The 55890-nt window shown below is 71.9% G+C and carries 54 protein-coding genes (2 of these 54 only partly in view); 24 read left to right on the forward strand and 30 right to left on the reverse strand.

Translation table 11 applies throughout. The features are described from left to right. Positions 1-1138, forward strand: the 3' portion of a protein-coding gene (gndA, locus tag BJ984_RS15570; protein WP_179548765.1) for an NADP-dependent phosphogluconate dehydrogenase. The gene continues 317 nt to the left of window position 1, outside the view; the window shows 1138 of its 1455 coding nt (coding positions 318-1455); its start codon lies off the left edge, out of view; it ends in the stop codon at positions 1136-1138. A gap of 5 nt (positions 1139-1143) precedes the next feature. Here the strand turns inward: gndA and smc are convergent, their stop codons facing one another. From smc to BJ984_RS15585, 3 genes are all read right to left on the reverse strand, one after another. Continuing rightward, a complete protein-coding gene (gene smc / locus BJ984_RS15575) occupies positions 1144-4722 on the reverse strand; it encodes a chromosome segregation protein SMC (RefSeq protein WP_179548766.1) in 3579 nt (1192 codons plus the stop codon). Positions 4723-4802: 80 nt separating this feature from the next. Continuing rightward, on the reverse strand, positions 4803-5174 hold the full coding sequence (locus BJ984_RS15580) for a VOC family protein (protein ID WP_179548767.1): 372 nt from the start codon (positions 5172-5174) through the stop codon (positions 4803-4805). Positions 5175-5184: 10 nt separating this feature from the next. Then, the gene (locus tag BJ984_RS15585) at positions 5185-5679 is read right to left on the reverse strand and encodes a GNAT family N-acetyltransferase (RefSeq protein ID WP_179548768.1); all 495 of its coding nucleotides are present in this window, start codon (positions 5677-5679) and stop codon (positions 5185-5187) included. A gap of 99 nt (positions 5680-5778) precedes the next feature. Here BJ984_RS15585 and moeB point away from each other — a divergent pair, with 99 nt between their 5' ends. Beyond that, on the forward strand, positions 5779-7029 hold the full coding sequence (gene moeB / locus BJ984_RS15590; protein ID WP_179548769.1) for a molybdopterin-synthase adenylyltransferase MoeB: 1251 nt from the start codon (positions 5779-5781) through the stop codon (positions 7027-7029). A 55-nt stretch (positions 7030-7084) separates the two neighbouring features. Here the strand turns inward: moeB and BJ984_RS15595 are convergent, their stop codons facing one another. After that, on the reverse strand, positions 7085-7339 hold the full coding sequence (locus BJ984_RS15595; protein WP_179548770.1) for a MoaD/ThiS family protein: 255 nt from the start codon (positions 7337-7339) through the stop codon (positions 7085-7087). Position 7340: 1 nt separating this feature from the next. Beyond that, a complete protein-coding gene (moaA, locus tag BJ984_RS15600) occupies positions 7341-8459 on the reverse strand; it encodes a GTP 3',8-cyclase MoaA (RefSeq protein ID WP_179548771.1) in 1119 nt (372 codons plus the stop codon). 345 nt (positions 8460-8804) lie between these two features. On the opposite strand from moaA, the gene BJ984_RS15605 reads away from it, so the two are divergent. The 6 genes from BJ984_RS15605 (at position 8805) to BJ984_RS15630 (ending at position 15631) form a co-directional block, all read left to right on the forward strand. Beyond that, positions 8805-10091, forward strand: coding sequence for a molybdopterin molybdotransferase MoeA (locus BJ984_RS15605; protein WP_246306478.1), 1287 nt, complete (start codon positions 8805-8807; stop codon positions 10089-10091). Positions 10092-10134: 43 nt separating this feature from the next. Next, positions 10135-10563, forward strand: coding sequence for a cyclic pyranopterin monophosphate synthase MoaC (gene moaC, locus BJ984_RS15610; protein ID WP_309298948.1), 429 nt, complete (start codon positions 10135-10137; stop codon positions 10561-10563). Then, the gene (locus BJ984_RS15615) at positions 10560-11153 is read left to right on the forward strand and encodes a MogA/MoaB family molybdenum cofactor biosynthesis protein (RefSeq protein ID WP_179548774.1); all 594 of its coding nucleotides are present in this window, start codon (positions 10560-10562) and stop codon (positions 11151-11153) included. Before moaC ends, BJ984_RS15615 begins: the two co-directional genes overlap by 4 nt. Then, positions 11137-11607 carry a molybdenum cofactor biosynthesis protein MoaE gene (locus BJ984_RS15620; RefSeq protein ID WP_179548775.1) on the forward strand — a complete coding sequence of 157 codons (471 nt, stop codon included), beginning with the start codon at positions 11137-11139 and terminating at the stop codon, positions 11605-11607. Before BJ984_RS15615 ends, BJ984_RS15620 begins: the two co-directional genes overlap by 17 nt. 137 nt (positions 11608-11744) lie before the next feature. Next, positions 11745-12725: an FAD binding domain-containing protein gene (locus BJ984_RS15625; RefSeq protein WP_179548776.1), complete on the forward strand. Its 981-nt coding sequence runs from the start codon at positions 11745-11747 to the stop codon at positions 12723-12725. Then, on the forward strand, positions 12722-15631 hold the full coding sequence (locus BJ984_RS15630; protein WP_179548777.1) for a molybdopterin-dependent oxidoreductase: 2910 nt from the start codon (positions 12722-12724) through the stop codon (positions 15629-15631). The genes BJ984_RS15625 and BJ984_RS15630 overlap by 4 nt, the downstream gene beginning before the upstream one ends. A 33-nt stretch (positions 15632-15664) precedes the next feature. On the opposite strand, the gene BJ984_RS15635 is transcribed toward BJ984_RS15630, so the two are convergent. Next, entirely contained in the window at positions 15665-16567 is a 903-nt protein-coding gene (locus tag BJ984_RS15635; protein ID WP_179548778.1) for a LysR family transcriptional regulator ArgP, read from the reverse strand. A gap of 71 nt (positions 16568-16638) precedes the next feature. Between BJ984_RS15635 and BJ984_RS15640 the strand changes: the two genes are divergently transcribed. After that, positions 16639-17250 carry a LysE/ArgO family amino acid transporter gene (locus BJ984_RS15640; RefSeq protein ID WP_179548779.1) on the forward strand — a complete coding sequence of 204 codons (612 nt, stop codon included), beginning with the start codon at positions 16639-16641 and terminating at the stop codon, positions 17248-17250. A gap of 124 nt (positions 17251-17374) precedes the next feature. On the opposite strand, the gene BJ984_RS15645 is transcribed toward BJ984_RS15640, so the two are convergent. Both BJ984_RS15645 and BJ984_RS15650 read right to left on the reverse strand, forming a co-directional pair. Further along, entirely contained in the window at positions 17375-18748 is a 1374-nt protein-coding gene (locus BJ984_RS15645; RefSeq protein ID WP_179548780.1) for an 8-oxoguanine deaminase, read from the reverse strand. Next, on the reverse strand, positions 18745-19890 hold the full coding sequence (locus tag BJ984_RS15650) for an XdhC family protein (protein ID WP_179548781.1): 1146 nt from the start codon (positions 19888-19890) through the stop codon (positions 18745-18747). The genes BJ984_RS15645 and BJ984_RS15650 overlap by 4 nt, the downstream gene beginning before the upstream one ends. A gap of 80 nt (positions 19891-19970) precedes the next feature. Here BJ984_RS15650 and BJ984_RS15655 point away from each other — a divergent pair, with 80 nt between their 5' ends. After that, on the forward strand, positions 19971-21356 hold the full coding sequence (locus BJ984_RS15655; RefSeq protein ID WP_179548782.1) for an amidohydrolase family protein: 1386 nt from the start codon (positions 19971-19973) through the stop codon (positions 21354-21356). A gap of 87 nt (positions 21357-21443) precedes the next feature. Here BJ984_RS15655 and BJ984_RS15660 read toward each other — a convergent pair whose 3' ends face one another. After that, entirely contained in the window at positions 21444-22421 is a 978-nt protein-coding gene (locus BJ984_RS15660) for a PDR/VanB family oxidoreductase (protein ID WP_179548783.1), read from the reverse strand. Continuing rightward, a complete protein-coding gene (locus BJ984_RS15665) occupies positions 22418-23008 on the reverse strand; it encodes a helix-turn-helix domain-containing protein (RefSeq protein WP_179549509.1) in 591 nt (196 codons plus the stop codon). The genes BJ984_RS15660 and BJ984_RS15665 overlap by 4 nt, the downstream gene beginning before the upstream one ends. A gap of 208 nt (positions 23009-23216) precedes the next feature. On the opposite strand from BJ984_RS15665, the gene BJ984_RS15670 reads away from it, so the two are divergent. From BJ984_RS15670 to BJ984_RS15705, 8 genes are all read left to right on the forward strand, one after another. Further along, on the forward strand, positions 23217-24515 hold the full coding sequence (locus tag BJ984_RS15670; protein WP_179548784.1) for an amidohydrolase family protein: 1299 nt from the start codon (positions 23217-23219) through the stop codon (positions 24513-24515). Between the two features lie 8 nt (positions 24516-24523). Continuing rightward, on the forward strand, positions 24524-25297 hold the full coding sequence (locus BJ984_RS15675; RefSeq protein ID WP_173181524.1) for an ABC transporter ATP-binding protein: 774 nt from the start codon (positions 24524-24526) through the stop codon (positions 25295-25297). Continuing rightward, positions 25297-26142 carry an ABC transporter permease gene (locus tag BJ984_RS15680; protein ID WP_179548785.1) on the forward strand — a complete coding sequence of 282 codons (846 nt, stop codon included), beginning with the start codon at positions 25297-25299 and terminating at the stop codon, positions 26140-26142. The genes BJ984_RS15675 and BJ984_RS15680 overlap by 1 nt, the downstream gene beginning before the upstream one ends. Positions 26143-26231: 89 nt before the next feature. Beyond that, the gene (locus tag BJ984_RS15685; protein WP_173181526.1) at positions 26232-27407 is read left to right on the forward strand and encodes an ABC transporter substrate-binding protein; all 1176 of its coding nucleotides are present in this window, start codon (positions 26232-26234) and stop codon (positions 27405-27407) included. A gap of 19 nt (positions 27408-27426) precedes the next feature. Then, entirely contained in the window at positions 27427-28212 is a 786-nt protein-coding gene (locus tag BJ984_RS15690; RefSeq protein ID WP_271206527.1) for an SDR family NAD(P)-dependent oxidoreductase, read from the forward strand. Positions 28213-28269: 57 nt separating this feature from the next. Next, entirely contained in the window at positions 28270-29619 is a 1350-nt protein-coding gene (locus tag BJ984_RS15695; RefSeq protein WP_179548786.1) for an FAD-binding oxidoreductase, read from the forward strand. Continuing rightward, the gene (locus BJ984_RS15700) at positions 29616-30425 is read left to right on the forward strand and encodes a creatininase family protein (RefSeq protein WP_179548787.1); all 810 of its coding nucleotides are present in this window, start codon (positions 29616-29618) and stop codon (positions 30423-30425) included. The genes BJ984_RS15695 and BJ984_RS15700 overlap by 4 nt, the downstream gene beginning before the upstream one ends. After that, positions 30422-31015: a pyridoxine/pyridoxamine 5'-phosphate oxidase gene (locus BJ984_RS15705; protein WP_179548788.1), complete on the forward strand. Its 594-nt coding sequence runs from the start codon at positions 30422-30424 to the stop codon at positions 31013-31015. The genes BJ984_RS15700 and BJ984_RS15705 overlap by 4 nt, the downstream gene beginning before the upstream one ends. A 114-nt stretch (positions 31016-31129) precedes the next feature. On the opposite strand, the gene BJ984_RS15710 is transcribed toward BJ984_RS15705, so the two are convergent. Both BJ984_RS15710 and BJ984_RS15715 read right to left on the reverse strand, forming a co-directional pair. Further along, a complete protein-coding gene (locus BJ984_RS15710) occupies positions 31130-32908 on the reverse strand; it encodes an alpha-keto acid decarboxylase family protein (protein ID WP_179548789.1) in 1779 nt (592 codons plus the stop codon). Positions 32909-32911: 3 nt separating this feature from the next. After that, the gene (locus tag BJ984_RS15715) at positions 32912-33949 is read right to left on the reverse strand and encodes a methylenetetrahydrofolate reductase C-terminal domain-containing protein (RefSeq protein WP_179549511.1); all 1038 of its coding nucleotides are present in this window, start codon (positions 33947-33949) and stop codon (positions 32912-32914) included. A 61-nt stretch (positions 33950-34010) separates the two neighbouring features. Here BJ984_RS15715 and allB point away from each other — a divergent pair, with 61 nt between their 5' ends. Both allB and pucL read left to right on the forward strand, forming a co-directional pair. Next, a complete protein-coding gene (allB, locus tag BJ984_RS15720; RefSeq protein ID WP_179548790.1) occupies positions 34011-35447 on the forward strand; it encodes an allantoinase AllB in 1437 nt (478 codons plus the stop codon). Positions 35448-35572: 125 nt separating this feature from the next. Then, entirely contained in the window at positions 35573-36496 is a 924-nt protein-coding gene (pucL, locus tag BJ984_RS15725; protein ID WP_179548791.1) for a factor-independent urate hydroxylase, read from the forward strand. A 9-nt stretch (positions 36497-36505) separates the two neighbouring features. Here the strand turns inward: pucL and uraH are convergent, their stop codons facing one another. Continuing rightward, on the reverse strand, positions 36506-36850 hold the full coding sequence (gene uraH, locus BJ984_RS15730) for a hydroxyisourate hydrolase (protein ID WP_179548792.1): 345 nt from the start codon (positions 36848-36850) through the stop codon (positions 36506-36508). 72 nt (positions 36851-36922) lie between these two features. Beyond that, positions 36923-37432 (reverse strand): 2-oxo-4-hydroxy-4-carboxy-5-ureidoimidazoline decarboxylase, encoded by a 510-nt coding sequence (locus BJ984_RS15735; RefSeq protein ID WP_179548793.1) that lies wholly within the window; start codon positions 37430-37432, stop codon positions 36923-36925. A gap of 22 nt (positions 37433-37454) precedes the next feature. Here BJ984_RS15735 and BJ984_RS15740 point away from each other — a divergent pair, with 22 nt between their 5' ends. From BJ984_RS15740 to BJ984_RS15750, 3 genes are all read left to right on the forward strand, one after another. Beyond that, positions 37455-38075 (forward strand): nucleotidyltransferase family protein, encoded by a 621-nt coding sequence (locus tag BJ984_RS15740; RefSeq protein WP_179548794.1) that lies wholly within the window; start codon positions 37455-37457, stop codon positions 38073-38075. Between the two features lie 28 nt (positions 38076-38103). Next, complete coding sequence (locus BJ984_RS15745; RefSeq protein WP_179548795.1) at positions 38104-38760, forward strand: NADPH-dependent F420 reductase; 657 nt, start codon at positions 38104-38106, stop codon at positions 38758-38760. Positions 38761-38877: 117 nt separating this feature from the next. Then, entirely contained in the window at positions 38878-39246 is a 369-nt protein-coding gene (locus BJ984_RS15750; RefSeq protein ID WP_179548796.1) for a hypothetical protein, read from the forward strand. A gap of 23 nt (positions 39247-39269) precedes the next feature. On the opposite strand, the gene BJ984_RS15755 is transcribed toward BJ984_RS15750, so the two are convergent. The 5 genes from BJ984_RS15755 to BJ984_RS15775 form a co-directional block, all read right to left on the reverse strand. Beyond that, positions 39270-40115 carry a MurR/RpiR family transcriptional regulator gene (locus tag BJ984_RS15755; RefSeq protein WP_246306480.1) on the reverse strand — a complete coding sequence of 282 codons (846 nt, stop codon included), beginning with the start codon at positions 40113-40115 and terminating at the stop codon, positions 39270-39272. Positions 40116-40128: 13 nt separating this feature from the next. After that, positions 40129-41496, reverse strand: a complete 1368-nt coding sequence (locus BJ984_RS15760) for an allantoate amidohydrolase (protein ID WP_271206526.1) — start codon at positions 41494-41496, stop codon at positions 40129-40131. Continuing rightward, the gene (locus tag BJ984_RS15765; protein ID WP_179548797.1) at positions 41493-42731 is read right to left on the reverse strand and encodes a pyridoxal-phosphate-dependent aminotransferase family protein; all 1239 of its coding nucleotides are present in this window, start codon (positions 42729-42731) and stop codon (positions 41493-41495) included. The genes BJ984_RS15760 and BJ984_RS15765 overlap by 4 nt, the downstream gene beginning before the upstream one ends. A gap of 138 nt (positions 42732-42869) precedes the next feature. Then, complete coding sequence (locus BJ984_RS15770; RefSeq protein WP_271206525.1) at positions 42870-44462, reverse strand: AtzH-like domain-containing protein; 1593 nt, start codon at positions 44460-44462, stop codon at positions 42870-42872. Continuing rightward, positions 44455-45558 carry an acetamidase/formamidase family protein gene (locus tag BJ984_RS15775; protein ID WP_373877433.1) on the reverse strand — a complete coding sequence of 368 codons (1104 nt, stop codon included), beginning with the start codon at positions 45556-45558 and terminating at the stop codon, positions 44455-44457. The genes BJ984_RS15770 and BJ984_RS15775 overlap by 8 nt, the downstream gene beginning before the upstream one ends. A gap of 213 nt (positions 45559-45771) precedes the next feature. Between BJ984_RS15775 and BJ984_RS15780 the strand changes: the two genes are divergently transcribed. After that, on the forward strand, positions 45772-46506 hold the full coding sequence (locus BJ984_RS15780) for a YoaK family protein (protein WP_271206524.1): 735 nt from the start codon (positions 45772-45774) through the stop codon (positions 46504-46506). A gap of 19 nt (positions 46507-46525) precedes the next feature. On the opposite strand, the gene mutM is transcribed toward BJ984_RS15780, so the two are convergent. From mutM to BJ984_RS15835, 11 genes are all read right to left on the reverse strand, one after another. Continuing rightward, entirely contained in the window at positions 46526-47506 is a 981-nt protein-coding gene (mutM, locus tag BJ984_RS15785) for a bifunctional DNA-formamidopyrimidine glycosylase/DNA-(apurinic or apyrimidinic site) lyase (protein WP_179548798.1), read from the reverse strand. Positions 47507-47511: 5 nt separating this feature from the next. Continuing rightward, entirely contained in the window at positions 47512-48237 is a 726-nt protein-coding gene (gene rnc, locus BJ984_RS15790; protein ID WP_179548799.1) for a ribonuclease III, read from the reverse strand. A gap of 23 nt (positions 48238-48260) precedes the next feature. Further along, positions 48261-48464, reverse strand: a complete 204-nt coding sequence (gene rpmF / locus BJ984_RS15795; RefSeq protein ID WP_179548800.1) for a 50S ribosomal protein L32 — start codon at positions 48462-48464, stop codon at positions 48261-48263. Between the two features lie 68 nt (positions 48465-48532). Beyond that, complete coding sequence (locus tag BJ984_RS15800) at positions 48533-49111, reverse strand: YceD family protein (RefSeq protein ID WP_373877432.1); 579 nt, start codon at positions 49109-49111, stop codon at positions 48533-48535. Positions 49112-49130: 19 nt separating this feature from the next. Further along, positions 49131-50072 (reverse strand): LysR family transcriptional regulator, encoded by a 942-nt coding sequence (locus BJ984_RS15805; RefSeq protein ID WP_179548801.1) that lies wholly within the window; start codon positions 50070-50072, stop codon positions 49131-49133. A 97-nt stretch (positions 50073-50169) separates the two neighbouring features. Next, on the reverse strand, positions 50170-51507 hold the full coding sequence (locus tag BJ984_RS15810) for an aspartate aminotransferase family protein (protein ID WP_179548802.1): 1338 nt from the start codon (positions 51505-51507) through the stop codon (positions 50170-50172). Between the two features lie 79 nt (positions 51508-51586). Beyond that, positions 51587-52750 carry an ABC transporter substrate-binding protein gene (locus BJ984_RS15815; protein ID WP_179548803.1) on the reverse strand — a complete coding sequence of 388 codons (1164 nt, stop codon included), beginning with the start codon at positions 52748-52750 and terminating at the stop codon, positions 51587-51589. Positions 52751-52848: 98 nt separating this feature from the next. Next, entirely contained in the window at positions 52849-53622 is a 774-nt protein-coding gene (locus tag BJ984_RS15820; protein WP_179548804.1) for an ABC transporter permease, read from the reverse strand. Further along, the gene (locus tag BJ984_RS15825; protein WP_179548805.1) at positions 53619-54491 is read right to left on the reverse strand and encodes an ABC transporter ATP-binding protein; all 873 of its coding nucleotides are present in this window, start codon (positions 54489-54491) and stop codon (positions 53619-53621) included. Before BJ984_RS15825 ends, BJ984_RS15820 begins: the two co-directional genes overlap by 4 nt. After that, positions 54488-55414, reverse strand: a complete 927-nt coding sequence (locus BJ984_RS15830) for an ABC transporter permease (protein ID WP_179548806.1) — start codon at positions 55412-55414, stop codon at positions 54488-54490. Before BJ984_RS15830 ends, BJ984_RS15825 begins: the two co-directional genes overlap by 4 nt. Further along, positions 55411-55890: the 3' end of a TIGR03842 family LLM class F420-dependent oxidoreductase gene (locus BJ984_RS15835; protein WP_179548807.1), read on the reverse strand. It continues 537 nt past the right edge of the window; only the last 480 of its 1017 coding nucleotides appear in the window; its start codon lies off the right edge, out of view — the gene reads right to left on this strand; its stop codon occupies positions 55411-55413. The genes BJ984_RS15830 and BJ984_RS15835 overlap by 4 nt, the downstream gene beginning before the upstream one ends.

Genomic DNA, 55890 nt, shown 5'->3' on the forward strand with positions numbered 1-55890 from the left:
CGCGAACTTCCACGACACGATCCGTCGCGAGAAGGACATCTCCTCCACCGGCATCCACTTCGTCGGTGCCGGCATCTCGGGCGGTGAGGAGGGTGCGCTGAACGGCCCTTCGATCATGCCCGGCGGAACCGCCGAGGCGTACGAGACGCTCGGCCCGATCCTCGCGTCGATCGCCGCGGTCGCCGAGGGCGAGCCCTGCGTCACCCACATCGGCACCGACGGCGCCGGCCACTTCGTGAAGATGGTGCACAACGGCATCGAGTACGCCGACATGCAGCTGATCGCCGAGGCCTACGACCTGCTCCGCACCGTCACCGGTCGCGAGCCGACCGAGATCGCCGAGGTCTTCGAGACCTGGAACTCGGGCGACCTCGAGTCGTACCTGATCGAGATCACCGCCGAGGTGCTGCGTCAGGTCGACGCCGACACCGGCAAGCCGTTCGTCGACGTCGTGCTCGACCAGGCCGGCGCCAAGGGCACCGGCTCGTGGACCGTGCAGAACGCCCTCGACCTGGGCGTGCCCGTCGGCGGCATCGCCGAGGCCGTGTTCGCCCGCTCGGTGTCGTCGAAGCCCGCGCAGCGCGCCGCGGTGCAGGCGACGATCACCTCGCGGCCCTCGGTCGTCGACGTGGACGTGGACTCGTTCGCCGACGACATCCGTGCCGCCCTCTACGCCTCGAAGGTCGTCGCGTACGCGCAGGGCTTCGACGAGATCATCGCCGGCGCGACGCAGTACGGCTGGGACATCGACAAGGGCGCGGTCGCGAAGATCTGGCGCGCGGGCTGCATCATCCGCGCGCAGTTCCTCAACCGCATCGTCGAGGCCTACGAGAACAACCCCGACATCGCGTCGCTGCTCGAGGACCCGTACTTCGCCAAGGCCGTCGCCGACGGCGAGGCCGCCTGGCGCCGCGTCGTGTCGACGGCCGCGCTCTCGGGCGTGCCGGTGCCCGGCTTCGGCTCGGCGCTGTCGTACTTCGACTCGCTCGCCGTGAAGCGCCTGCCCGCCGCCCTCGTGCAGGGTCAGCGCGACTTCTTCGGTGCGCACACCTACAAGCGCGTCGACAAGGAGGGCGTGTTCCACACCCTCTGGTCGGGCGACCGCACCGAGATCGAGACCGAGCCCTCGACTCACTAGTCCGGTCAGGTGGTGGGCTGGCCGACGCGCTGGCCCACCACCGCCGAGACGCCGTCCTGGCGCATCGAGACGCCGTAGAGCGCGTCGGCGATCTCCATCGTGCGCTTCTGGTGCGTGATGACGATGAGCTGGCTGGTCTGGCGCAGGTCCTCGAAGATCGTCAGCAGACGGCCGAGGTTGGCGTCGTCGAGCGCCGCCTCCACCTCGTCCATGATGTAGAACGGGCTCGGCCGCGCCTTGAAGATCGCGATCAGCAGCGCCACGGCCGCGAGCGACCGCTCCCCGCCCGAGAGCAGCGACAGCCGCTCGATCTTCTTGCCCGCCGGTTTCACGCTGACCTCGATGCCGGTCGTCAGCAGGTTGTCGGGGTCGGTCAGCGAGATCGATCCGGTGCCGCCCGGGAACAGCACGGGGAAGACCTTGGTGAACGCCTCCCGCGTGTCCTCGAAGGCGCTCTCGAAGATGATCTGCATGCGGTCGTCGATCTCCTCGATGATCGTCAGCAGGTCCTTCCGCGTGTTCGTCAGGTCGGTCAGCTGGTCGCTCAGGAACTTGTGGCGCTGCTCCAGCGCCGCGAACTCCTCGAGCGCGAGCGGGTTCACGCGGCCGAGCTCGGCGAGCTTCCGCTCCGCCTTCGCGAGGCGCTGCTGCTGCTCGGTGCGCACGAAGGGGCGACCCTGCGGCTCGGGCGACTCGTCGTCGGTGAGAGCAGCGGATGCGCGGGGCGCCGTCACGGCGTCGTCGTCGGGCACGAGCTGTGAGGGCCCGTACTCGGCCACGAGCACGTCCTCGACGAGGCCGAGCTCGGAGCCCGCCCGCTCGAGCAGGCTCGACAGGTGCAGCTTCTTCTCGTAGATCTGCAGCTCGAGACCGTGCATGTTCTCGGTGATCGACTGCAGCCGCTCGCGGAGCGCCGCCTCGTCGCGCCGCAGCGCCGTCAGCTCCTCGTTCTGCTCGGCGCGCTCCGCCTCGCGGCGCGCGAGCAGCACGGCGGCCTCGGCGACCGAGCGGTCGACCGACGCGAGCACCGCGGGCAGCGCCTCGGCGACCGCGGTGGCCGAAGCGATCTGCCTCCGCCGGATCACCGCCCGTCGTGCCGCCGCCTCCGCCGCCGCGCGATCGGCCTCGAGCTGTCGCTCGAGTGCCGCCGTGCGCGCCTGCTCGGCCCGCACCCGCTCCCGCGCCGTCTCGACGCCGAGCCGCGCCTCGACCTCGCGGTCGCGCGCCGCCTCGAGCTCGGTGAGCAGCCCGTCACGCGAGCTCACGTCGAGCACGGGGCGCGGCCGCTCCCGCGCCACCTCGAGTTCGCGCCGGGCGCGTTCCGCCCCCTGCTCGGCCTGCCCGACCGAGTCCTGGGCGATGGACAGGCTCTTCTGCAGTCGTTCCAGCTCGGCACCGCTCGCCTCGAGCTGCGCGCGCAGCCGGCCGAGCCGCTCGGTGCGCGAGGCGAGCTTCGAGTCGTGCTCGCGGAGCGCCGCCAGCGCCCTCTGCGACTGCTCCTTCGCGACCTGCACGATGCCGCGCTGCTCGGCGAGGGCGAAGCGGGCGCGCTCGATCACCGAGCCCTCCTCCTCCAGCAGCACGGCGGCGGAGTCGCGTTCGGCGACCAGCTCGATGCGCGACCGCGTCGCGCCCGAGCCGCCGCGCAGCACGTAGCGGGTGAGCACCTCGCCCTGTCTCGTCACGATGGTGAGTCCCGCGGATGCGGTGCCGTCCGCCTCCATCCGCTGCCAGGCCCGGCGTGCCGCGTCGAGGTCGTCGGCGATGGCGGTCGAGGCGAGCACGCCGAGGACGCCGGCCGGGCCGGTCACCACGCGGGCGGCCGGGGTGATGCCGTCGGTGTCGGCCAGGGCGGCGGGAAGCGCATCCGGAGCACCCCCCGGAGTATCGGCGATGACGAGCTCGACGCGACCCATGTCACCGGCGGCCGCGGCCTGCGCCGCGTTCACGGCGGAGTCGACGTCGGCGGCCAGCACCGCGTCGGCGAGCGTTCCGAGCGCCGCGGCGACAGCGGCCTCGAAGCCCGGGGTGACCTTGACGTGCTCGGCGACGAGCCCCCGGATGCCGTCGAGACGCGCGCCGACGAGCTCGGCCGAGCCGTCCTTCTGGTCGAGCGCCATCGTCAGGGCGCTGGTGCGCGCGGCCAGGGCGTCGCGCTCGCGCTCATGGGTGTGCAGCTCGTCGCGCAGGCGCTCGATCTCGGCCTCGGCCTCGAACACCGACGACTGGGCGAACTCGTAGCCCTCGTCGAGATCGGTCTCGTCGACCTGCACCTCGGCGGCCTCGGCCTCGGCGCGGGCGAACTCCGCCTGGGCGGTGTCGCGACGGGCGACGGCGGCGTCGAGCGCGTTCTGCTGCCGCAGCACCTCGCCCCGCACGGCGGCGAGCCGCGAGTTGGCCGACTCGAGCTGGCCGGCGAGCTTGGACAGCTCGAGGTCGTGCTTGGACACGAGCGAGCTCTGATAGGCGATCTGCTCGTCGAGGGCGTCGAGCGAGCCGCGGGCGGCGAGGGTGGCGCGCTTGGCGGCGTCCCAGGCGTCTTGCGCGCCCGCGACCTCGGCCTGCAGCCGCACCACCTCGTCGCGCGAGTCGGCGACCATCGATGGGGTGACGCTCGGCCCCGCGTCCGGGACCGCGTCCTCGCCACCGAGCAGGGCGAGCCGCTGGCTGGCGAGGTTGTACAGGTTGCGCAGCCGCTCCTGCACCGATTCGAGGCCGAAGGCGGTGCGGCGCGCGAGGTCGACGGCATCGCCCACCTGCGCCTGCTCGATGCGGGCGACCCGCAGCTGGTTCTGCTCGAGACGCTCCTGCAGCACGATGCGCTCGGTGTGCCTCTCGCTCTCACTGCGGGCCGCCGCGTCGAGGGCCGTGCGCAGGGTGACGACCTCGTCGGCGAGCAGCCGGGCCTTGGCGTCGCGCACGATCGCGGCGATCGACTGCGCCTCCTTGGCGATCTCGGCCTGGCGCCCGAGCGGCTTCAACTGCCGCCGGATCTCGCCCGCCAGGTCGGACAGCCGCGTGAGGTTCGCCTGCATCGCCTCGAGCTTGCGCTGCGTCTTCTCCTTGCGGCGACGATGCTTCAGGATGCCCGCGGCCTCCTCGATGAACCCGCGACGCCCCTCGGGGGTGGCGTGCAGCACCGCGTCGAGCTGACCCTGCCCGACGATGACGTGCATCTCGCGACCGAGCCCGGAGTCGCTGAGCAGCTCCTGCACGTCGAGCAGCCGGCAGTTCTCGCCGTTGATCGCGTACTCGCTGCCGCCGTTGCGGAACAGCGTGCGCCGGATCGTCACCTCGGAGTAGTCGATCGGCAGCGCCCCGTCGGCGTTGTCGATGGTGAGCGTGACCTCGGCCCGGCCGAGCGGGCCCTTGGTGCTCGTGCCGGCGAAGATGACGTCCTCCATCTTGCCGCCACGGAGGGTCTTGGCGCCCTGCTCCCCCATCACCCAGGCGAGGGCGTCGACCACGTTGCTCTTGCCGGAGCCGTTCGGCCCGACCACCGCGGTGACACCGGTCTCGAAGGCGAAGGTGGTGGGGTTGGCGAAGCTCTTGAAGCCCTTGAGGGTCAAGCTCTTCAGGTGCACGCGCGGCCTTCCGTTCTTCGGTGCACCCTACGGTAGCGGCTGGGGCGCCGTCGCTGCGGCGCTGCGGGGCCGTGGCGCGGTCACCGGGCGCGGAGCACGCAGAACTCGTTGCCCTCGGGGTCGGCCAGGACGACCCAGCTGACGTCGGTCTGGCCGATGTCGACGCGGGTGGCGCCGAGGGACTCGAGGCGGGCGACCTCGGTCGCCTGGGCGTCCGCCGCGCCCTCGGGGACGAAGTCGAGATGCAGGCGGTTCTTCGCCGTCTTCTTCTCGGGCACCGCGAGGAACAGCAGGCTCGGGTGGGTCTCGGCGTCGGGCGCGATCTCGTACTCGGCGTCCTCCCCGTCCTCGCTCTGGTAGGTGAGCTGCCAGTCCAGCGCCTCGCGCCACCAGTCGGCGAGGGCCTTGGGGTTCTCGGAGTCGACCACGATCTGTTCGAAGCGGAGTGCCATGGCGGTCAGGCTACGCCGTCGCGGCCGCCGCGGGGAAGGCGTCGAGCCGCTTCATCATGCAGATCACGAGCGGCTCGTCCTTCCAGTAGCCGTAGCAGTCGGTGCGCTGCCAGCCCTCGCTCGTGTAGAGGGCCACCGCCTCGGGCTGCATCTGGCCGACCTCGAGCTTCAGGATGCGCGTTCCGCCCTCCCGCGCGATCTCCTCCATCGCGGCCAGCAGCCGGCGCGCCACCTTCTGGCCCCGGGCGCTCTCGCGCACGTAGACGCGCTTGATCTCGGCCTCTCCATCGCGCCCTTCACCCAGAGGGCTCAGAGCGATGCAGCCGACCGGGATCCGGGCGTCTCCATCGCCCTGCGACTGCTCGGCCACCACCGCAGCCAGCCCACCGTGCACCGATGGGCCGGGGTCGTCGCTGGAGTACCGGCGCATGACATCGGCCACCTGCTCCGCTTCCAGCTCCCGGAAGGCCGGGTCGTCGGTGGTCGTGGTGCGCAGCGTGATCACGGCACCGATTCTCACACGGGCCACCGACAGCGACGGGAGCGGGGCGTGGGTGGTGCCGGGCGCCGGCCGAGCATCCGGAATCGCCCGTAGGCTGAGAGCATGCCGCTGCCCGCCCTCGTCTCACCCGGCCCCGAGCTCACCCGCGCGGAGCTGCTGCGGTACTCGCGGCAGATCTCGCTGCCGCACGTCGGCGTCGACGGCCAGCGCCGGCTGAAGGATGCGCACGTGCTCGTGCTCGGCGCCGGCGGCCTCGGCTCGCCCGTGCTGCAGTACCTCGCCGCCGCAGGCGTCGGCACCATCGGCATCGCCGACCACGACACGGTCGAGGTGTCGAACCTGCAGCGGCAGACCATCCACCCGGATGCGCGGGTCGGCGAACGCAAGGTCGCCTCCGCGGCCGCCACGGTGCATGCCCAGAACCCGCTGATCGAGGTGGTCGAGCACGACGCCGAGGTCACCCCCGCGACCGTGCTCGAGCTGGTGTCGGAGTACGACATCGTGGTCGACGGCACCGACAACTTCGAGGTGCAGTACGTCGTCGACGCCGCCTGCGCGCTCGTCGGAAAGCCGCTCGTCTGGGGTTCGGTGCTGCGTTTCGACGGGCAGGTGACGGTGTTCTGGGCCACCGCGGCCGAAGGCCTGGACCGCACCCTCGACGACCTCTACCCCGAGCAGCCCGACGCCGACCCCGGTGAGACCTGCTCGGTCGCCGGCGTGCTCGGCCCGGTCTGCGCCGCGATCGGCGCCGTCATGGCGACCGAGACGCTGAAGCTGCTCGGCGGCTACGGCGAGCCCCTGCTCGGCCGGCTGCTCGTGCACGACGCCCTCGACGCCTCCTGGCGCGAGGTGCCGTTCGGCAAGGCCGCGAACCGCGACAGCCCGGGCGCCCGGCGCACCCGCGGCGCCGCCAACATCGGCGAGCCGTACAGCTTCACCAAGCAGGGGTCCGGCTCGTCGGGCCCCGCCACCGCTCTCTTCGAAAGGCAGTCCACCGTGACGTCAGAGACCACCCCCACCCCGTCGATCACCGCTCCCGAGCTCAAGTCGCTGCTCGAGGCGCGCACGCGCGGCGAGGCCGACTTCGTGCTCGTGGACGTGCGCGAGATGTACGAGAACCAGCTCGTCGCCATCGAGGGCGCCGAGCTGGTGCCGCTCGGGCAGATCCTGAGCGACCAGGCGCGGGAGATCCTGCCGCCGCAGGAGAAGGTCATCCTGCACTGCCACCACGACGCGCGGTCGCAGCAGGCCGCGGCGCTGCTGCGGGCGAACGGCTGGGAGGACGTGACGTTCGTGCAGGGCGGCATCGACGCGTGGTCGCGTGAGGTCGACCCGTCGGCGCCGCGGTACTGAGCGCGGGGGCGCGTCGCACCTGGAGGCGCCGGCGCGTCACGGCGCGCAGGCGGGGTCAGCCGCCGGCGAAAGGCGGGAGGACGTCGAGGGTGTCGCCGTCCGCGAGCGCGGTGCGGCGGTCGGTCGTGGCGCGCCCGTTGTGCAGGTAGGAGCAGCGGTCGAAGACCGCCGCGGCGGCACGCGCATCCTGAGCTCTCGACGCGAGGGCGTCGACGAGCTCGCCGATCGTCGCGGGCGCGGGATCGACGCGTTCTTCCGCCCGGCCGACCGCAGCCTTGGCCGCGGCGAAGTACCTCACCTGGATGCTCACGTCAGCCTCCGATCGCGCTCATCGGGCGGTCGGGCTGCTCGAACCCGGCCGAATTCATGTTGTGCCCCGACGGCTTCGCCCACATCGCGCCGCGCCACAGGTCGGCGATCTCGCGGTCGTCGGCTCCGTCGCGGAGGGGCCCGAGCAGGTCGGTCTCGGTGTGCGAGAACAGGCAGCTGCGCACGGCGCCCTCGGCGGTGAGCCGCGTGCGCCGACAGTCGGAGCAGAACGGCTCGCTGACCGACGCGATGATCCCGACGAGCCCGAGCATCGGCCCGGCCGGTCCGGCAGTTCGCTCGCGCACCTGGAACAGCTCGGCCGGGGCGCCGTCGCGCGGCGCCTCGTCGGGGCTCAGCAGGTAGCGCACGCTCAACCGCTCGCGGATGCCGTCGGCCGTGATCATCGAATCCCGGTTCCAGACGTGGTCGGCGTCGAGCGGCATCTGCTCGATGAAGCGCAGCTGGTGGCCTCCGGCGAGCGCCCACTCCAGCAGCTCGACGGCCTGGTCGTCGTTGATGCCGGGCATCAGGACGGCGTTGATCTTGGTGGAGACGAGCCCCGCAGCGCCCACGGCGTCGATGCCCGCGAGCACCCGGCTGAGGAAGGGCCGACGCGTGATCTTCGCGAAGGTCTCGGGCTCGATGGAATCCAGCGACACGTTGATGCGGTCGAGTCCGGCCTCGGCGAGCGCCTCCGCCCGGCTCGAGAGACCGATGGCGTTGGTCGTCATCGAGATCTCGGGGCGCGGCTCGAGTGCGGCCACGGCGCGGATGATCTCGACCAGGTCCTTCCGCAGCAGCGGCTCTCCCCCGGTGAAGCGCACTTGGCGCACGCCGAACTCGGTCACGGCTATACGGGCGAAGCGGGTGATCTCGTCGATCGACATCAGCGACGGCGGTGCCAGGAACGGCAGGCCCTCGGCGGGCATGCAGTACGTGCAGCGGAGGTTGCAGCGGTCGGTGAGCGAGATGCGCAGGTCGGTGCCGCTGCGGCCGAAGCGGTCGATCAGCCTGGCGTCGTCGGGCCGGTCGCTCGGCAGCATGACGGCGCCGCGCGGCTCGGGCGCAGACCCCGCACTCGGCGCCTGCTTCACCACCGGGATGCCCAGACCGACGCTCATGCCTCCACCCTAAGCGCTTTGGATGCCCGCCCGGCCGTCCCTCCCGGTACCACCCGGCCCTCACCTTCCGCGCGCGATCGCGGCCGGATCGAGTGCAGAGGTGCTGCCTCGAGTGCGGCGACAGGGGATGAGCTCGAGAGCGCGGGCTGATAGGGCGGACGGAACATGCCCGGTATTCGGCACGAACGCCCGCACCGGTGGGTGAGGGTGGCAACACCGATCGTCGGAGAGTCACCAGGTGCCTCCAGCCGCGCGGTCGGCTCGGAGCGGGGTGACGGCGGGCACCGGGCCCACTGGCGGTCCAGTCGCGACGAGCTGGCGGCGGGCATGGGGCACACTGGGCGTATGCGAACCATCGAGGAGCATCGCCGCGAGATCATCGCGCTGCTGGGCGGCGTCGCCGCCACCGGCGAAGCGGAGGAGCTGAGCGTCTCCGCCACCGAGATGGCCGCCCATCCGGAGCGCTACGCGCAGCGGATCCTCGCAACCGATCTGATCGCCCCGTCGAGCCTCCCCGCCTTCGACAACTCGCAGATGGACGGGTACGCCGTGCTGTCGAGCGACCTCGCCACGGCGAGCACCGACGCTCCCGTCGCCCTGACCGTCGCACCGCGGATCGCCGCGGGCGACACCTTCGGCACCCACGCACCCGGCACGGCCACGCCGATCATGACCGGGGCGCCGGTGCCCGAGGGTGCTGACGCGGTGGTGCAGATCGAACGGGCCGACCCGCCGGCGTTCTTCGACGACGACGGCGTCACCCGGACGGTCGCGTTCGGCGAGGCGGTGCCCACGGGTCAGTTCGTGCGCGCGGCGGGCAGCGACGTGGGTGAGGGCGACGTGCTGCTGACCGTCGGGACCGTGCTCGGCCCGGCTCACTTCGGCGTCATCGCGGGCACCGGCGCGACCTCGGTTCCGGTGCGGCGGCGCGTGCGGGTGCTGCTCGTGTCGACGGGGCACGAGATCCGTGAGCCCGGCAGCGCGCTCGAGCCGGGCCAGATCTTCGACGCCAACTCGTCCGCCCTCACGGCGGCCCTCCTGGCCATCGGCTGCGCGGTGACACCCGTGCCCTGCCGCTCCGACGACGCCGAGGACCTTCTCGAGCTGCTGGCGCAGGAAGCGGCGGCCGTCGATCTGATCGTGACCGTCGGCGGGGTGAGCGCCGGCGCCCGCGAAGTCGTTCGGGACGCTCTCGGACCACTCGGAGTCGAGTTCATGAAGGTCGCGATGCAGCCGGGCGGGCCACAGGGGTTCGGGATCGCGTCCGTTCCGGGAGCGGGGGGACGAGCATCCGTCGACCGCCCCGTGATCAGCCTGCCGGGCAACCCGGTGAGTGCCCTGGTGTCGTTCGAGGCGTTCCTCCGCCCGGCGCTGCTCACCGCCTCCGGAGCACGGACGACGTCGCGCGAGCTGCGGCGCGGTGTGGTGGCCGAGGCGTTCGACTCGCCGCCGAACCATCACCAGCTGCGACGCGGCCTCGTACGCGGGGACGGCACACTGGAGCTCGTCGGCGGGCCGTCGAGCCATCTGCTGCACTCGTACGCGGGCTCGACCGTGCTCGTGCACGTTCCCGTCGGCGTCTCGTCGGTCTCCGCCGGCGACGAACTCGACTACTGGAGGATCGATGGCTGACGGTTCAGAGCTCACCCACGTCACGGCCGACGGCTCGGCCCACATGGTCGACGTGTCGGACAAGGCGATCACGAAGCGCATCGCGAGCGCGCAGGCCGTGCTGCACACTCGGCCGGACGTGATCAGGATGCTCGCGGACGGCTCACTCTCTAAGGGAGAGCCGCTGGCGGTCGCGCGCGTCGCCGGGATTATGGCGGCGAAGCAGACCTCCTCACTCATTCCGCTGTGCCATCCGCTGCCGATCTCGGGGGTGACGGTGGACTTCGAGATCGCCGAGTCCAGCGTGCGGATCACCACCTCCGTGAAGACCACCGGTGTCACCGGGGTGGAGATGGAGGCGCTCACCGCCGCCTCGGTCGCGGCGCTGACCGTGTACGACATGATCAAGGCCGTCGACCGCGCCGCGCGCGTGACGGACATCGAGGTGCTGTCGAAATCCGGCGGCGCGAGCGGCGATTGGAGCCGGCAATGACGCACCACGAGCATCCGCACGACCACGACCACGACCACGACCACGACCACGACCACAGCCACGCCGACGCTGCGGTGCCCGCCCGGGCGCACGGCGAGGACGACGCCGATCACCGTACCGCCCGCGTCGTAGTCGCCTCGAACCGAGCGGCCGCCGGGGTCTACGCCGACGCCACCGGGCCCGTGATCGAGCGCTGGCTGCAGGAGCGCGGGTGGACCGCCTCCGTCGACGTCGTGCCCGACGGAGAGCCCGTGGGCGCAGCGCTCCGCGACGCCGTCGGCGCGGGCGTCGACCTCGTCGTCACGACGGGCGGCACCGGCGCCTCCCCCACCGATCGCACGCCCGAGCAGACCCGTGCCGTGATCGACTTCGAGGTGCCGGGCATCGCCGAGGAGATCAGGCGGGTCGGCGCCCCTCACACCCCGAAAGCCGTTCTCTCGCGGGGCATCGCGGGCGTGGCCGGTCGGACCGTGATCGTCAACCTGCCCGGGTCGGGCGGCGGTGTGCGCGACGGCCTCGGGGTGCTGGACGGGGTGCTCGTTCATCTCATCGATCAGATCCATGGAGGCGATCATGCCCGCACCGACTGACATTCCTTCATCTTCGGGCGGATCTGTGGAGAACCGCGTCGTCATCGCCAGGATCGCGGAGAAGACGATCACGATCGACGAGTGCTCCGACGCCGTCGAGGACGCGACCTCGGGAGCGGTCGTGACCTTCGCCGGGGTGGTCAGAGACCACGACGAGGGCCGGGGAGTCACCGCGCTGAGCTACACCGCTCATCCGACGGCCGCCGAGGCGATCCGGGCGTCCGCTCTGCGCATCGCCGCCGCCCATCCGGAGACCCGCGTCGCCATCGTGCACCGCACGGGCGATCTCGTCGTGGGCGACCTCGCCCTCGCCTGCGCGGTCGCAGCGGCGCACCGGGGCGACGCCTTCGCCGCCTGCGCCGAGCTGGTGGACGACGTGAAGAAGACCGTGCCCATCTGGAAGGAGCAGGCCTTCGACGACGGCACGACGGAGTGGGTGGCCTCGCTCGGCTGATCGCCGCCCCGGCGGCCATCCACTCCTGCACAGGCGTGGGACGCCGTCCGACTTACCCCCAATTCGGGCCGTGTTACATCTCAGACACATTGCTGAGGTTCACTGAGTTCTGCAGCACCCTTCGAACGGAGCACCACGTGGACCTCAACACCGTCGCCGCCATCACCCCGGCCCGCTCGCGCGGCGATCTCGCCCTCCTCCGCAGCGACGTCGCGCCGCTCGCGGGCGGGTCGTGGCTCTTCTCCGAGCGGCAGGACGAGTTGACGGCCCTCGTGGACCTGATGACCCTGGAGTGGCCGTCGCTCACGGTGACCGCCGACGGGCTCGAGGTCGCCGCGACCTGCCGGCTGGCGGAGCTCGCCGAGTTGCCCGACGCGTGGGGCTGGGCCGCGCATCCGCTCTTCTTCCAGTGCTGCACCGCCCTGCTCGGCTCGTTCAAGGTGTGGAACGTCGCGACCGTGGGCGGCAACATCTGCGCCTCGCTGCCCGCCGGGCCGATGACCTCACTCTTCTCCGCGCTCGACGCCGAAGCCCTCGTCTGGCGGGCCGACGGCACAGACGAGCGGATGCCCGTGGCCGAGTTCGTGACGGGCAACGGGCGGAACGCCCTCGGTCCCGGCGATGTGCTGCGCTCCCTTCATGTACCGCGGCACGCTCTCGAGGGGCGAACCGCCTACCGCAAGATCGCGCTGTCGCCGGTCGGGCGATCGGGGGCCGTCATCGTGGGGCGGCTCGATCTCGACGGGTCGTTCGTGCTGACGGTGTCGGGGGCGACGGTTCATCCGGAGCAGGTGCGATTCGCGTCGATTCCCGGGAGCACGGAGCTGGCCGCGGCGGTCGGAGCGATCGACTCGTGGTTCACCGACCCGCACGGCGCGGCCGACTGGCGGCGGGGCGTGTCGCTGCTCCTGGCTGAGGAGATCCGCGAGGAGCTGAGTCTGCCACCGGGCGAGGCCGCGCCGAGCGACTACACGACGGTGCGTCCGGCGAGCGCGGCAACAGCGCCCGCGCCCTCGCCCGCTGAGGCGATCGTCGGCTCGGGGATCGACGACGACGGGACGACCACCAGCGACGGGACGACCACCAGCGACGAGACGACGAGCGGGGACGCGCGATGAGATTCATCATGAACGGCGAGCAGCACGAGGCCGAGCCGATCGCCGGGCAGTGCCTGCGCACCTTCATCCGCGACCAGGGGCACTTCGAGGTGAAGAAGGGCTGCGACTCGGGCGACTGCGGAGCCTGCTCGGTGATCGTCGACGGCACCCCCGTGCACTCGTGCGTGTATCCCGCTTACCGCGTCGAGGACCGCGTGGTGACGACCGTGGCCGGGCTCGGCGACCCCGACGACCTGAGCGCGATGCAGCAGAGCTTCGTCGATCACGCAGGCTTCCAGTGCGGGTACTGCACCGCGGGCATGGTCGTCACGGCGACGACGCTGAAGCCCGAGCAGCTCGACGACCTGCCGCGCCTGATGAAGGGCAACCTCTGCCGCTGCACCGGGTACCGGGCGGTGGAGGAGTCGATCCGTGCGGGTGTCTGCGCCGGCGCCGGTCTCGCCGACGGGGCGACGCCCGCTCCGGTGGAGGGGCGGCTGATCACGACGAAGTCCGGTCGTCACGCCCGCGCCGCCGGCGGCACCGACGCGGAGCCGGAGACGACGACGTCGGGGCCGGGTTCGACGCTGCCCGAGGGGACGCTGCCTGCCGCGACCGTGTCGGAGGCGGTCGAGGCTCCCGCCAGCATCGCCACGCCGCGGACGGTCGGAACCTCGGTGGGCGCGCCCGCCGGACGGCGGATCGTGACGGGGCGGGAGCCGTACACGCTCGACGTCGCCGTGCCCGGTGTCACGCACCTCAAGCTGCTGCAGTCGCCGCACGCCCACGCGCGCATCCTCTCGATGGACACCACTGCCGCCGAAGCCCTGCCGGGGGTGCATGCGGTTCTCACCGCGGCCGACTCCCCCGAGCGGCTGTATTCGACGGCCCGGCACCAGTTCCGCACCGACGACCCCGACGACACGACGCTCTTCGACACCGTGGTGCGGTACCGCGGGCAGCGCATCGCCGCGGTCGTGGCCGACAGCATCGCGATCGCCGAGGCGGCCTGCCGGCTGATCGAGGTCGAGTACGAGGTGCTCCCGGCCGTCTTCGACCCCGAGGAGGCCCGGCAGCCCGGGGCTCCCCTGCTGCACGGCGACCTCGACCCGGTCGTCGCCCGGGTGGCCGAGCCCGAGCGCAACGTGATCGCCTCGGTGCACACCGAGATCGGCTCGGTCGCCGAGGCGGTGGCCGGAGCATCCGCCCACGTCACCGGCACCTGGCAGACCCACCGCGTCTCGCACGCGGCGCTGGAGACGCACGGCTCGGTCGGCTGGCTCGACGAGGACGGCCGGCTCGTCGTGCGGACGAGTTCGCAGGTGCCGTTCCTGGTGCGCGACGAGCTCGCCTACATCTTCGGCCTCGAGCAGGACCGGGTGCGCGTCTTCACCGCCCGGGTCGGCGGCGGCTTCGGCGGCAAGCAGGAGATCCTGACCGAGGACGTCGTGTCGGCCGCCGTGCTGAAGACGGGGCTCCCCGTGCAGTTCGAGTTCACGCGGAACGACGAGTTCACGATCGCGCCCTGCCGGCATCCGATGCGGGTGTCGGTCGAGCTCGCGGCCGAGGTCGACGGCACGCTCACCGCCATCGCGGTCGACGTGCTGAGCGACACCGGCGCCTACGGCAACCACGGCCCCGGCGTGATGTTCCACAGTGTCGGCGAGACCGTCAGCCTCTACAACGCCCCGAACAAGAAGGTGGATGCGGAGGTCGTCTACACGAACAACATCCCCTCGGGTGCCTTCCGCGGCTACGGGCTCGGGCAGGTGTCGTTCGCGATCGAGTCGGCGATGGACGAGCTGGCGCACGAGCTGGGGATGGATCCGTTCGAGCTGCGCCGGCGCAACGTCGTGCGGCCCGGGCAGCAGCTCGTGGCCTCGCACGTCGAGGGCGACGACCTCGTCTTCGGCAGCTACGGCCTCGACCAGTGCCTCGACCTGACTCAGCAGGCGCTGCAACGCGGCAACGAGGCCGAGATCCCGACGGGCTCCGGCTGGCGCCTCGGCACCGGCGTCGCCGCGGCGATGATCGCGACCATGCCGCCTCGCGGGCACTTCTCGACCGTCTCCATGACCCTGGAGGCCGACGGAACGTACCTGGCCGCGGTCGGCACCGCCGAATTCGGCAACGGCACCACGACGGTGCACACCCAGATCGCGTCGAGCGTGCTCGGCACCTCGGTCGACCGCATCCGCATCCGGCAGTCGGACACGGACGGTGTGGGGTACGACACCGGCGCGTTCGGCTCGGCGGGTACCGTCGTGGCGGGCAAGGCGTTGCACTCGGCAGCCACCTCGCTGAAGGCGGCCGTGCTGCGCACCGCCTCCGAGATCGCCGGCGCCTGGAGTGAGGGCCACCTCGAGGGGGACGGCGTACGGATCGGCGAGACGTTCGTGCCGCTGACCGACATCGCCGCGCGGGCCGGCGGCAGCCTCACGGCCACGGGGCAGGAGGACGGGGCGAAGCGGTCGATCGCGTTCAACATCCACGGATTCCGGGTGGCGGTGAACGAGCTGACCGGCGAGGTGCGCATCCTGCAGTCGGTGCACGCCGCCGACGCCGGCTTCGTGCTGAACCCGGCGCAGCTGCGCGGGCAGATCGAGGGTGGCGTCGCCCAGGCCATCGGCTCGGCGTTGTACGAGGAGATGATCATGAAGGAGGGACTGGTGACGACTCAGGTGTTCCGGGCCTATCATCTGCCGCAGCTGGCCGATGTGCCGGTCACCGAGGTGTTCTTCGCCGACACCGACGACTCCGTGGGGCCGTTCGGAGCCAAGTCGATGAGCGAGGCGCCGTACAACCCGGTGGCTCCGGCGCTGGCGAACGCCGTGCGCGATGCGCTCGGCGTGCGACCCCACGAGCTGCCGCTCTCCCGAGACCGCGTCTGGCGCCTGGCCGCCGCAGCCCGCGAGCTCGTCGGGTAGCCGCCCTCCCCTGGTCCCGCCTGAAAGAACGACCTAGGGGCGCGCGGGGAGCGGGACGGGCGGGCGGAGCGCGCGTGCGGCGGCGGCGCGGATGGCGGCCGCCGCCTGGTCGAGCGCTCGGGTGCGCAGCTGCCACTGCTGCCAGTACAGCGGCACGTCGATGTACGCCCCGCGCGAGAGCTCGACCAGTCCCTCCGGCGGCCGCTGCAGGTCGGGGATCATCCCCCAGCCGAGCCCCAGCCGCACCGCCTCCACGAAGTCCGTCGAACCGGGCACGTAGTGCCGCGGCGGATCGAGCGAGGCCCCACCGGGCAGGGTGCGGAGGAAGCGGTGCTGCAGCTCGTCCCGGCGGTCGAAGACGACCATGGGCGCCTGGGAGAAGTCGCGCGGTGAGTCGCCGAACCAGCGCGACACGAAGGCGGGAGTGGCGAGCGGCTGGTAGCGCATGGCGCCGAGGAGCTCGGACGAGCATCCCTGCACCGGGGTGGCCGTCGCGCTGACCGCGGCCATCACGGCCCCGTCCCGCAGCAGTTCGGCCGTGTGGGACTCGTCCTCCCGTACCAGTTCGAAGACGATCGAGTCGGCCAACGGGGCGAGCGCGGGCAGCAGCCAGGTGGAGAGCGAGTCGGCGTTCACCGCCAGCGGAAGGCGTGCCGGCGACAGAGAGCCAGAGGTGTCGTCCCCGCCCAGCTCATCCGAGACATCCGCCGTGAGCGCCTCGAGCTGCCGGGCCAGCCGGAGCACCGCCCGACCGGACTCGGTGGGAGCGACCGGTCGACTGCGGCGCAGCAGCACCCGTCCGGTCTCGCTCTCGAGCGCCTTGATGCGCTGAGACACGGCCGACGGCGTGACCGAGAGCACGCGCGCCGCCGCGTCGAACGACCCCTCGTCGACGGCAGCCCGAAGAGCCTGCAGGTGAGCGGAATCGAAGTTCACATAAGCGATGCTAATGCAGCTTCAGGAACATTAGCTGGACCAGTGCGAGCAGCGCCGCATACCGTCGACCTGTGACCGACCTCCTCCCCGTCTTCGCCGGCCTCGGCTTCGGCCTCTCGCTGATCGTCGCGATCGGCGCCCAGAACGCGTTCGTGCTGCGGCAGGGGCTGCTGCGCCGGCACATCCTGCCGGTCGTGGCCGTGTGCGCACTGTCCGACGCCGTGCTGATCGCACTCGGCATCAGCGGTCTCGGCCTGGTGTTCGAGCGACTCCCGGTGCTCATGGTGATCGCGCGCATCGCGGGGGCGGCGTTCCTGATCGTCTACGGCTTCCTCGCCGCGCGCCGGGCGCTGCGGCCGGCCGCGCTCGGCGAGGAGGGGCCGAGATCGTCCGCGGGTCTCGCCGCCACGATCAGCACCGCTCTGGCTCTGACCTGGCTGAACCCGCACGTCTACCTCGACACCGTGGTGCTGCTCGGCTCGGTCGCGAACTCGCACGGCGACTCCCGATGGCTGTTCGGGCTGGGTGCGATGGCAGGCAGCGTCATCTGGTTCACCGCACTCGGCTTCGGCGCGCGACTGCTGCAGCCGATCTTCGCCCGGCCGGGCGCGTGGCGGGTGCTCGACGGCATCATCGCCCTCGTGATGCTCGCGATCGCGGCGTCGCTCCTCCTCGGGCTCTGACCCGGGCGGCGACAGCGCCGGCGCCGGCGCGGGCGACACCGACAGCGACAGCGACAGCGACAGCGACAGCGACAGCGACAGCGACAGCGACAGCGACAGCGACAGCGACAGCGACAGCGACAAGCTACCCCAGCAGCGCCGAGACCGCCCGCGAAACCCCCCGCGCGACCGACGCCGACGACACCCGCACCAGCGCCCCGTCCCGCACGACCTCCCGCCCGTTCACGAGCAGCAGCGCCAGCGGCGGCTGCGACCCCAGCGTCAGCGCCGCGACCGGGTCGACGATCCCCGCGTGGGCCACCCCGTCGACCTTCCACAGCGCCAGATCGGCCAGCTTCCCGACCTCGATCGACCCGATCTCCGCGTCACGCCCGAGCACCCGGGCCCCGCCCATGGTCGCGATCCGCAGCCCGTCCCGGCCGGTCATCGCGGTCGCTCCGCCGCGGAGGCGATTGACGAGCACCGACATCCGGATCTCGGTCCCGAGCTCCCCCGACTCGTTCGACGCCGATCCGTCCACACCGAGGCCGACCGGCACCCCGGCGGCGAGCAGCTGTGGAATGGGAGCGATCCCGGCGGCGAGCCGGGCATTCGACGAGGGGCAGTGCGCGACTCCGGTGCCGGTGGCCGCGAACCGGGCGATGGCGGGTTCGTCGAGGTGCACGCAGTGCGCCATCCAGACGTCCTCACCCAGCCAGCCGAGGTCCTCCAGGTACTGGGTGGGCGTGCGCCCGAAACGAGCGAGGCAGAACGCGTCCTCCTCCACCGTCTCGCTGCCGTGGGTGTGCAGCCGCACCGAACCGGGCAGGCTCCGCGCGAGCACCGCGGCCTCGCGCAGCAGGTCGCCCGTGACCGAGAACGGCGAGCACGGTGCGATCGCGATCCGCACCATCGACGAGCGCGACGGGTCGTGGAAGTCGGCCACCGCATCCGCACTCGCCTGGAGCGCGGCGGCGGTGGTCTCGACGGCGAAGTCGGGCGGCAGGCCGCCCTGCGAGGCCCCGAGGTCCATCGAGCCGCGCGTGCCGTGCAGACGCACGCCGATCGTGGCGGCCGCGTCGACGATCGAGCCGAGGATGTCGCCGCCACCCCGCGGGAAGACGTAGTGGTGGTCGGCCATCGTGGTGCAGCCCGAGAGCGCCCCGACAGCGAGCCCGCCGAGCGCACCGGGCCCGACGGTGTCGGCCGTGATCCGCGACCAGGTCGGGTACAGCGCGGTCAGCCAGTCGAACAGGATGGCGTCCTGCGCGATCCCCCGCGTCAGCCACTGGTACAGGTGATGGTGGGTGTTCACGAGCCCGGGCGTCAGCAGGTGCCCGCTCGCGTCGACGCGGGTGACGGATGCTCCCGCCGACCACGAGGCCGGCGCCGCCCCTGCCCCGACCGCCACGATGTCGGTGCCCTCGATCACCACGTGACCCGAGACGTGCTCGGTGCCGGCGGCGTCGACGGTGGCGACGTATGCGTTCTCGATGATCGTGCGGGCGGGTTCGGTCACGAGAGGCTCCGGATCTGGTCGGACGGGGACGGGACGGCGGACGGCGCGGGAACGGCAGACGGGACCGCGGAGTGGATGGCGCCTCGAGTCTCCCGCAGCGGGCTTCCCGAGGCGCGGCTGCGCGCCGCGATCACCTCCGCGAGGATCGACACGGCGGTCTCCTCGGGCGACGACGCCCCGAGATCGAGGCCGATCGGCGAGTGCAGCCGCGCCAGCGACTCCTCGGCGACGCCGTGCACACGCAGCGCGGCGAGCCGCCGCTCGTGCGTCGCACGCGAGCCCATCGCTCCGACGTAGGCCACGTCGAGCGCCAGCGCCGCCTCGATCAGGGGCACGTCGAACTTGTCGTCGTGGGTCAGGATGCACAGCACCGTGCGCTCGTCGACCTCGGTCTCGGCGAGGAAGTCGGTGGGCCACCGGCTCACGACCTCGGCGGACGGGAAGCGCTCGGGGGTCGCGAACACCGGTCGGGCGTCGCAGACGGTGACCCGGTAGCCGAGCAGGGCGGCGGCGTTCGACAGCGCGATCGAGAAGTCGACGGCGCCGAAGACGATCATCCGGGCCGGGGGCGCGCTGACGAGCAGCACCGTCTGCACGAGTTCGCCGTCGCAGTCGACCAGGCGGCGCGCCGAGCGGCCGCGGTGCACGGCCGCGACGAGCTCCGAGCGGATGCGCTGCCGCCGCGCATCCGGAGCCCCACCCGACCCGGCCGGAAGCTCACCCGACGCCGTCAGCACCTCGACGGTCCCCGAGGGCGACAGCATCAGCGCGAGCCCCGCAGCCCGCCCGTCGCGCGCGAGCCGCAGCTCGTCGAGGAGTGGAGCGTCGTCGGTGTCGAGCGGACGCACGACGACCGTGAGCCGCCCTCCGCACGACAGCCCGACCGCGAACGCGTCGTCGTCGGTGAACCCGAAGGTGCAGATCTCAGCGGTGCCCGACACGAGCGCCGAGGTGCAGGCGTCGTAGACCGCGCCCTCGACGCAGCCGCCCGAGATGCTGCCGATCACACGCCCGAGGTCGTCGACCGCCATCGAGGTGCCGAGGGCCCGCGGAGCACTGCCGTCGACCTCGATGACGGTGGCGACGGCGAGGCGCCGACCTTCGCCGAGGGCGTCGAGCAGAGCGGATGCCAGTTCGAGCATCAGTCCACCTCCATCGACGCCGCGGCTCCTGGTGCGCGCCGCGTCATCAGCCTGACACATGACTCTGTTAGACAATGCGCATGCTGATCATCACCGACGCCACGCGCATCCTGGTCGACGCCGAGACCGAGCTCGAGGGCGACGAAGCCCGCCGCTTCGTGGTAAGCGAGACCGTACCGACGAGCCGCACCGCGCCGAGCACCGACGCCACCCCGACCACCGCGGCCACCCCGGCCACCGCAACCACCGCAGCCACGAGCACCGAACACCTCGACGCCGCCGGCTGCGTCATCACCCCCGGCCTCGTGAACGCCCATCACCACCTCCTGCAGACCGCCTTCCGCACCTTCCCGGGCACCCGCGGCGTGCCGATGCACGTCTGGCTGCCCACCATGGCCGCCGCGTATGCCGCGATCGGCATAGACCCCGAGAGTGCCGGTGTCGCCGCCCGGGCTGGAGTCGCCGAGGGCCTGCTCAGCGGCGTCACGACCATCGCCGACCACCACCTGAACTGGCCGGCCGGCGCGAGCGTCGACGACACGGTGGCCATCGCCCGCAGCACCGCCGACGCGGCCCGCGGCCTCGGCGCCCGCCTCGCCTTCGTGCGCGGATCGGCCCGGGATGACCCCGAACAGGCCGCGGCCTCCGCCGACGCCATCGCGACCGCACTGCTGAGCGGGGCCGGCGACGGCGACGGGGTCACCGAGGACGGCCTCCTCCAGGTCGCCGTCGGCCCGGCCGGCGTGCACAGCGACTCCGAGGCCACCTTCCGCCTGCTCGGCGAGGTCGCGGCGGCCCACGGCCTCCGCCGCCGCACCCAGGCGAACGAGCAGGTCGACGTCGCCATCGCGCTCGAGAAGTACGGCCGCCGCCCGATCGCCCTGCTCGAGGAGTGGGGCTGGCTCGCCGACGACGTCACCGTCGCCCACCTCTGCGCCGTCACCGACGACGAGATCGCACTGCTCGCCGAGCGCGGCGTCACCGCGACCCACGCCCCCGGCTGCGACCTGCCGATGGGCTGGGGGATCGCCCCGGTCGCGGCCCTCCGCGCAGCCGGCATCACCGTCGGCCTGGGCACGAGCGGCGGCGGCAGCAACGACGCCGGTCACCTGCTGGCGGATGCGCGGCTCGCCCTGCAGGTCGCCCCCCTCGTCGGCCCCCCACTCGATGCGCGAACGGTGCTCGGCATGGCCACCGAGGGCTCGGCGACCGGCCTCGGGCGCGCCGAACTCGGCCACCTGCGCCCGGGCGCCGCCGCGGACCTCTGCGTCTGGGACGTCACGGGCGTCGCCGACGCGGGGGTGGCCGACCCGATCGCCGGCCTGCTCTGGACGAATCCCGGCCGCCGCCCCCGGCACGTCGTGGTGGCGGGCCGGGTGGTCGTGAAGGACTACGAGCTGGTCGGCCACGACGAGCGCGCGCTGGCCGCCGACGTGGCCGAGCTGCTGGCGGCGCGGGTGCGGTGACGAGGCCGCTGCCGACCGCGCATCCCTAGCTCGTCTACACATATGTCTAACTAGTGACCGTGCTCACTACACGACTGGCGAACGACCTCACAGCTCCAGCACCAGCCGGGGGCAGGCGGCGCGCGAGACGCAGATCATCATGACCTCGTTGTCCTCCTGCTCGGCCGGGGTGAGCACCGAGTCGCGGTGATCCACCTCGCCCGAGACGACGGGGGTCTCGCAGGTGCCGCAGGTGCCCTCGCGGCACGAGGAGAGCACCAGCACGCCCGCCTCCTCCACGACGTCGAGGATCGAGCGGTCGGGCGGCACCTCGAGGGTCATGCCCGACAGCTCGAGCTCGACCTCGAACGACTCCTGGCGCACCGGCTCGGTGACCTCGCGGGCCTCGAAGCGCTCGAGGTGCAGCGCGTCGGGCGGCCAGCCGGCGTCGAGGGCGACCTGCTCGAGCTCGGTGAGCATCCGGGCCGGGCCGCAGCAGTAGACGGCGACCGGCGCCGACGGGGTTCCGCCGCTCAGGGTCGACAGCGCGAAGCGGTGGCCGAGCTCGGAGGTGTAGACCGACACGCGGTCTCCGTACGCGGCGACGAGCTCGTCGACGAAGGGCATCCGCTCGAGCGACCGCCCCGCGTAGGCGAGTGTGAACGGGATGCCCGCGGCGTCGGCCGCCCTCATCATGGGCAGCAGCGGAGTGATGCCGATCCCGCCCGCGACGAAGGCGTACGAGCCGCCCGGCGGCACCGCGTGCAGCCCGAAGTGGTTCAGCGGACCCCGGACGCGGAGGCGGTCGCCCTCCCGAACGTGGGCGTGCAGGTGCTCGGAGCCGCCGCGTCCGTCGGGCTCGCGCAGCACCGCGACCTGGTAGACGCTGCGATCGGCCGGGTCGCCGCAGAGGGAGTACTGCCGCTCGACCCCGGGCTGCACCTCGACGTCGAGGTGGGCGCCGGGCTGCCACGGCGGCAGCTCCGATCCGTCGGCGGCCCGCAGGGTCAGCAGCACGACGTCGGTGGCGACCGGCCGGGCGGAGGCCACCACGGCGTCGATCTCGGGCAGGGTCAGGGCGCTCATCCGGCCCTCCGCTCTTTCACGATGAACAGGTGGTACTCGCCCACGACCGCCGAGCACCAGCGGTGCAGGGTGCCCCCGGCGTAGTGGATCGAGTCGCCAGGGCCGAGCTCGAAGGTGCCCTCCTCGGCGAGGTCGACGAGCACCCGGCCGCTGACCACGTGCAGGAACTCGTCCTCCTCGTGGGTGTAGAACTCCCCCACCGAGACGTTCGAGCCGCGGAACTCCATCGGCACGAACGGCACGTCGCCGTGCACCAGGATGCGCGCCTCGCCGCCCCCGAACGGACCCTGCGGTCCCTCCATCGAGCGCACCAGCGAGACCCGCTGGGTGGCACCGCCCGGCACGAGGTCGTCGGTCGCGGCCGCGATCAGCTCGATCTGGCTCGAGCCGAGTGCCCGCGCGATGCGCTCGAGCGACACCATCGACGGCCGGGCCTGCCCGCGCTCGAGCTGCGAGAGGAAGGGGTGCGAGAGCTCGGCGAGGCGCGCGAGCTCCACCAGCGTCAGGCCACGGGCCTGCCGGAACGAGCGGATGCGCGCACCCAGGCGCTCGGTCTGCTCGTCGAGGGCGACGCTTCCGGTGGAGATGGCTGGTCCTCTCGTCGAGTGGCGGGTGGTGGAGCGGGGCTGGGGACCGGGTGGTCACAGAGACAGTAATCACGAACGGCCGCCACAGCGAAATCGTGCGTGGACCCAATTAACATTCGGAAATGCTTGCGTTACCTGCCGGAAACGAGCCATCCGTAGCGTGGCCCCTGTTGAAGCCATCAACATTCCGAGCCGTGAGGAGCCCCCGATGTCCGTGCTCCCCCGCACCCTCCGGATGCTCCGCTCGGCGACGCTCCCCGACGGGCGCCTCGTCGACGTCGAGCTCGAGGGCGACACGGTCTCGGCCGTGCGGCCCGCCGGCAGCGCGGCGACGTTCGACGCCCCGTCGGCCGGCACGCTCGACCTCGACGGCTTCCTGCTGCTCCCGGCTCCGGCCGAGCCGCACGCGCACCTCGACAAGGCCCTCTCCTGGGACCTGATCGACCCGCCGATGGGCGACCTCGGCCTCGCGATCGAGTCGTGGAAGCGGTACGCCGCCACCATGACCACCGCGTCCATCGCCGACCGGGCCCGCCGCCAGGCTCTCGCGATGCTGCAGAACGGCACGACCGCCATCCGCTGCCACGTCGACCTGCTGCACGCCGAGGGCGATGAGGGCGACTCGATGCGCGGCGTCCGCGCCCTCGTCCAGGTGCGCGACGAGCTCGCCGGCCTCGTCGACCTCGAGCTCGTCGCCCTCGCGGGCCCGAACGCCACCGACGCCCAGGTGCACGAGGCGCTCGACCTCGGTGTCGACCTGGTCGGCGGCGCCCCGCACCTGGCCGACGAGCCCGACGCCGACCTCCGCCGCCTCCTCGCCATCGCGACCGACCGCGGTGTCGGTGTCGACATGCACACCGACGAGAGCCTCGGCGGCCCGATCACGATGGGCACCCTGACCGAGATCGTGCGCGACTGGCCCGCGAGCCGCCCGGCGACCGCCGGCCACTGCGTGCGCCTCGGCACCCTCGAGCCCGTCGAGCTCGACGTGCTGATCGAGGGCATCCTGGCCGCCGACCTCGGTATCGTGACCCTGCCGATCACGAACCTCTACCTGCAGGGCTGGCAGCATCCGGTGTCGACCCCACGCGGCCTCACCGCCGTGCGCGCCCTGCTCGACGCCGGGGTGCGACTCGGTGCCGGCGCCGACAACGTGCGCGACCCCTTCAACCCGGTCGGCCGAAGCGACGCGCTCGAGACCGCCTCGCTGCTGGTCACCGCCGGTCACCTCACCCTCGACGAGGCGTACGCCGCCGTGAGCACCGGCGCCCGCGACGTCATGCGGCTGCCGCGCTCCGGCGTCGAGGTGGGGGCGAAGGCCGAGCTGCTGGCGGTGCGCGCCGTCAACCTCTCGGATGCGATCGCCAACGCCTCGGCCGACCGCTACGTCATCCACGCCGGCCGCCTGGTCGCCGCGAGCTCGGTGAGCCGCAGCATCGCGCCGATCGCGCACCTGGCCGAAGTTCTTCCCGAACCATCCCCCGAGCCCCAGTACGAAACGAGGTGAGAAGCGCCATGACCATCGCACCCCCCGAGGTCGCCCCCGCGACCACGACCGGTCAGCTGCTGCACTTCGAGGACGTCGCCATGACGTTCCCGAACGGCACGACCGCCCTCTCAGGCGTCGACCTGACCGTCAACCGCGGCGAGTTCGTCACCGTCGTCGGTCCCTCCGGCTGCGGCAAGTCGACCCTGCTGCGCATCGCGTCCGGGCTGACCCCCGCCACCGAGGGCGTCACCCAGGTCGACACGAGCCGCATCGGCTACGTGTTCCAGGATGCGACCCTGCTGCCCTGGCGCGACGTGCAGTCGAACGTCGAACTGCTCGCCGAGCTCAACGGCGTGCCCAAGGCCAAGCGCCGGGCCACCGCGAAGGAGGCGATCGAGCTGGTCGGCCTCTCCGGATTCGAGAAGCACCTGCCGCGCACCCTCTCGGGCGGCATGAAGATGCGCACGAGCCTCGCCCGCAGTCTCACCCTCGACCCCGAGCTGTTCCTGTTCGACGAACCGTTCGGCGCTCTCGACGAGATCACCCGCGAGCGTCTCAACGACGAGCTGATCAAGCTCTTCACCGAGCAGCAGTTCGCCGGCCTGTTCATCACGCACTCGGTCTCCGAAGCCGTGTACCTCTCGACCAAGGTAGTCGTCATGTCGGGCCGCCCCGGCAAGATCGTCGACACCTTCCCCGTCGAGTTCCCCTTCCCCCGTGACCCCGAGATCCGGTTCACCGCCGAGTTCGCCGAACTCTGCGGCAAGGTCTCCCACGCCCTCCGAGAAGGCCACCACTGATGACCACGACGCCTCCCGCCCCGCCGAAGAACCGCACGCTGATGCGGCCCGCCACCGTGAAGAAGTCGCGGTCCAAGGCCATGACCTGGGTGCCGCCGATCGTGGTCTTCCTCGCCCTGCTCGGCATCTGGTACGCGATCACCTTCCTCGTGCTCGACGAGAAGCGCCGCTTCCTGATGCCCCCTCCGCACGAGGTCGTCGCCGCGTTCTTCGACCCGGCCACCTTCGGCGAGATCCTGGTCGCGCTCGGCCGCACCACGGCGGTCGCGCTGGTCGGCCTCGCGATCGCGATGGTCATCGGCATCGTCTGGGCGATCGCGATGAGCCAGGCGAAGTGGGTCGAGCGCTCGCTCTACCCCTACGCGGTGGTGCTGCAGTGCATCCCGATCCTCGCGCTCGTGCCGCTGATCGGCTTCTGGTTCGGCTTCGAGTACCCGGCCCGCATCATCGTCTGCGTGATGATCGCCCTGTTCCCGATGGTCTCGAACACCCTGTTCGGCCTGCAGTCGGTCGACCCGGGCCAGCGCGAGCTGTTCCAGCTGCAGCGCGCCAACCGCTGGACCGTGCTGACCAAGCTCGAGTTCCCCGCCGCCCTGCCCGCGATCTTCGCCGGCATGCGCATCTCGGCCGGTCTCGCCGTGGTCGGCGCGATCGTCGGCGACTTCTTCTTCCGCCGCGGCGAGCCGGGTCTCGGTTCGCTGCTCAGCACCTACACCGCCCGGCTGCGCTCGGCCGAGCTGTTCGCGACGATCTTCGTCGCGGCCCTGCTGGGAGTGGCGATCTTCGCCCTCTTCGGCTGGATCGGCAAGCGCGCGGTCGGCCGCTGGTACGACTTCTCGGCCTAGCTCCGGCTGCCCGTACCGCCTCCTCGACCCATCCGTCCCACCCCGCACCACAGCACCGTCACATTCCGCACCACCCCTAAGGAGATGTAATGCGCAGAACCCGATCCCGGCTCGTGCTCACGGCGGGCCTCGTGGCCGCCACGGCCGTCGCCCTCACCGCCTGTTCGAGCGGTGCCTCCAGCAGCGAGTCCACCCCCGCCTCCGACGCCGAGATCGGCTCGGTCGACCTGGCCGCCGCCGGCTGCCCCGCGAACGTCGTGCTGCAGACCGACTGGAACCCGGAGGCCGAGCACGGCCACCTGTACCAGCTGCTCGGCCCCGACCCCGAGATCGACGCCAGCAACAAGAGCGTCAGCGGCCCCCTCTACAGCGCGGGCGAGTACACCGGCGTCAACGTCGAGATCCGCTCCGGCGGCCCGGCGATCGGCTTCCAGAGCGTGACCTCGATCATGTACCAGGACCCGGACATCATGCTCGGCTACGTCTCGACCGACGAGCAGATCCAGAACTCGGCCGACTTCCCCACCACGGGCGTCTTCGCCCCGCTGGAGAAGAGCCCGCTGATGATCATGTGGGACCCGGCGACCTACCCCGATGCGAAGAGCATCAAGGACGTCACCAGCAAGGGCGCCGTCGTGCGCTACTTCGCCGACTCGACCTACATGGAGTACCTGAAGGAGTCGGGCCAGGTTCCCGAGGCCCAGGCCGACGGCAGCTACGACGGCACCCCGGCGAACTTCGTCGCCGACCAGGGCAAGGCGGCCCAGCAGGGCTTCGCCTCGGCCGAGCCGTACATCTACGAGAACGAGGTCACGGACTGGATGAAGCCGGTCGACTTCCAGCTCATCAACGACACCGGCTGGGACTACTACCAGTCGGTGATGGCCACCCGCACGGGTGACCTCGAGGCGAACTCCGAGTGCCTGAAGGCCCTGGTGCCCGTGCTGCAGCAGGCCGAGGTCGACTACTTCGCCGACCCCGCGCCGGTCAACTCGATGATCCTCGACCTGGTCGACCAGTTCGACACCGGCTGGGTCTACTCGCAGGGCGTGGCCGACTTCTCGGTCAAGCAGATGATCGACCTCGGGCTCGTCTCGAACGGCTCGAACGACGCCATCGGCGACCTGGACGAGGCCCGGATGGCCTCGTTCTTCGACAAGGCCGTGCCGATCCTCGAGAAGATCGGCGCGACGCCTGCCGACGGCCTGACCGTCGAGGACATCTACACCAACGAGTTCATCGACACCACGATCGGCCTGAAGTAGCACCATGACGCATCCTCCCGTGACCACGGTCCAGACCACCGGCACCGCCATCCCGAACCGGCTTCTCGGCAAGCGGATCGTGGTCACGGGAGGTGCGCGCGGCATCGGCGCCTCCATCGCCAGGCGCTCCGCCGCCGAAGGCGCCGAGGTCGTCATCCTCGACCGGCTCGTCGACGAGGGCGCCGCCTTCGCCGACGAGACCGGCTGCCGGTTCGCGCCGGTCGACCTCACCGACCACGTCGGCACCGCCGAGGCGATGGGCTCGGCCATCGCCGAGCTCGGCGGCGTGGACGTGCTGGTCAACAACGCCGGCATCCTCCGCTTCTCCCCCCTGCTCGACATCTCGGTCGAGGAGTGGGAGACCACGTTCACCATCAACACGACCGCCATGCTCGTCACGACGCAGATCGCGGCCAGGGCGATGATCGCCGGCCCCGACCCCGCCGGCCCCCGCCGCGGCACGATCATCAACCTCGCCAGCATGGCCGGCAAGACCGGCGGTGCGGGTCAGGGGCACTACGCGGCCTCGAAGGCCGCCGTGATCGCCCTCACCCGGGTGACCGCCCTCGAGCTCGGGCCATCCGGCATCACCGCCAACTGCCTCTGCCCGGGTTACGTGCTCACCGAGATGGGTGCGGCCACCCGCACCGAGGAGGACGTGGCCCTCTGGTCGACCTACTCGCCGCTCGGCCGGCTCGCCGACCCCGCCGACGTCGCGGGCGTCGCCACCTTCCTCGCCTCCGACGACGCCGCCTACATGACCGGCCAGGCGCTGAACGTCACCGGCGGCATGATCATGCACTGACCGGGCCCCCGGTCACCCATGCCTCACAGCACCGCACGCACGCACCGAAGGACCACCATGACCATCTCCCCCACCACCGCACCGACCGCCGGTGACATCGCCGGCCTCGCGAGCGAGCTCACCGCCCTGCTCGGCGAGCGCGGCGTCACCACCGAGCTGCGCGGACGCGAGAAGGCCTCGGTCGACGGCGCGAAGATGTCGCCGATCCTCGCCGCTCAGCTGCCGCTCGGGCTCGCCGACCTCGTCGCCTTCCCCACGAACGCCGAGCAGATCGCCGAGGTCGTCGCGGCCGCGGTGCGGCACGGCGTGGGCGTCACCCCGCGCGGCAAGGGCACCGGCAACTACGGCCAGGCCATCCCGCTGGAAGGCGGGCTCGTGCTCGACGTCTCGAAGGCCCGCGCCGTCGTGTCGGTCGAGGAGGGCCGCCTGACGGCCGAGGCCGGCGCCACGATGGTCGCGATCGAGCAGGCCGCGCGCGAGACCGGCCAGCAGATCCTGATGTACCCCTCGACCGCGCAGTCGTCGATCGGCGGCTTCCTCTCCGGCGGCTCGGGCGGCACCGGCTCGATCAAGCACGGCTCGAACATGAGCGGCGACTACGTGCTCGCCCTCGACGTGGTGCACGCCGCACCCGAGGCCGCACTCGTGCACGTCGAGGGGGCGGATGCTCAGCCCTACGTGCACACCTACGGAACCGCCGGCATCATCGCCCGCGCGACCATCGCGCTCGAACCCCTGCAGGAATGGGTCGGCTTCTACGCCAGCTTCCCGACCTTCGAGCAGGCGACCTCGGTCATCCGCCAGATCGGCTGGCTCGAGCCGACACCGCGCCTGGTCTCGGCCGACCTGCCCGAGATCGCCAACGCGCTGCCGGCGGATCCCGCCATCCCGCATGACCGCGCCTCGCTCCGTGCCATCCTCGATGTCGCCTCGCTCGACGCCGCCCGGGTGCTCGTCGAGGGCGCCGGCGGCACCGTCGAGGACGTGCGCGAGGGCCCGCAGGCCACCGTCAAGATCTCGATGCTCTCGTACAACCACCCGATCGAGTGGCTGCAGAAGTCCACCGACGAGCCCTACTTCCACGTCGAGGTCTCGGGCGCCGCGCTCGTCGAGCGGCTCGACGAGGTGCACCAGGTCTACCCCGGCGCCATGCTGCACATCGAGGCGCAGCGCGACCACCCGATCGGGATGCTCGCCGCCCCCTACATCAGCCCCGAGGCCGTCTACGCGGGCTTCGACCGCCTGCTCGCGATCGACGTCGGCTATCACTCGCCGCACCAGTGGTACGTCGACCACAAGGTCGACCGGGTGCGGGCCCTCGCCGCGAGGACCGACCCGCAGGGCCTGCTCAACCCGGGCAAGCTTCCGCCGGAAGGCGTCGTCACCGGCCCGGAGAAGCACTCGTGAGCATCCGTTCCCGCCGCCTGGTCGAGCTCTCGGGCACCGCGGCCGAAGCCGCCCTGTCAGAGGACTCGGTGATCGTGCTGCCCACCGGCGCGATCGAGTTCCACGGGCCGCACCTGCCGCTGATGACCGACTACCTGATCGCCGACGCGATCGCGAACGCCTCGGTCGACCGCGCCGCTGCCGACGGCCTCGACGTCTGGGTGCTGCCGACCCTCGCCTACACCAAGAGCGACGAGCACCACTGGGCGCCCGGCACGATGTGGATCAGCTGGGACACGCTGATGCAGACCGTCGTCGAGCTCGGCAACTCGATCGCCGCGACGCCGGCGAAGAAGCTGGTGTTCTTCAACGGGCACGGCGGCAACCTCGCCCTGCTGCAGGTCGCCTGCCGGGAACTGCGGCGCCGCTTCGGGCTGCAGACCTTCCTGATGGGAGCGACCGTGCCGGCCGGGGCGCACGACGGGCCCGAGGAGCTGGGGCTCGGCATCCACGCCGGGCACTCGGAGACCTCGCTCGTGCTGCACCTCCGGCCCGAGCTGGTCGACCTCTCGGTCGCCGAGCGGAGCGTTCCCGCGCACCTCGCCGACTACGAGCACATCGGCTTCAAGAAGCGGGTCACCTTCGGCTGGCTGTCGAACGACTTCTCGACCAACGGAACCCTCGGCGACCCGACCGGGGCGACCGCCGAGTACGGCGCCGAACTGTTCGAGGCGGCGGTGAGCGACTCGGTCGCGGCCTTCGCCGAGATCGCGCGGTTCGACGCCGCGGGGCCGTCGGCCTCCGTCGCCCCGGCCCCGCGGTCGTGACCGCGCTCGACCCGGTCGTCGCACCCCCGGGCACGGCCGGCCCCGACGAGCTGCTCTCCGTCTGGCTGCCGTCGAACGACGACCCGGTGCGCCCGCTCATGACGCTCTCCACCGTCTCCTCCAGCGGGTATCCGGATGCCCGCACCGTCCTGCTCTCGGAGTACGACGACACCGGGCTGTACTTCCACACCGACTCCCGCTCGCGCAAGGTCGCCGACGTCACGGCGAACCCCCGGGTCGCGCTCACCCTGCTGTGGCCGGGGCGCCAGCTGGTGGTGCAGGGCGATGCGTCGCGGTCCTCGGCCGAGGAGCAAGCGTGGGCCTACGAGCACCGCTCGCGCTACCTGCAGCAGCTGTCGTGGCTGAACACGGCGTCGTTCGCCGCCCTGGACGGCGCGGCTCGGCTCTCGCAGTGGGCGGAGTTCGGGCACGAGCATCCGTCGCTCACCCCGCCGCCCACCTGGACCGGCTTCGTGGTGCGGCCCGTGCGGCTGACCTTCTGGGAGGGCGACCCCGACACGGCGAGCCGGCGCACCGAGTACCGGCGCGACGCCGACGGCGCCTGGACGGCGTCGCTGCTGGCCGGCTGAGCCCGCTCTGGCCGGGTGGCCCGCCGGCGCGGACTTCGCCAAGCGTGCCTGCCACCGAGGCTCTGGAGCGGCCGGTCGGAGCCAGGCTTGGCGAAGTCCGCGCGCGGAGCGCGCTCAGCGGCGCTGGGCCGCGTGCGCGATCGCCTCGGTGAGCACCGTGAGCAGGCGCGGCGAGTCCATCGGCGGCAGCACGACCTCGATCAGCAGCGCCTTGTCGGTGGTGGCGTGTGCGAGCTCGAGAGCGGCGGCGAGCTCGTCCTGTGTCGTCGCCCGGGCCGTCACCACGCGGTCGGCGGCCCCGAAGGCGGCGGGGACGAGCGTCCAGTCCCAGGGCGCGATGTCCTGGTAGACCGCCGCCGGGCTCTGGATCTTGCGCTCGACCGTGTACCCGTCGTTGTTCAGCAGGAAGACCACGGGCGTCGCGCCGCGGTGCAGCACGGTCGACAGCTCCTGGATGGTCAGCTGCGCCGCCCCGTCACCCACGAACAGCACCGAGCGCCGCCCGGGCAGCGCCACCGAGGCGCCGAGCGTGGCCGGGATCGTGTACCCGATCGACGACCACACCGGCTGCCCGAGCAGGTCGCTCTCGTCCGGCAGCACCAGGTCGAGCGCCCCGTAGAACGAGGTGCCGGCGTCGGCGATCACCGTCGTCCGAGGCCGCAGCCAGCCCTGCACGGCGGCCCAGAAGTGCTCCTGGTCGAGCGGGGCGCCCGGCACGGGCGGGGCGGCGTCGGCGATCGGCGGATGCCCGACCGCGGTCACCGCGGGCCGCGACGTCTGCCCGAGCACGGCGTGCAGCGCGCGCAGCGAGTCCTCGAGCCGCACGCCGTAGAACGTGGTGTCGGCGATGCGGGCGGCGGTCAGGCCGAGCTCGACGGCCTGGTCCTCGTCGAAGCGCTGAGTGAAGAAGCCGGTCAGGAAGTCGCTCATCACGGTGCCGGCCAGCACCAGCAGCGGGGCTTCGTCGACCGCGGCGCGGGCCTCGTCGACGCGGGTGAAGGCGCCCATGTAGGTGCCGAGCGAGGCCGGGTGCGACTCGTCGAGCACGGCCTTCGACATGTTCTGCGAGGCCACGTAGACGCCGTCGTGGTCGGCGATCTCGCGCACCAGCGGTTCGAGGCTGCGGCGATGCACCTGGGGGCCGACGAGCATCGTCACCCGGGTCGCCGAGGCGACGGCCTCGGCGAGCTCGGTGGTGAAGCGGGCGAGCTCGCCGGCGTCGCTCGTGGCCGCGACGAGCGGGTGGCGGAGGTTCGCGGCGTGCACGGTCGCCACGGCGACGTCGGACGGGATGCCGAGGTAGACCGGCTTCGACTCCCGGAGCGCCGTCATCAGCGCGGCGTCGATGTCGCGGGTGGCGGTGGCCGCGCGCACGATGGTCGCCGAGGCGGTGACCTCGCGGTAGGCGCGGTAGAAGTGCTCGTAGTCGCCGTCGATCAGCGTGTGGTGGAGGTGGGCGCCCTCGGCCTTCTGGCTGGTGGAGGGCATCCCGGTGATCTGCACGACGGGCACGTCCTCCGAGAAGCTGCCGGCGACGCCGTTGATGGCCGAGAGCTCGCCGACGCCGAAGGTGGTGACGAGGGCGCCGAGGCCACGGCGGAGGCGGGCGTAGCCGTCGGCGGCGTAGGCCGCGTTCAGCTCGTTGGTCGAGCCGACCCAGTGCAAGCCGTCGACCGTGACCATCTGGTCGAGCAGGCTCAGGTTGAAGTCGCCCGGCAGACCGAAGACGTGGTCGGCGCCGAGCTGCACGAGGCGGGTGGCCAGGTACTGGCCGACCGTGACGGTCGTGGCGCGGGGCGCGGACCGGGGCGCGTCATCGGGCGTGCGATCGGGTGTGTGATCGGGTGTGTGATCGGGCGCGTCAGGGGAAGTGACCGTAGGGAAGTCGCTCATGATTCATGATGACAGGCCCAGGCGCTCCGCCACGATCCCCATCGCGTCGGCGAACTCCACCTCCGCGCCGGGTGACGCGCCGCCGGACAGGTTCACCCCGGCCACGCCGTCGAGCTCGAGCATCCGCTCGCAGAGCTCGGTGACGGCGTCGAGGCCCTCGCGGTAGGGGTCGGCCGCGTGCAGGATGCGGTCGAGGAAGCCCTCGGGCAGCACCAGGGTGGTGAACGTGCGCAGCAGGCCGGCGCTGCCCTTGTCGATCACCATCGGGATGCACGGGATGAACGCCGGGTCGGCCCCCGCCTCGCGGGTCTCCGCGATGAAGCGCCGCACGGGCCGGGCCCCTCCGGCATGGTTGACGAAGCAGACGTCGGCACCGGCCAGCACCTTCTCGCGCAGCCGGGCGGCTCGCTTGCCGACCGGTGGGGAGGTGGGCGCCTCGGCCACCGAGACGAGGTGGCCGTCCGCGGCCGCCAGCGCGGCGAGCTGCGTGGAGTCGAGGTCGAAGACCGGCTGCGCATCCGCTCGGTCGCCGGTCGCGGTGTGGTCGCCCGTGACGCAGTGCACGCCGGCGACGCCGACCGCGCGGAGACCCGCGAGCTCCCCCTCGAGGGCCACGCGGTTGCGGTCGCGGCAGTTCAGGCCGGTCCAGACGGCGACGCCCTGCTGCTGGATCAGGTGGGCGCGGTAGCTCGGCGGGAACTGCACCCGGCTGCGGCCCGAGTCGCCCGCGAGGGTGGCGTCGACCCGTCCGGCGAGCGCGGAGGCGCAGTCGGCGAGCGAGACGCGGTCGAGTGAGCGGGCGGGGAAGTCGGCGACGACGATCGGGCGGGTCGCCAGCAGGGCGCGCATCGCGGCGGCGCCGGACTGAGGTTCGACGGGCTCGGGGCGCGCTGCGCCGTGCCACCGCACCGTCGGCGTGTCGAGGAACACGCAGCGGAACTCCCCCACCTCGCACGTGCCGTCGAAGTCGACGCCGCCGCAGGGCCCGTACTCCATGTGCTTCGGGCAGGTCGCGCGCTGCCCCGGCGTCACGACGCTCATGCCGCCAATGCTAGCCGTCTAGGCTTGATCCACGTCGCACCGCCCGAGCCCGAGGAGCCCCATGACCGTGCCCTACGACCTCGTCGTCCGCTCCCGATCCGTGCTCGTCGACGGCGGTTGGCGCGAGGCCGCCGTGGCCGTGCGCGACGGCCTGATCGCCGCGATCGCCGAGTACGACGAGGAGCTCGAGGCGCACGAGACGGTCACGCTGACCGAAGGGCAGGTGCTCGTGCCGGGCGTCGTCGACACCCACGTGCACGTGAACGAGCCGGGCCGCACCGAGTGGGAGGGCTTCACCACCGCCACCCGCGCCGCCGCCGCCGGGGGCGTGACGACCATCGTCGACATGCCGCTGAACAGCATCCCGCCCACCACCACCGTCGAGGGCCTCGCCGTCAAGCGCGAGGCCGCCGCCCCGCAGGCGAGCGTCGACGTCGGGTTCTGGGGCGGGGCGATCCCGTCGAGCCTCGGCGCCCTCGAGCCGCTGTGGAATGCGGGCGTCTTCGGCTTCAAGGCCTTCCTCGCCCCCTCGGGCGTCGACGAGTTTCCGCATCTCAGCACCCCCGAGCTCCGCCGGGCCCTCGAGGAGATCGCCGGGTTCGGCGGGTTGCTCATCGTGCACGCCGAAGATCCGGATGCGCTCGACGCCGCCGCGGCGACACCCACGTCCTCGGCCGCCGCCGGGGCCTCCGGCCCCTCGTCGAGCCCCTCGGCCGCCCCCGACGGCCGCGACTACGACGCCTTCGTCGCCTCCCGCCCCGATGCAGCCGAGCAGGACGCGATCGCCCACGTCATCGACGGCGTGCGCGCCACCGGAGCCCGCGCCCACATCCTGCACCTCTCCAGCGCCCGCGCCCTCGACGCCATCCGCGCGGCGAAGGCCGAGGGCCTGCCGCTCACCGTCGAGACCTGTCCGCACTACCTGGCGTTCTCGGCCGAGCAGATCCCCGACGGGGCGACCCAGTTCAAGTGCTGCCCGCCCATCCGCGACGAGGCCAACCGCGACCTGCTCTGGGAGGCCCTCGTCGACGGAACGATCGACCTCGTGGCGAGCGACCACTCCCCCTCGACCGCCGAGCTGAAGTTCGCCGGCGACGGCGACTTCCAGGAGGCCTGGGGCGGCATCTCGGGCATGCAGCTGTCGTTCCCGGCGGTCTGGACGGCGGCCCGCGAGCGCGGCATCCCGCTCGAGCGGGTGCTCGGCTGGATGAGCGCGAACACCGCCGCCTTCGTCGGCCTCGCGCAGAAGGGCGCCATCGAAGCCGGCCGGGACGCCGACCTCGTGGCCTTCGCCCCCGAGGAGGAGTTCGCGGTCGACGCGACGGCGCTGGCGCACAAGAACCCGGTGTCGGCCTACGACGGCCGCACCCTCCACGGCGTGGTCGCGACCACGTGGCTCCGCGGCCGCATCGTGCACGGCGGAGCCGGCGAGCTGCTCGACGAGGGCACCCGCGCACCCCTCGGCGAGCTGCTCTCGCGCCCGGGTTCCACCGACTGAACCGCCTTGTAAATTGGACGTAAATTCCGCGCCCCGGCCACCGCATCCGTCATCTGGGCCGGCGGCCTGCCGACAGACTGGAGGCGCGCGGTACCGAGCGTCCTCCGCGCAGTGAGCAGGAGACCATGGCCATCGTCCTCGGAGAGCACCAGTACGGCAAAGCCGAGAACCGCATCGTGCGCATCTACCGCGACAGCCCGCGGCACGAGATCCACGACGTCAACGTCTCGACCGCCCTGCGCGGCGCCTTCGACCCGGCCCACCTGACGGGTGACCAGGGCGCGGTGCTGCCGACCGACACCCAGAAGCAGACCGCCTACTCCTACGCCAAGGAGAAGGGGCTCACCTCGATCGAGCCCTACGGCCTCACCCTCGCGGCGCACTTCGTCGACGACGTCGAGCCCGTCACCGGTGCCCGCATCGAGATCGAGGAGTACGAGTGGGAGCGGGCCGTCGTCGACGGCGCCGAGCACGACCACACCTTCGTGCGGAAGGGCCAGGAGGTGCGCACCGCCGCCATCACGGTGGAGGGCGTCGGCGCCGATCAGACGAGCCACGTGATCGGCGGCTTCAAGGATCTGGTGCTGCTGAAGACCACCGGCTCCGAGTTCCACGGCTTCCTCGAAGACCCGTACACCGTGCTCGAGCCCACCAGCGACCGCATCATGGCGACCTCGCTGGTGGCCAAGTGGCGCTTCGTGATGGACGAGGTGGGCGACCCCGCCGCCTTCGACTGGGAGGGCGTGTACCTCGGCATCAAGCGCACCGTGATCGAGGTCTTCGCCACGCTGCACTCGCTCGCCCTGCAGCAGACGCTCTACGAGATGGGCAAGGCGGTGCTCGAGCAGTACCCGTTCCTCGCCGAGATCCGCATGTCGGCGCCGAACAAGCACCACTTCCTCTACGACCTCTCGCCGTTCGGCCTCACCAACGACAACGAGGTCTTCAACGCGGATGACCGTCCCTACGGTCTCATCCAGGCCTCCGTCGTGCGCGACGACGCCCCCGCGGCCGGCTCGGCCTGGACGATCGCGGGCGGCTTCGCCTGAACCGCTTTTCTAGCTGCCGCGGTAGGTGGAGTAGGCGAAGGGGCTGAGCAGCAGGGGCACATGGTAGTGCGCGCCGGCGTCGGCGAGGTCGAAGGTGATCTGCACCTCGGGGTAGAACGCCTTCACCTCCTGCTCGGCGAAGTACGTCGCCGTGTCGAAGCTCACCCGGTACCGCCCCGGCTTCAGCGCGACGGGCCCGAGGCTCGTCACGCGCCCGTCCTCGTCGGTGGTCGCCGAGCCGATCATCACCCAGTTGCCCACCTCGTCGTGCTCGAGGATGACCGGCACCCCCGCCGCCGGGCGCCCGATCACGGAGTCGAGCACGTGCGTGGTGACGTGGCTGCGTTCGGTCATGCTGCTCCTCTTATAAGGCTGGCGTTCAGGGCTGGCGTTCAGGGCGGTCGTTCAGGGCTGTCGGTCGGCTGCTCAGTCGGCGGCCGGATCGGGCGGGTACAGGCTCGCGAGCCGCAGCATCGTGATGTCGTGCAGCTCCCCCGCGACCGTGGCCGCCTCGGCCGCATCGTCGAGCAGCAGCCTCCGCCGCAGCTCCTGCAGGATCTCGCTCCGCCCGCGCCCCGCCGCCCGGATCAGGAACACCCGGTCGAACCGCGCCTCGTACTCCCGGTTGCCGGTAGTGATCTCCTCGGCGAGCGCCGCGTCCGAGGCGTCGGCCGCCGACTGCTCCGAGCGGCTGAACCGCTGCGCCTGCCCCTCGCCGGCGGCCCGCTCCCCGATCCGCGGATGGTGGGCGAGTGCCGCCTCCACCTCCGCCGGGGTCAGCGACGACACCACCCGGTCGGCCACGGCCAGCAGCTGATCGTGCGACGGGAACGGCGCCGCAGCGGCCACCTCGTCGACGAAGCGATCCACCCCGAGGCACGACCGCAGCGCCTCCCGGAACTCCGGGCTGTCGACGGGCGCTGGCGCGTTCTCCATGCCCCCAGCTTACGATGAGGACATGTCCCCCTCGCGCTCGGTCGGTGTGCTGCTGGCCGCCGGCGCCGGCCGCCGGATGGGCCGCCCGAAGGCCCTCGTCACCGCCTCCGATGGCGAACCCTGGCTCACGCACGGCGTGCAGGTGCTGCTCGAGGGGGGCTGCGACGAGGTGCTCGTCGTGCTCGGCGCCGCCGCCGACGAGGCCCGCCCCCTCCTGGCCGGCCTGCTCGTCGATCCGCGGGTCGGAACGACGGATGCCCGTACCTGGGCCGAGGGCCTCTCCGCCTCCCTGGCGCACGGCGTCGGCGCGGCGGTCGAGGCGGGCGCCGACGTCGTCGTGGTGACGCTCGTCGACCTGCCCGGCCTCCGTCCCGAGGCCGTGGAGCGCCTCCGCGCCGGAGCCCACCGCCGCACCCTGGCGCAGGCCTTCTACGAGGGGCGGCCCGGGCATCCGGTGGTCATCGGGTCCGAGCACGCCGAGGCGCTGATCGCCGCGCTCGACGCCTCGCACGCCGACCGCGGCGCCCGGGCGTTCCTCGTCGCGAACGGGGCGACGGAAGTCGACTGCAGCGACCTCGGAGGCGGCGACGACGTCGACCGGCCGGTGCGAGCATCCGGAGCACCTGCTGAGAGCCGGGAATGAAGCCGCTCGACGGGGGTTGACTGTCGGTATGACTGCAACAGGACTCAGCACCATCGGTTTCATCGGCGCCGGCAACATCGGCGGGCAGCTCGCGCGGCTCGCCGTCGCGCACGGCTACTCGGTCGTGATCAGCAACTCGCGGGGGCCCGAGACGCTCGCCTCGCTCGTCGCCGAGCTCGGCCCGCAGGCGCGCGCGGCGACCCCGGCCGAGGCCGCGGAGGCCGGTGACATCGTCGTCGTGACCGTGCCGCTGAAGGCGTACAAGGCCGTGCCCGTCGAGCCGCTCGCCGGCAAGACCGTGATCGACACGAACAACTACTACTTCGAGCGCGACGGGCGCATCCCCGAGCTCGACGAGGAGAAGACGACCGTCTCGGGCATGCTGCAGGAGCACCTGCCGACCTCGACCGTCGTCAAGGCGTTCAACAACATCATGGCGGCCGATCTCACCACCGACGGCCGCCCGGCCGGCGACCCCGACCGCCGCGCCCTCCCGATCGCGGGCGACGACGCCGCCGCCAAGACCCTCGTCAGCACCCTCCTCGACGAGTTCGGCTTCGACGCGGTCGACGCGGGCCCCCTCGCCGACTCCTGGCGTTTCGAGCGCGACCGCCCGGCCTACGTCATCCGCATGACGGCCGCGGAAGTCCCCGCCAAGCTCGCGGCGGCGGGCACCCGCCCCTAGCTGCTCCAGGGCCCACCCCCCCTCGCGGGAGGCAGAGCCCGCGGGAGGCGGGGCCGATTATTTGAGTAGGAAGTGCTCACGGCGCCTTCGAGCGCCTCGGCCGTAGGGTCGTCTTCCATGACATCCGACCCGTCCCACGACCGCGGGCGTCTCGCCCGAGCGGTAGCGTCCGCCGTCGTCGCCGTGGTGGTCGCGACGGCCGGGATGCTGGGCGGTGCGGCCGCGGCACGTGCCGAGATGACCGACCCGCCGATGCAGGCGAACGTCGACTGGATACCCGAGCCGCAGCTGAGCTTCAATGTCGTCGGAGGGGTACCGGCGAGCCTCCAGGGCAGCTGGCAGCTCGACCGCATCGACGACTCGGGGTTCGCCTACGCGCCGGTCGCTCCGAGCGGGTGGGTGACGCCGGGTCCGGTCGAGAGGTTCAACGAGTACAAGGGCGGGGGCTGCTCGGCCTCGGGGTTCGTGATCCGCTGCCAGAACTGAGGTGAGGGCGGGGCAGCCGTGCGCTAGGGCTGCTCGAGTTCACCGAAGGCGTCGTAGAGGGTGTTGATCGCCGCGATGCGGGTGCGGCTGTCGCGGGCGTGCGCCGCCAGGGTGTTCGACGCCAGCACGTTCGCGAGGCTCATCGCGCTGGCGTAGCTGTCGAGCGGGGAGACGCTGTCGATCGGGCACTCGATCCAGACGCTCGCGAACTCGGCGTAGCGGCGGGCCGACGGGTCACCGATCAGGATGACCGGCACACCGCGGTCGGCGATGCCCGCGATCATCCGACCGAACCCCGCCGGCCGCCGGCGGAAGCCGAGCACCACGGCCGTGTCGCGCGCATCCCGCTCGGCGAACTCCTCGGCGAGGGTCTGCCCGGGCAGCGGCGCGAGGAGCACCGAGTCACGCGCCTGGGCGAGCTGCTCGCGCAGGTGCACCGCGACGGGGTAGCTGTTGCGGAGGCCCACGATCGTCACGGTGCGCCCCCGCACGAGCAGCGAGGTCGCCTGCTCGAGCCGCTCGGGCCCGAGGGCGTCGAGGCAGCGCCGCAGGTTCTCCACCTCGCGCACGAGGTGGGCCGACAGGTCGGCGGTCGCCCCCGGGGTCGCCCCGCCGACGGGCACGCCCGAGGAGCGGAGGGAGCGCGCGTGCTCCCGCACCTCCTGCGCGTTCTCGAAGCCGAGGCGCCGGAACAGGCGCGAGACGGTCGCCTTCGAGACCCCGCTCCGCTGCGCGAGTTCGGTGCCCGAGTACACGGCGAGGTCGCTGAGGTGGTCGAGGATGAAGTCGGCCGCCCGCTGCTCCTGCGGCGACAGCTCGCCGTAGCTGCGGTCGATCCGCTGGCCGATGTTCATCGTCTGCACGCTCATCGCTCGCCCGCTCTCAGGCGCTCTCGGCCGAGCCGGCCGCTGCCGATGACGACGACGACGACGCGGCCACCGCCAGCACCGCCCGCTCGAACGCGTCGATCGTCGCCGCGACGTCCGCCTCGGTCACGTGCTCCGCCGGGTTGTGGCTCACCCCGCCCTCGCACCGCACGAACAGCATCCCGATCTCGGTGATCGCCGCGATCGCCATGGCGTCGTGCCCCGCCTTCGAGAACAGCGACATCGGCCGCCGGTCGCCGGTCGAGCGGATGCCCTCCCCCACCGCCGCCCGCAACCGTGCACTGCACTCCGCAGCCGGCGCCGAGTGCGTCTCGACGCTCTCCCACGAGAGCCGCCGCTGCCGGCAGATGTCGGTCAGCATGTCCTGGATGACCGTCCAGATCCGATCCCGCTCGCTGTCGTACTCGCCCCGCAGATCGAGGCTGAACTCCACCTCGCCCGGGATGACGTTGACCGCCCCCGGCGACACCTGCAGATGACCGACGGTGGCGATCAGCTGCGCCGACCGGGCGATCCGCTCGATCGCGAGGATGGCGTCGGCCGCCCCGGCGAGCGCGTCCCTCCGCCGCTCGTAGGGCGTGCCCGAGTGTCCGGCCCGCCCCGTGATCGTGATCAGGAAGCGCCTGGCCCCGGCGATCGACGACACGATCCCGAGCGCCTTGTTCTCGTCCTCGAGGTACGGGCCCTGCTCGATATGAGCTTCGAGATACCCTACGAACTCCTCGGGCCGCCGTGCAGCATCCTGAACCGTCGACGGGTCGAGCCCGAAGTCGAGGAACGCCTGGTGCAGGCTCACCCCGTGCTCGTCGAGCAGCTCCCACCACGCGGGGTCGAAGGTGCCGGCGTACGCGCGCGAGCCGATCAGCGCCCGCCCGAAGCGGGTGCCCTCCTCGTCGGCGAAGGCCACGACTTCGAGGGCGAACGGCAGCGCACGACCCGACGAGCGGATGCGCTGCACCACCGCGATGGCCGTCAATACCCCGAGGATGCCGTCGTACTTCCCCGCCCGCGGCACCGTGTCGAGGTGCGAGCCCAGCAGCAGCGCCGGAAGCCCGGGCTCGGCACCTTCGAGGCGGCCGCACTGGTTGCCCGCCGCGTCCTGCCAGGTGGTCATGCCGGCGTCCTGCATCCACCCGGCGGCGATCGCGTTGACCGCGGCGTGCTCGGGCGAGAGGTTCACGCGCTGGATCAGCCCGCCCGGCAGCGACGAGTGCGTCGCGAGCAGTTCGCATCGCTCGAGCACGACGGCAGCCGTCGTGTCGGCCGGCACCTCGCGCGCCGCAGCGGCGCCGGCGCCCGCAGCACCCGAAGCAGCACCTGAAGGACGGCCGCCACCGCCGCCCGGCCCACCGACCCCCGTCACGCCCCGGCCCCCTCGTACACCCCGTATGCCGCCTCGACCGCTGCCCCCGGCGCCCCCGCCGCGCCGTTCCGCCGCAGCACCTGCTCGAGCGCGGCCAGCGTCGTCAGCACCGCGTCCTTCCGCGCGTTGTACCCCATCGTCCCGATCCGCCAGACCTTGCCGTGCAGCGGCCCGAACGAGGTGCCGATCTCGATCCCGAAGTCCTCGAGCATCTGCCCCCGCACGGCGTCGCCCGTCACCCCCTCCGGGATGCGCACCGCCACCACATTGTTCATCTTCGCCGCCGGGTCGCCGAACACGCTCAGCCCGAGACCCTCGACGCCCGCGAGCATGGCGGCCCCGTGCATCCGGTGCCTCTCGATGGTGGCGTCGAGCCCCTCCTCGACGATGATGCGCGCGCACTCGCGGGCGCCGTAGAGCATCGTGGTGGCCTCGGTGTGATGGTTGAGGCGCTTCTCGCCCCAGTAGTCGAAGATCATGGCGAGATCGAAATAGTTCGAGCGGATGCGCGACTCACGGATCTCGTCGGAGGACCCCGCGATCCCGGCCTCGATGCTCTTGCGCGACTCGATGCGCTCGACGGCCTTCGCCGAGAACGTCGCGGGCGCCGAGCCGGACGGCCCACCGAGGCACTTCTGCAGCCCCGCCGTCACGGCGTCGAGCCCCAGCGCGTCGGCGTCGAATGCGTTGCCGGCGAGCGATGCCGTGACGTCGGTGTAGAACAGCACGCCGTGCTTCGCGCACAGCTCGCCGAGGCCCTCGAGCGGCTGGGCGAGCGTGGTGCTGGTGTCACCGTGCACGACGGCGAGGAGGGCGGGCTTCACCCGGACGACGGCCTCCTCGATCTCGCGCTCGGTGAAGACGGTGCCCCACTCGCGCTCGATCACGTGCACCTCGGCGCCGGCGCGTTCGGCGATCTCGCGCAGCAGGTGCCCGAAGCGGCCGAAGACGGGCACGAGCACCCGGTCGCCGGGGGCGACGAGCGACAGGATGGCCGCCTCGATTCCCGCGCGGGAGGTGCCGTCGATCAGCAGCGTCTGCTCGTTCGCCGTGCGGAACACCTGGCGGTACAGGCCCATGGTCTCGGTCATGTACGCCGTCATCGCGGGGTCGTACTGGCCGACGAGCTGCGCCGACATGGCGCGCAGCACACGTGGGTCGGCGTTGATCGGGCCGGGTCCCATCAGGAGGCGCGGGGGCGGGTTGATCTGAAGCAGGTCGGGCGGCGTGCTCATCGGTCTCCTCGAAAAGTCTGTTTCGTCGCTGCCCATTCTACGAAACGCGTGTTTCACCCGTGTTTCGGCCGCCGTCTGTACGCTCCGGACTGATAATCGAGGGGTCGCCGACCACTATGGTCGCGGAGGCCCGGAAAATTATTCCGGAGCGTACGCAATGGCGGCGAGGGCGGCGGCGAGGTCGACCAGCGCGAGGTCGGATCCGCGCGGCCCGACGAGGCAGAGGCCGAGCGGCGCGCTGCCGCTCGGCGTCCGCACGCGCATCAGCGGCACCGAGACCGCGGGGTACCCGCCGGTGCCGGCGACGGAGGTCATCCGCAGCGTCGCGGCCCGCACCGCCGCGATGGTCTCGGCCGAGGCGTCCAGCGGAGGCGCCGCCGACGAGGCGGACGGCAGCAGCAGCACCCGCCCGCCGAGCGCCGCGTCGAACCGCTCCCGCGCCTGCCGCAGCACCTCGCGCGCGTCGAGCTCCTGCCCGGGCGTGATCGCGGCGGCGATCGCGAAGCGCTCGGCGACGTCGTCCCCCACGGCTCCCGGATGCGCGGCCACCCACGCCCCGTCGGCCCGCCACGCCTCGGCGCCCTGCACGGTGCGGAACGCGGCGAACACCGCATCCAGCCCGCCCAGTTCCACCCTCTCCCCTGCTCCCCCGAGCTCGGCGACGAATGCGTCGAACGCAGCTGCGACCTCGGGGTCGCATCCCTCGAGCAGCTCGGCCGCCACGACGAACGCCGGACGCAGCGCGACGACGCCGCCGGAGGCCGGCGCGAGCGACGCGGCAGCCGCCGCGCGCAGCGTCGCGGCGTCGCGCGTCAGCCAGCCCACGGTGTCGAACGAGGGCGCGAGCGGCAGCAGCCCCCGCGTGCTCACCGCCCCGTGCGTGGTGCGCAGCCCCCACAGCCCTTGGTACGACGCCGGCACCCGGATCGACCCGGCCGTGTCCGTCGCCAGCCCGATCGTCGCCTGCCCGAGTGACACCGCGGTGGCGGGCCCGCTCGACGAGCCACCCGGGATCGCCCCCGGCACCGCGGGGTTCGGCGGTGTCCCGTAGTGCACGTTCCGCCCGGCGATGCTGTACGCGAACTCGTCGGTCTGCGCGATCCCCTGCACGGCCGCGCCTGCGGCCCGGAGCGCCGCCACGGCATCGGCGTCGACGGATGCCCGCCCCGCCTCCGCGAGGAACACCGGGTTCCCCGCCCCCACCGAGAACCCCGCCACGTCGAACAGATCCTTCACCGCCACCGTCGTCCCGGCCAGCGGCCCCGGAGCGGAAGCGGGGACGAGCGGCGTCCCCGCCATCCGCCAGACCGCGCGGTTGAGCGCGGGCGGGGCGCCGGTGACGTGGGCGGCTCCGATCGTCCAGGTGCCGGCGGGCGAACGCTGCCAGAGCTGCGTCTGCAGCCCTGTTCCGCCGGCATCGAAGGCGCTGACGGACACGAGCAGTGCCGCATCCGGAGCCACCACCCGCACGTGCAGCTCGACGATGCGGCGCCGCGCCACCCCACCGCGCAGCCCCCGGAACGCCGCGATGCGCTCGTGCCCGACGAGCAGCCCGTTCGCGTCGCCCCGCAGCGTGTCGTCCCCCGGCGCGAACGAGCCGTCGAGCACCTCGATGTCGTTGGACATGAGCGCCGCCTCGTACCCCCGGAACGCACCCAGCAGCGCCTCGAGCTCCCCGGCCGGCAGCGACCCGGCCAGCGAGGTGACACCGGAGGGCAGGGCCTCAGCCACGTCGCACCCCCGCGAAGTCGGACACCCGGATGCGCGCGTGCACGCCCTTCACGATGTCGACCACCTGCGAGATGTCGAAGTCGGTGGCGGCGCTGAGGTAGGCGTAGGCGAGCGCCCGGTCCATGCCGTAGCGCGCCTCGAGGAGGCCCAGCGCGGCGCGCACGCAGTTCTGCACCGCCACGTCGAGGTCTTCGTCGAGCCCCGTCGGCACCAGGAACTCGGAGGTCTCGGCCAGCGGCCCGGCGAGCGTCCCGAACGCGTCGACGGCCTCGGCCTGCGGCACCACCTCGAACCGCACCGTCACCCGCAGTGACGCCTCCATCGCGGTCAGCGCCACCTCCCCGTCGCCCTGCGCGAAGTGCGGGTCGCCGACGTAGGCGAGCGCGCCCGGCACCTGCACCGGCAGGTACAGCGACGACCCGACGGTCAGAAGATTGATGTCGATGTTGCCCCCGTGCGCACCCGGCGGCACCGAGTGCGGCCGCTGATCGCCGGCCACCGCCACGCCCATGATCCCGAGGAACGGACGCAACGGGAACCGCACCGACCGCTCCCCGCCCGGCACGAGCGGCAGCGTGCCCCACTCCGAGCCGTCGAGCCCGTGCTCGAGCTCGGCGAAGACGCTCATCGACCGCTGCGAGACGGGCATCTCCCCCACCAGCGCGCCCTTGCCGTGCCGATTCGAGATGACACCGTACGGCACGCGCGGAGTCGTCTCGAGCACGGTCATCTTCAGCAGGTCGCCCGGCTGCGCACCGCGCACGGCGATCGGGCCGGTCACGACGTGCGGTCCGTCCGTGCCCGAGCGGGGGTAGGCGGATGCGGCCAGCGCCACCGCGTCGTCGAGCACCAGGGACCGGTCGACGCCGTTCGCGGCGAAGAAGGCGGCCGGGTCGCGACCCTGGTCCTCGAGGATGCCCTCGTGACTCAGCGTGTCGATCGTCACGTCGGTGCCCGAGTCGATCGTGAGCACGGGCCGGTCGGTCGCGCAGGGCAGCCGCCCCCAGAGCACGTGCGAGAGGCTCGCGGCCAGGTACTCGGTGGCGCGGATCTCGCCCGCGCCGGGCTGCAGGGCCGCCGTAATCGACATGCGCATCCGTTCTCGTGCCCGGGTTCGAGGAGCCGACGGCGGGCCCCGGGGCGGCCGCCGACCCCCCGAGGCTATCGCCGTTTGCGGCCCGCTTCCCGGAGCGGCTACCGTTCAGGAGCAGTGTTTGCACGGCCGAAACCGGCTTTTACACCCGCGAAACATGCACCCCCTCGGCGTGAAACAGCGCCGGACCCGACCCCACCGACCGACGGGACATCCGTGCTCAAGAGACTCCGCGCCAACAGCGGCAACCTGCACCTCGCGCTCATGCTCGCGCTGACGTTCTCGACCGGCGTCGTCGACGCGATCGGCTACCTCGGGCTCGACAAGGTGTTCGCGGGCAACATGACGGGCAACGTCGTCATCCTGGGCATGGCGCTCGCGGGGGCGCCCGGGCTGCCGTGGCTCGGCCCGCTGATCGCGCTGTTCGCCTTCATGGCCGGCGCGGTCGTCGGCGGCCGGGTGCTGCGCCCGATCAAGGCGGGGTGGACCACCCGCACCACCTGGCTGATCACTGTCGTGGGGCTGATGCTCAGCGGGCTCGCGATCACCCTCTTCATCACCGACGGGGCCCCGCCGCAGCCGTGGGAGTACCTCATCACGACGTTCCTCGCGATGGCGATGGGCCTGCAGGCGGCAACCGCCCGGCACATCGGCGTGAAGGACGTGACCACCGTCGTGGTCACCTCGACCATCACCGGCTTCGCCGCCGACTCGCGCCTGGCGGGCGGCAAGGGCCAGCCGTGGTTCCGCCGCGCGGCCGCGATCGTGCTGATCGCCGCGGGTGCGGGAGTGGGCGCGCTGCTGCTGATGCTGCACATCGGCTGGGGCCTCGCCGCCGCCGCGCTGATCACCGTGGTGGTGGCCCTGATCGGGCACATCACCGCCCACGTGAAGCACGCCGAGCGCGCCGCCGCCGCCGAGGCGCCCGAGACCGCCCCCGCGGGCCGCTAGCCCGCCGCGCTGCCGCGCGCTAGGCCGGGGTCACGGGCGCGACGGCGCCGGCCCGGGTCGCGCGCGCCCGGAAGGGCCGCTGGCAGCGCGGGCAGAGGTGCGACGAGCGGTTCATGAACGCCTCACGCACGATCGGCGTTCCGCAGCGCGGGCACGGCTTCCCCTGCTGTCCGTAGGCGTTCAGGCAGTGCGAGAAGTAGCCCGAGGCGCCGTTGACGTTCACGTACTGGGCGTCGAAGCTCGTGCCGCCCTCGGCGAGGGCCTTCTCGAGCACTAGCCGCACCTCGGTGAGCAGCTCCCGGGCGCGGGCCCGCGGCAGACGGTCGGCCGGATGCTCGTAGTGCACCCGCGCCGCCCACAACGATTCGTCGGCATAGATGTTCCCGATGCCCGAGATCAGCGTCTGGTCGAGCAGGGCCCGTTTGATCCCAGTGCGCTTCCGCGCGAGCGCCGCGAGGAACGTCTTCTCGTCGAACGCCGGGTCGAGCGGGTCGCGGGCGATGTGCGCCACCTGGCCGGGCACCAGCGCAAGAGCGTCGCCGAGCATCCGCCCGCCGTCGAAGCCGGAGTACCCGCCGGCCGCGCCGTCGGCGGTGGGCACGAGCCGGTCGACCGCCATCGAGCCGAAGATGCGCTGATCGACGAAGTTCACCCAGAACTCGCCGTGCTCCGGATGCTCGATCTGCAGCCGGATGCGCAGCAGCCCCTCCTCGGCGGTGCCCGGCGTGCGCAGCAGCACCTGCCCGCTCATGCCGAGGTGCGCGACCAGCGCCTGCGCGCCGGGCGTCTCCCCCACCGACAGCGGGAACCAGAGGAACTTGCCCCGGCGCACGGCCGCGAGCATCCGCCGCCCCTCGAGCAGCGACTCGAAGCGCCCCTCGAGCGCGCTGTGCCGCTTCAGCGACCGGGTGTCGAACACCTCGACGCCCGTGATGAGCGCGCCGGAGACGGCGGGCTCGAGGCCCGCCCGCACGACCTCGACCTCGGGGAGCTCGGGCACGGGCCCTAGGCCTTCGAGCCGGCGCCGAAGGCACCGAGCTCGGCGAACGCCGCGGCCGCCGCGACCGACTCGGCCTGCTTCTTGCTCGACCCGGTGCCCGAGGCGCTGATCGCGCGCTTCTTCCCCGCGGCGGGCAGCGTGACGGTGGCCGTGAACTGCTTGCGGTGATCGGGCCCCGACTCCTCGATCGCGTAGACGGGGGCCTCGTAGCCGTGCTGCGCTGCACGCTCCTGGAGGCTCGTCTTCGGATCCATCGAGATGCCGAAGCGCCCGGGGTCGTTCGCCAGGGGCATCACGAGGCGCAGCACGAGTTCCGTCGCCACGTCGGGCCCCTGGTCGAGATAGGTCGCGCCGATGACCGCCTCGACGGTGTCGGCGAGGATGGACGCCTTGTCGCGACCACCCGTGAGCTCTTCTCCGCGACCGAGCTTGATCACCTCGCCGAGCCCGATCGACCGGGCGATCTCGGCGAGCGCGACCGTGCTCACGAGCGAGGCGCGCCGCTTGGCGAGCTCACCCTCGGTGAGGTCGGTGAAGGTGGTGTAGAGCATCACCGTCACGGCCTGGCCGAGGATGGAGTCGCCGAGGAACTCGAGCCGCTCGTTCGTGGGCACGCCACCATGCTCGTAGGAGTACGAGCGATGGGTCAGTGCCAGGTCGAACAGCTCGGGCTCGAGCTCGATCTCCAGGCGCGCCAAAAGGCGCGACCGCGCATCCGGAACTTCAGACACCGGTCACACCTTTCGAAGAACTGCTATACGTCGGCGACCTTGCGGCCCTTGTACTCCATGAACAGGGCGGTGCCTGCGGAGTCCTCGACGACCTTCGCGCGGTGCGGGAGGCTGTACGTGGTCTTGCCGTTCTCGATCGTCTTGACGAGCGTGGGGACCTCGGCCTTCCACTGCGAACGACGCGCGTGGGTGTTGGAACGTGACTTCTTCCGCTTCGGAACAGCCATGGTTGTCTCTCTTCTTCTCTGTCGGCGTGCGCTGGTGAGCGCGCGGCCGGCGGTTTATGACTCCGTGCCTACTTGGCGTCGGTGTCCGTGTCTTCGGAAGCGTTCGACCCCGTGGTGGTGCTCGACCCCACGGTGGTGCTCAGTCCGGCCAGTGCCGACCATCTCGGGTCGATCACGTCGGGTGCGGGTTGTGCCGGATGTTCGGCCAGACGCTCGCCCGTCACCGGGTCGAGTCCTGGGCAATCCGGCGTGCACACCGGTTGGAACGGCAGTGCCAGCACCACCGCATCCCTGATCAGAGGTTCGAGATCGACATGGTCGTCATGAACCTCGTGATCGAAGGCTTCGTCAGAAGAATACGCGAAAAGCTCCTGGAATTCGACTTCGACCGGCTGGGCGATGTCGCGGAGGCATCGACTGCACTCCCCGACGGCGTCGGCGACCACCTCGGCGGACACCAGGATGCCCTCGTGCACGGACTCCAGACGCAGGTCGACGTGCAGCTCCTCGCCGGCCGGCACGGCCAGCAGGCCCTCGCCGAGCTTCTCGGCGGTGGCGATGTCGAAGCGGTGCTCGCGCATCTCGCCCGGCTTGTGGAGGAGATCGCGCACGTTGACCGTGTAAGGGGTCTTCTTGAATGTGCTCACCGAGAGATTCTACCGGCTGTCAGAGGGCGCGGGGCGGGTTGCGGTGCAGGTTCGCCGCGACGACCGCATCGGCCTCGGCCCGCAGGGCGTCGACGACGGTGCGCACGGCGAGCCTCTCGGCGCGGTCGGGGCGCATGAGCGCGAAGATGTGCCGCTCGGCCACGACCCCGCGCAGGTTCTTCAGCAGGATCTCGCTGCGGTACGCCCCGCCCGCCGTGTAGCACGGCAGGATCGCCACCCCGAGCCCCGCGGCCACGAACGCCTCCGTGACGCGCGTGTCGCCGAAGCGCTGCACGACGTTCATCGGCGTCCCGGCGGCCGAGGAGATGTCGAGGATGGTGCGCTCGAACGGGTACCCCCAGGGCACCCCGATCCAGCGTTCGCCGATCAGGTCCTCGGGGTCGAGCAGCTCCTTCTCGGCGAGCGGATGCCCGGGCGGCAGCGCGATGTCGAGCGGCTCGGTCATCAGCTTCACGGCCGCGAGCTCGGTCGAGGGCCAGTTCGTGGCGGCCGAGGAGGCCGTGTGCGCGAGCACGATGTCGAAGTCGGCGGTGAGGGCCGGGAAGTCGTCGCTCTCGGGGTCGCGGTCGCTGCAGTGCAGCGTCAGCCCGCCGACCTCGTCGAGGCGGCGCACGACGCCCGGCAGCAGCATCTGCCCGCCCGTCGGGAAGGTCGCGAGCGACACCTCGCCGGTCGGGTCGTTCCGGAACTCGTCCCAGAGCGCGTTCGCGTGCTCGATGGCCACGGCCACGTCGGTGGCACTCCGGGCGAGGGCCCGCCCCGCATCCGTCAGCACGATTCCGCGACCGGCCTTCTCGGTCAGCGGCAGGCCCGCCTCGCGCTCGAGCACCCGCAGCTGCTGCGAGACCGCGGACGGCGTGCGGTGCGTGGCCCGCGCGACCTCGGTGATGCTGCCGCGCTCCGACAGTTCCCGGAGCAGTTCGAGGCGTCTGACGTCCATGTAGCGACTCTACAACGCCGAAGCGGGGCACCCAGGCGACGCTAAAAGGTCACCGGATGCCCCGCCGAAGCGCGACGCCCGCCGAAGCGGGAGCACCTCACGCCAGGTCGGGAAGCTCCGCGAAGGCCTGGTCGTAGATCGCCAGCGCTCGCTCCGCCTCGGCATCGGTGACGACGCACGGCGGCACCACGTGCAGGCGGTTGTCCGCGGTGAACGGCAGCAGCCCGAGCGAGAGCAGCTTGCCCTTCAGCGCCGCGATGCCGGCCGCGGACAGCGGCGTCCGGGCATCCGCGTCGCTGACGAGGTCGAGCGCCCAGAACACACCCAGCCCGCGCACCTCGCCGATGACGTCGTACTTCGCCGCCAGCGCCGCGAGGCCCGGCCCGAGGATGTCGCGCCCGATGTGCGCGGCGTTCTCGATGATGCCCTCCGACTCCATCGCGTCGATGGCCCCCACGATGGCGGCCATGGCGAGCGGATGCCCGGAGTACGTCAGCCCGCCCGGGAACACCGCCTCGTCGAAGATCTCGGCGATGGCCGGGCTGATGATCACGCCGCCGGCCGGCACGTAGCCGGAGTTGACGCCCTTGGCGAAGGTGATCAGGTCGGGCTCGACGAAGGAGCCGTCCTCGGCGGTCAGCGCCTGGAACGCGAACCACGACCCGGTGCGGCCGAACCCGGCCATCACTTCATCGAAGATCAGCACGATGCCGTGCCGGTCGGCCAGCGCCCGCACGCCTTCGAGGTAGCCGGGCGGCGGAACCAGCACGCCGGCGGTGCCGGGCACCGTCTCGAGCAGGATGGCGGCGATCGAGGCGGCGCCCTCCGAGACGATCACACGCTCGAGGTGCTGCAGCGCGCGGGCCGACTCCTCCTCGGGGCTCGTCGACCAGAAGTCGGAGCGATAGGCGAAGGGGCCGAAGAAGTGGGCGTGGCCGCGCGAGTACTCGTTCGGCACGCGCCGCCAGTCGCCGGTGGCGACCACTGCGGCTCCGGTGTTGCCGTGGTAGCTGCGATAGGTCGAGAGCACCTTGTCCCGGCCCGTGTAGAGGCGGGCCATCCGGATGGCGTTCTCGTTCGCATCCGCTCCCCCGTTGGTGAAGAAGACCTTGCTGTACCGGCTGCCGGCCTTCTCGAGGATGCGCTGGGCGGCCTTGCCCCGCGTGAGGTTGGCGGCGGCCGGGGCGACCGTGGTGAGCACGTCGGCCTGCTCCTTGATGGCGGCGACGACGGCGGGGTGCTGGTGGCCGATGTTCGTGTTCACGAGCTGCGAGGAGAAGTCGAGGTACTCGGTGCCCTCGAAGTCCCAGACCGTGGAGCCGAGGCCGCCGGCGATGACCATCGGCTTCAGCGAGGCCTGGGCCGACCAGGAGTGGAACACGTGGGCGCGGTCGAGCTCGAGGGCGAGCTGCTGGTCGGCGGGGTCGAGATCCATGGTGCGTTTCTTTCTGTCAGTGCGGTGCGGGTGGTGAGGGAGGGTGGCGCTGCCGCCACCCTCCCCTGGTGGCGAGTGGCTACTCGCCGCCCTCCTTGAGGGTGACGTCGATGGGCGTGTAGCCCTCGCCCATCACGTCGACGCCCTCGTCCTTCAGCTCGGCGAGCGCCTTCTCGACGTACTCGTTCGAGAACGCGGTCGCGGGCGGCTCCTCCGAGATGACGGTCGCGCCGGTCTCGTTGGGGGTGTCCATGGCGATCTTCACCGTCTGGTCCCACTGGTCCTGGTTGATCGTGCCGACACCCGAGGTCGAGGGCCAGATCAGCTTGTTGACCTCGTTGGTCATCCAGAGCTGGTGGCTCTCACCGAGCTGCGAGCCCGAGGCGGTGACGATGTTCGCGGCCTCCTCCGGGTTGTCGCGGGCGTAGGCCCAGCCCTCGATCGAGGCCTTGATGAACTTCACCGCGGTGTCGGCGTAGTCGGCGTCGTCGGCCAGGCGGTCGGAGTCGGCCCAGATCGCGTCCTGGAGCATCGCGGTGCCCTCGGTGTTCCAGTCGATCACGTTGAGCTCGTCGGGCGTGAAGAGCTCGCCCGTGGCCGGGTTCTCGGTCTCGAGCACCTGCGCGTACTCGTTGTACGTCATGGCCTGGGCCGCGTCGATGTCGCCGGCGAGGAAGCCGTTCATGTCGAACGCCTGCGCCACGAGCGAGATGTCGTCGAGCTTCACGTCGGCCTTGTTCATGCCGGCGAAGAGCTCCCACTCGTTGCCGTAGCCCCAGCTGCCGACGGTCTTGCCCGACAGGTCGGCGGCCATGGTGATGTTCTTGTCCTTCATCGAGACCTGGGTGGTGCCCGAGCGCTCGAAGATCTGCGCGATGTCGGTGACGGCCGCGCCCTGCTCGATCGATCCGAGCACCTTCGGCACCCACGAGATCGCGAAGTCGGCGTCGCCGCCCGTCAGCACGTCGATCGGCACGATGTCGGTGGCACCCTCGAGGATGGTGACGTCGAGGCCTTCCTTCTCGTAGAAGCCCTGATCCAGAGCCGCGTAGTAGCCGGCGAACTGGGCCTGCGAGAACCACTGCAGCTGCAGCGAGACGGGGGTGAGGTCGCCGTCGGAGGCCGAGTCGGTGGAGTCCGACGAACCGCCGCTCGAGCATCCGGTGAGCACGATCGCGGTGGCGGCCAGGGCGCCGATGCCGCCGATGACGCGGGAGCGGGTGAGACGTGTGCTGTGTTCCATGTCGTTCCTCCTCTGGTGGTGCTGGTGGGTGGTGCGGGTGGTGGTGCCGTGGTGCGGGTGGTGCAGCTCGGGGGTGGTGCGCCGGTGGCGCGGGTGGCTCAGGTGCGCGGCTTGTAGTTCCGCGTCGCGAAGGTCTCGATCGCGAGGGTGACGCAGTAGAAGACGAGACCGACGATGATGGCGCCGAGCACGTAGGCCCAGGCGAGGTTGTAGTTCGACGACGAGGCCGCCGAGGTGATCGACTTGCCGAGCCCGCCGACGGGGCCGCCGAAGTACTCGGCGATCAGCGCCGAGATCACGGCGAGGCTCGAAGCGATCCGCAGTCCGGTGAAGATGAACGGCAGCGCCCCGGGCACGGTCACCGTGCGGGTCGTCTGCCAGGCGGATGCCGCGTACACGTGCATCAGGTCGCGGTGCACCGGGCGCACCTGCCGCAGTCCCCGCAGCGTGTTGATGTACACCGGGATGAACACCGCCAGCGCCGCCACGAGCTGCCGGGCCGTCTCGGCACCTGCGCCGAACATCGTGTACAGCACGGGCGCGAGGGCGACGATCGGCACCACGGCGAGCGCCGCGACGATGCCGGCCGTCAGCTCGTCGACGACCCGCGCCAGGGCGGCGAGCACGGCGAACAGGATGCCCACGACCCCGCCGATGACGAGTCCGACGAGGGCGTTGCCCCCGGTCACCAGCGCTCCGGCCACCACCGAGGCGATGTTGTCGCCGAACTCGGTGCCGATCGCGAGCGGCCCGGGCACGATGAACGGCTTGATGTCGAATGCGACGACGAGCAGCTGCCAGAGCGCGAGCGCGACGACACCGAGGATCACCGGCGCGAGCACGGTGCGCAGGGTGCCGGCGGATGCTCTCATCGGTTCTCCACGCCCTTGATTCCGACCGGGGCCTCGCCGTGCAGCAGCTCGCGCACGCGGCTGACGTTCTCGAAGAACGCCTCGTCCTCGCGCAGGTGCTCGTCGCGGTCGGCGGTGCCCGGCAGGGTGATGCTCAGGATGTCGCGGATGCGGCCGGGCCGCGGCGACATCACGACGACCCGGTTCGACAGGAAAACGGCCTCGGGGATGGAGTGGGTGACGAACACGACGGCGGCCCCGGTCTCGCCGGTGATGCGCACGAGCTCGGTCTGCATGCGCTCGCGGGTCATCTCGTCGAGGGCGCCGAACGGCTCGTCCATCAGGAGCAAGCGCGGGCTCTCGGCGAGCGCCCGGGCGATGGCGACGCGCTGCTGCATACCGCCCGAGAGCTGGTCGGGGTAGCTCTCGGCGAAGTCGCCGAGGCCGACGAGCGCGAGCAGTTCGGCCGAGCGCTTCTTGCGCCCCGCCGAGTTGACCCCGTGCAGCTCGAGCGGCAGCTCGATGTTCGCCGCCACCGTGCGCCACGGCAAGAGGCCCGACTGCTGGAAGGCGATGCCGTACTCCTGGTCGATGCGCGCCTGGCGGGCGGTCTTGCCGAACACGGTCAGCGAGCCCGCCGACGGTGTGTCGAGGTCGGCGATCAGGCGCAGCAGGGTCGACTTGCCGCAGCCCGAGGGGCCGATCAGCGAGACGAACTCCCCCGGCGCCACCGTCAGGTCGATGTTCTCGAGCGCCGTCACCGACGCCTTGCGCTTGGCGGTGAAGACCTTGTCGACGCCGGTCACCTGCACGGCGGCCACGCCGGCGTCGGTGGGCGAGGCCGAGCCGGCGGTGGGGACGGGTACGGCGGATGCGGATGCCTCGCTCATGCGGGCACCTCCCCTCTGCGGAAGCGCCGGAGCAGGACTCCGAGCAGGGCGATGACACCGGCGGCCACGAGGCCGACGGCGATGGCGCCGAAGATCGGCGCCCAGGTCTTGGCCGGGTCACCGGACGCCTGCTGGGCGAACTCGATGATCATCCGGCCGATGCCGCCGCGGAGGCCGATGGAGACCTCGGCGACGACGGTGCCGATCACGGCGTTGGCGGCGGCGAGCCGGAGGGCCGGCAGCAGGTAGGGCACGCTGGCCGGGAGGCGCAGGGTGAACAGCGTCTTCCACCAGCCGGCGCCGTAGCTGCGGAACAGCTCGACGTGGATCGTGTCGGGCGAGTTGAGCCCCCGGAGCGCCCCGATCGACACCGGGAAGAAGGCGAGGTAGGAGGCGATGATCGCCACCGACATCCAGCTCTCCCAGGTGAAGTCGCCGAACTCCAGCTGCGCGCCCCAGCGCCGCACCAGGGGCGCGATGGCGATCAGCGGCACGGTCTGGCTGAGCACGATCCACGGCAGCACGGCCGACTCGGCCGTGCGGAAGCGCTGCATCAGGATGGCCAGCAGCAGGCCCACCACGACACCGACGATCCAGCCGACGGCCGCGACCCCGAGGGTGAACAGCGCCGCCTGGGTGACGGCGAGCCAGACGGGCTGCGCGTTCCGGCCGTTGCCGGTCTGCTCGAACATCCGCCCCACCATGTCCCAGACGTGCGGCATGGCCAGGTCGGTCGTGCGCGGCAGCACCGTGAGGTCGCCGATGACGACACCCGTGGCCGGGCCGATCGCCTTGTAGAGCTCCCAGACGACCACCACGAGCAACACGCCGCCCGCCCCGAAGGCGACGCGGGTCGCGGTCGTGCCCGAACGCCGCGCGGCCGGACGGCGGTCGCGGGTGCCCGACGGGGAGCGTCCGCTCATGCCTTGGCCGTGATGTGGTCGCGGAGGGCCGGCATCACGGTCTCGCCGTACACGCGGAGGGTCTCCTCCTTGTTGTCGTGCTGCAGGTAGCCCGCGAACTGGGTCACACCGATCTCGGCGTACTGCTTGAGCTTCTCGATGTGCTGATCGGCGGTGCCGAGCACGCAGAAGCGGTCGACGATGTCGTCGGGCACGAAGCTCGTGTGGGTGTTGCCGGCGCGGCCGTGCTCGTTGTAGTCGTAGCCCTCGCGTCCCTTGATGTACTCGGTCAGCGCATCCGGAACCGCACCGCTCTCGCCGTACTTCGCGACGATGTCGGCCACGTGGTTGCCGACCATGCCGCCGAACCAGCGGCACTGGTCGCGCATGTGCTCCCAGTCGTCGCCGATGTACATCGGGGCGGCCACGCAGAACGCGATCTCGTCGGGGTCGCGCCCGACGTTCTCGGCCGCCTTGCGGACGGTGGCGATCATCCA

Origin of the sequence: Herbiconiux flava (assembly GCF_013409865.1) — a bacterium.
GTDB classification, from domain to species: Bacteria; Actinomycetota; Actinomycetes; order Actinomycetales; family Microbacteriaceae; genus Herbiconiux; species Herbiconiux flava.

What these genes read in the sequence shown, in the direction of transcription:
- BJ984_RS15580 (WP_179548767.1), bottom strand. Translation starts at nt 5,174, where the DNA reads ATGGCACTCCGCTTCGAACAGATCGTGGTCGACTCCGAGAACCCCAAG.
- moeB (WP_179548769.1), top strand. Translation starts at nt 5,779, where the DNA reads ATGCCGCTGCCCGCCCTCGTCTCACCCGGCCCCGAGCTCACCCGCGCG.
- moaA (WP_179548771.1), bottom strand. Translation starts at nt 8,459, where the DNA reads ATGAGCGTCGGTCTGGGCATCCCGGTGGTGAAGCAGGCGCCGAGTGCG.
- BJ984_RS15605 (WP_246306478.1), top strand. Translation starts at nt 8,805, where the DNA reads ATGCGAACCATCGAGGAGCATCGCCGCGAGATCATCGCGCTGCTGGGC.
- moaC (WP_309298948.1), top strand. Translation starts at nt 10,135, where the DNA reads ATGGTCGACGTGTCGGACAAGGCGATCACGAAGCGCATCGCGAGCGCG.
- BJ984_RS15615 (WP_179548774.1), top strand. Translation starts at nt 10,560, where the DNA reads ATGACGCACCACGAGCATCCGCACGACCACGACCACGACCACGACCAC.
- BJ984_RS15620 (WP_179548775.1), top strand. Translation starts at nt 11,137, where the DNA reads ATGCCCGCACCGACTGACATTCCTTCATCTTCGGGCGGATCTGTGGAG.
- BJ984_RS15630 (WP_179548777.1), top strand. Translation starts at nt 12,722, where the DNA reads ATGAGATTCATCATGAACGGCGAGCAGCACGAGGCCGAGCCGATCGCC.
- BJ984_RS15650 (WP_179548781.1), bottom strand. Translation starts at nt 19,890, where the DNA reads ATGCTCGAACTGGCATCCGCTCTGCTCGACGCCCTCGGCGAAGGTCGG.
- BJ984_RS15655 (WP_179548782.1), top strand. Translation starts at nt 19,971, where the DNA reads ATGCTGATCATCACCGACGCCACGCGCATCCTGGTCGACGCCGAGACC.
- BJ984_RS15660 (WP_179548783.1), bottom strand. Translation starts at nt 22,421, where the DNA reads ATGAGCGCCCTGACCCTGCCCGAGATCGACGCCGTGGTGGCCTCCGCC.
- BJ984_RS15670 (WP_179548784.1), top strand. Translation starts at nt 23,217, where the DNA reads ATGTCCGTGCTCCCCCGCACCCTCCGGATGCTCCGCTCGGCGACGCTC.
- BJ984_RS15675 (WP_173181524.1), top strand. Translation starts at nt 24,524, where the DNA reads ATGACCATCGCACCCCCCGAGGTCGCCCCCGCGACCACGACCGGTCAG.
- BJ984_RS15680 (WP_179548785.1), top strand. Translation starts at nt 25,297, where the DNA reads ATGACCACGACGCCTCCCGCCCCGCCGAAGAACCGCACGCTGATGCGG.
- BJ984_RS15685 (WP_173181526.1), top strand. Translation starts at nt 26,232, where the DNA reads ATGCGCAGAACCCGATCCCGGCTCGTGCTCACGGCGGGCCTCGTGGCC.
- BJ984_RS15695 (WP_179548786.1), top strand. Translation starts at nt 28,270, where the DNA reads ATGACCATCTCCCCCACCACCGCACCGACCGCCGGTGACATCGCCGGC.
- BJ984_RS15710 (WP_179548789.1), bottom strand. Translation starts at nt 32,908, where the DNA reads ATGAGCGACTTCCCTACGGTCACTTCCCCTGACGCGCCCGATCACACA.
- BJ984_RS15715 (WP_179549511.1), bottom strand. Translation starts at nt 33,949, where the DNA reads ATGAGCGTCGTGACGCCGGGGCAGCGCGCGACCTGCCCGAAGCACATG.
- allB (WP_179548790.1), top strand. Translation starts at nt 34,011, where the DNA reads ATGACCGTGCCCTACGACCTCGTCGTCCGCTCCCGATCCGTGCTCGTC.
- pucL (WP_179548791.1), top strand. Translation starts at nt 35,573, where the DNA reads ATGGCCATCGTCCTCGGAGAGCACCAGTACGGCAAAGCCGAGAACCGC.
- uraH (WP_179548792.1), bottom strand. Translation starts at nt 36,850, where the DNA reads ATGACCGAACGCAGCCACGTCACCACGCACGTGCTCGACTCCGTGATC.
- BJ984_RS15735 (WP_179548793.1), bottom strand. Translation starts at nt 37,432, where the DNA reads ATGGAGAACGCGCCAGCGCCCGTCGACAGCCCGGAGTTCCGGGAGGCG.
- BJ984_RS15740 (WP_179548794.1), top strand. Translation starts at nt 37,455, where the DNA reads ATGTCCCCCTCGCGCTCGGTCGGTGTGCTGCTGGCCGCCGGCGCCGGC.
- BJ984_RS15745 (WP_179548795.1), top strand. Translation starts at nt 38,104, where the DNA reads ATGACTGCAACAGGACTCAGCACCATCGGTTTCATCGGCGCCGGCAAC.
- BJ984_RS15750 (WP_179548796.1), top strand. Translation starts at nt 38,878, where the DNA reads ATGACATCCGACCCGTCCCACGACCGCGGGCGTCTCGCCCGAGCGGTA.
- BJ984_RS15755 (WP_246306480.1), bottom strand. Translation starts at nt 40,115, where the DNA reads ATGAGCGTGCAGACGATGAACATCGGCCAGCGGATCGACCGCAGCTAC.
- BJ984_RS15765 (WP_179548797.1), bottom strand. Translation starts at nt 42,731, where the DNA reads ATGAGCACGCCGCCCGACCTGCTTCAGATCAACCCGCCCCCGCGCCTC.
- BJ984_RS15775 (WP_373877433.1), bottom strand. Translation starts at nt 45,558, where the DNA reads ATGCGCATGTCGATTACGGCGGCCCTGCAGCCCGGCGCGGGCGAGATC.
- rpmF (WP_179548800.1), bottom strand. Translation starts at nt 48,464, where the DNA reads ATGGCTGTTCCGAAGCGGAAGAAGTCACGTTCCAACACCCACGCGCGT.
- BJ984_RS15805 (WP_179548801.1), bottom strand. Translation starts at nt 50,072, where the DNA reads ATGGACGTCAGACGCCTCGAACTGCTCCGGGAACTGTCGGAGCGCGGC.
- BJ984_RS15810 (WP_179548802.1), bottom strand. Translation starts at nt 51,507, where the DNA reads ATGGATCTCGACCCCGCCGACCAGCAGCTCGCCCTCGAGCTCGACCGC.
- BJ984_RS15815 (WP_179548803.1), bottom strand. Translation starts at nt 52,750, where the DNA reads ATGGAACACAGCACACGTCTCACCCGCTCCCGCGTCATCGGCGGCATC.
- BJ984_RS15820 (WP_179548804.1), bottom strand. Translation starts at nt 53,622, where the DNA reads ATGAGAGCATCCGCCGGCACCCTGCGCACCGTGCTCGCGCCGGTGATC.
- BJ984_RS15825 (WP_179548805.1), bottom strand. Translation starts at nt 54,491, where the DNA reads ATGAGCGAGGCATCCGCATCCGCCGTACCCGTCCCCACCGCCGGCTCG.
- BJ984_RS15830 (WP_179548806.1), bottom strand. Translation starts at nt 55,414, where the DNA reads ATGAGCGGACGCTCCCCGTCGGGCACCCGCGACCGCCGTCCGGCCGCG.